Annotated in this window: 52 protein-coding genes and 2 tRNA genes (1 of these 54 only partly in view); 32 read left to right on the top strand and 22 right to left on the bottom strand. The window is 41.6% G+C overall.

From position 1 onward, the window contains the following. From C2M25_RS12295 to C2M25_RS12245, 11 genes are all read left to right on the top strand, one after another. Positions 1-775, top strand: the 3' portion of a protein-coding gene (locus C2M25_RS12295) for an alpha/beta fold hydrolase (RefSeq protein ID WP_063703402.1). It extends 662 nt beyond the left edge of the window; only the last 775 of its 1,437 coding nucleotides appear in the window; its start codon lies off the left edge, out of view; the stop codon is at positions 773-775. Then, positions 759-1,631, top strand: coding sequence for a hypothetical protein (locus tag C2M25_RS12290; protein WP_105181231.1), 873 nt, complete (start codon positions 759-761; stop codon positions 1,629-1,631). Before C2M25_RS12295 ends, C2M25_RS12290 begins: the two co-directional genes overlap by 17 nt. 217 nt (positions 1,632-1,848) lie before the next feature. Beyond that, positions 1,849-3,102: a hypothetical protein gene (locus tag C2M25_RS12285; RefSeq protein ID WP_158679720.1), complete on the top strand. Its 1,254-nt coding sequence runs from the start codon at positions 1,849-1,851 to the stop codon at positions 3,100-3,102. A gap of 16 nt (positions 3,103-3,118) precedes the next feature. Beyond that, positions 3,119-4,495, top strand: coding sequence for an SH3 domain-containing protein (locus C2M25_RS12280; protein ID WP_105174804.1), 1,377 nt, complete (start codon positions 3,119-3,121; stop codon positions 4,493-4,495). Between the two features lie 8 nt (positions 4,496-4,503). Then, on the top strand, positions 4,504-5,616 hold the full coding sequence (locus C2M25_RS12275; RefSeq protein WP_105181230.1) for a dipeptide epimerase: 1,113 nt from the start codon (positions 4,504-4,506) through the stop codon (positions 5,614-5,616). Beyond that, positions 5,613-6,362: a L,D-transpeptidase family protein gene (locus C2M25_RS12270; RefSeq protein WP_082389162.1), complete on the top strand. Its 750-nt coding sequence runs from the start codon at positions 5,613-5,615 to the stop codon at positions 6,360-6,362. Before C2M25_RS12275 ends, C2M25_RS12270 begins: the two co-directional genes overlap by 4 nt. A gap of 80 nt (positions 6,363-6,442) precedes the next feature. Further along, positions 6,443-8,011: a sodium:solute symporter gene (locus C2M25_RS12265; RefSeq protein ID WP_105181229.1), complete on the top strand. Its 1,569-nt coding sequence runs from the start codon at positions 6,443-6,445 to the stop codon at positions 8,009-8,011. Beyond that, a complete protein-coding gene (locus C2M25_RS12260; protein ID WP_105181228.1) occupies positions 8,012-8,923 on the top strand; it encodes a BadF/BadG/BcrA/BcrD ATPase family protein in 912 nt (303 codons plus the stop codon). Continuing rightward, positions 8,913-9,848, top strand: coding sequence for an N-acetylmuramic acid 6-phosphate etherase (gene murQ / locus C2M25_RS12255; protein WP_054560801.1), 936 nt, complete (start codon positions 8,913-8,915; stop codon positions 9,846-9,848). The genes C2M25_RS12260 and murQ overlap by 11 nt, the downstream gene beginning before the upstream one ends. Further along, positions 9,848-11,026, top strand: a complete 1,179-nt coding sequence (locus tag C2M25_RS12250; protein WP_105181227.1) for an exo-beta-N-acetylmuramidase NamZ family protein — start codon at positions 9,848-9,850, stop codon at positions 11,024-11,026. Before murQ ends, C2M25_RS12250 begins: the two co-directional genes overlap by 1 nt. 235 nt (positions 11,027-11,261) lie before the next feature. Next, positions 11,262-11,561, top strand: coding sequence for an energy transducer TonB (locus C2M25_RS12245; RefSeq protein WP_105181226.1), 300 nt, complete (start codon positions 11,262-11,264; stop codon positions 11,559-11,561). Positions 11,562-11,625: 64 nt separating this feature from the next. On the opposite strand, the gene C2M25_RS12240 is transcribed toward C2M25_RS12245, so the two are convergent. Together C2M25_RS12240 and C2M25_RS12235 are read right to left on the bottom strand one after the other, a co-directional pair. Continuing rightward, positions 11,626-14,664, bottom strand: coding sequence for a carboxypeptidase regulatory-like domain-containing protein (locus C2M25_RS12240; RefSeq protein WP_105181225.1), 3,039 nt, complete (start codon positions 14,662-14,664; stop codon positions 11,626-11,628). A 378-nt stretch (positions 14,665-15,042) separates the two neighbouring features. Next, positions 15,043-15,888 carry a MurR/RpiR family transcriptional regulator gene (locus C2M25_RS12235; RefSeq protein WP_054560797.1) on the bottom strand — a complete coding sequence of 282 codons (846 nt, stop codon included), beginning with the start codon at positions 15,886-15,888 and terminating at the stop codon, positions 15,043-15,045. Positions 15,889-16,225: 337 nt separating this feature from the next. On the opposite strand from C2M25_RS12235, the gene pbp4b reads away from it, so the two are divergent. Continuing rightward, entirely contained in the window at positions 16,226-18,673 is a 2,448-nt protein-coding gene (pbp4b, locus tag C2M25_RS12230; RefSeq protein WP_105181224.1) for a penicillin binding protein PBP4B, read from the top strand. A gap of 94 nt (positions 18,674-18,767) precedes the next feature. Beyond that, complete coding sequence (locus C2M25_RS12225; RefSeq protein WP_063703429.1) at positions 18,768-20,144, top strand: Na+/H+ antiporter NhaC family protein; 1,377 nt, start codon at positions 18,768-18,770, stop codon at positions 20,142-20,144. Between the two features lie 253 nt (positions 20,145-20,397). On the opposite strand, the gene C2M25_RS12220 is transcribed toward C2M25_RS12225, so the two are convergent. From C2M25_RS12220 to C2M25_RS12205, 4 genes are all read right to left on the bottom strand, one after another. Continuing rightward, positions 20,398-21,534, bottom strand: a complete 1,137-nt coding sequence (locus C2M25_RS12220; protein WP_105181223.1) for a PQQ-dependent sugar dehydrogenase — start codon at positions 21,532-21,534, stop codon at positions 20,398-20,400. A 405-nt stretch (positions 21,535-21,939) separates the two neighbouring features. Further along, positions 21,940-22,539, bottom strand: a complete 600-nt coding sequence (locus C2M25_RS12215) for a hypothetical protein (RefSeq protein WP_105181222.1) — start codon at positions 22,537-22,539, stop codon at positions 21,940-21,942. Next, a complete protein-coding gene (locus C2M25_RS12210; RefSeq protein ID WP_105181221.1) occupies positions 22,529-23,080 on the bottom strand; it encodes an RNA polymerase sigma factor in 552 nt (183 codons plus the stop codon). The genes C2M25_RS12215 and C2M25_RS12210 overlap by 11 nt, the downstream gene beginning before the upstream one ends. A 6-nt stretch (positions 23,081-23,086) precedes the next feature. Further along, the gene (locus tag C2M25_RS12205) at positions 23,087-23,734 is read right to left on the bottom strand and encodes an energy transducer TonB (protein ID WP_105181220.1); all 648 of its coding nucleotides are present in this window, start codon (positions 23,732-23,734) and stop codon (positions 23,087-23,089) included. 105 nt (positions 23,735-23,839) lie between these two features. On the opposite strand from C2M25_RS12205, the gene C2M25_RS12200 reads away from it, so the two are divergent. Both C2M25_RS12200 and C2M25_RS12195 read left to right on the top strand, forming a co-directional pair. Further along, positions 23,840-24,346: a DUF3087 domain-containing protein gene (locus C2M25_RS12200; RefSeq protein ID WP_058585678.1), complete on the top strand. Its 507-nt coding sequence runs from the start codon at positions 23,840-23,842 to the stop codon at positions 24,344-24,346. 9 nt (positions 24,347-24,355) lie between these two features. Then, positions 24,356-24,805, top strand: a complete 450-nt coding sequence (locus C2M25_RS12195) for a low molecular weight protein-tyrosine-phosphatase (protein ID WP_105181219.1) — start codon at positions 24,356-24,358, stop codon at positions 24,803-24,805. 26 nt (positions 24,806-24,831) lie between these two features. Here the strand turns inward: C2M25_RS12195 and C2M25_RS12190 are convergent, their stop codons facing one another. Further along, positions 24,832-25,905, bottom strand: coding sequence for an energy transducer TonB (locus C2M25_RS12190; RefSeq protein WP_105181218.1), 1,074 nt, complete (start codon positions 25,903-25,905; stop codon positions 24,832-24,834). 556 nt (positions 25,906-26,461) lie between these two features. On the opposite strand from C2M25_RS12190, the gene C2M25_RS12185 reads away from it, so the two are divergent. From C2M25_RS12185 to csrA, 6 genes are all read left to right on the top strand, one after another. Beyond that, positions 26,462-27,088 (top strand): GTP cyclohydrolase II, encoded by a 627-nt coding sequence (locus C2M25_RS12185; RefSeq protein ID WP_054551277.1) that lies wholly within the window; start codon positions 26,462-26,464, stop codon positions 27,086-27,088. Positions 27,089-27,166: 78 nt separating this feature from the next. After that, a complete protein-coding gene (locus C2M25_RS12180) occupies positions 27,167-27,961 on the top strand; it encodes a BPSS1780 family membrane protein (RefSeq protein ID WP_063703454.1) in 795 nt (264 codons plus the stop codon). Continuing rightward, entirely contained in the window at positions 27,961-28,413 is a 453-nt protein-coding gene (locus C2M25_RS12175; protein WP_063703456.1) for a regulatory protein RecX, read from the top strand. Before C2M25_RS12180 ends, C2M25_RS12175 begins: the two co-directional genes overlap by 1 nt. Before the next feature lie 17 nt (positions 28,414-28,430). Beyond that, positions 28,431-31,031 carry an alanine--tRNA ligase gene (gene alaS, locus C2M25_RS12170; RefSeq protein ID WP_063703458.1) on the top strand — a complete coding sequence of 867 codons (2,601 nt, stop codon included), beginning with the start codon at positions 28,431-28,433 and terminating at the stop codon, positions 31,029-31,031. 6 nt (positions 31,032-31,037) lie between these two features. Then, positions 31,038-32,255 (top strand): aspartate kinase, encoded by a 1,218-nt coding sequence (locus C2M25_RS12165; protein ID WP_054551281.1) that lies wholly within the window; start codon positions 31,038-31,040, stop codon positions 32,253-32,255. A 93-nt stretch (positions 32,256-32,348) separates the two neighbouring features. Further along, positions 32,349-32,540: a carbon storage regulator CsrA gene (csrA, locus tag C2M25_RS12160; RefSeq protein ID WP_036970495.1), complete on the top strand. Its 192-nt coding sequence runs from the start codon at positions 32,349-32,351 to the stop codon at positions 32,538-32,540. Positions 32,541-32,567: 27 nt separating this feature from the next. Here the strand turns inward: csrA and C2M25_RS12155 are convergent, their stop codons facing one another. Then, complete coding sequence (locus C2M25_RS12155; RefSeq protein ID WP_105181217.1) at positions 32,568-33,035, bottom strand: YcxB family protein; 468 nt, start codon at positions 33,033-33,035, stop codon at positions 32,568-32,570. A gap of 124 nt (positions 33,036-33,159) precedes the next feature. Here C2M25_RS12155 and C2M25_RS12150 point away from each other — a divergent pair, with 124 nt between their 5' ends. Continuing rightward, a complete protein-coding gene (locus tag C2M25_RS12150) occupies positions 33,160-34,083 on the top strand; it encodes a hypothetical protein (RefSeq protein WP_105181216.1) in 924 nt (307 codons plus the stop codon). A gap of 321 nt (positions 34,084-34,404) precedes the next feature. Here the strand turns inward: C2M25_RS12150 and C2M25_RS12145 are convergent, their stop codons facing one another. Beyond that, complete coding sequence (locus C2M25_RS12145; RefSeq protein ID WP_063703464.1) at positions 34,405-34,596, bottom strand: hypothetical protein; 192 nt, start codon at positions 34,594-34,596, stop codon at positions 34,405-34,407. A 51-nt stretch (positions 34,597-34,647) separates the two neighbouring features. After that, on the bottom strand, positions 34,648-34,821 hold the full coding sequence (locus C2M25_RS12140; RefSeq protein ID WP_064971747.1) for a DUF1328 domain-containing protein: 174 nt from the start codon (positions 34,819-34,821) through the stop codon (positions 34,648-34,650). Between the two features lie 534 nt (positions 34,822-35,355). Between C2M25_RS12140 and C2M25_RS12135 the strand changes: the two genes are divergently transcribed. From C2M25_RS12135 to C2M25_RS12120, 4 genes are all read left to right on the top strand, one after another. Continuing rightward, positions 35,356-35,604, top strand: coding sequence for an OadG family protein (locus tag C2M25_RS12135; protein ID WP_063703466.1), 249 nt, complete (start codon positions 35,356-35,358; stop codon positions 35,602-35,604). Positions 35,605-35,619: 15 nt separating this feature from the next. Further along, positions 35,620-37,392 (top strand): sodium-extruding oxaloacetate decarboxylase subunit alpha, encoded by a 1,773-nt coding sequence (gene oadA, locus C2M25_RS12130; protein WP_063703468.1) that lies wholly within the window; start codon positions 35,620-35,622, stop codon positions 37,390-37,392. Positions 37,393-37,402: 10 nt separating this feature from the next. Further along, the gene (locus C2M25_RS12125; protein ID WP_063703471.1) at positions 37,403-38,533 is read left to right on the top strand and encodes a sodium ion-translocating decarboxylase subunit beta; all 1,131 of its coding nucleotides are present in this window, start codon (positions 37,403-37,405) and stop codon (positions 38,531-38,533) included. Between the two features lie 115 nt (positions 38,534-38,648). Next, on the top strand, positions 38,649-38,831 hold the full coding sequence (locus C2M25_RS12120) for a hypothetical protein (protein ID WP_105174788.1): 183 nt from the start codon (positions 38,649-38,651) through the stop codon (positions 38,829-38,831). 60 nt (positions 38,832-38,891) lie between these two features. Here C2M25_RS12120 and C2M25_RS12115 read toward each other — a convergent pair whose 3' ends face one another. Next, complete coding sequence (locus C2M25_RS12115) at positions 38,892-40,208, bottom strand: peptidoglycan DD-metalloendopeptidase family protein (protein WP_063703475.1); 1,317 nt, start codon at positions 40,206-40,208, stop codon at positions 38,892-38,894. A 398-nt stretch (positions 40,209-40,606) separates the two neighbouring features. On the opposite strand from C2M25_RS12115, the gene tyrS reads away from it, so the two are divergent. Further along, complete coding sequence (gene tyrS, locus C2M25_RS12110) at positions 40,607-41,806, top strand: tyrosine--tRNA ligase (protein WP_063703477.1); 1,200 nt, start codon at positions 40,607-40,609, stop codon at positions 41,804-41,806. Positions 41,807-41,864: 58 nt separating this feature from the next. Here tyrS and C2M25_RS12105 read toward each other — a convergent pair whose 3' ends face one another. From C2M25_RS12105 to folE2, 4 genes are all read right to left on the bottom strand, one after another. After that, positions 41,865-42,815: a cobalamin biosynthesis protein CobD/CbiB gene (locus tag C2M25_RS12105; protein ID WP_063703479.1), complete on the bottom strand. Its 951-nt coding sequence runs from the start codon at positions 42,813-42,815 to the stop codon at positions 41,865-41,867. A 1-nt stretch (position 42,816) separates the two neighbouring features. After that, positions 42,817-43,524 (bottom strand): 5'-methylthioadenosine/S-adenosylhomocysteine nucleosidase, encoded by a 708-nt coding sequence (gene mtnN, locus C2M25_RS12100; protein WP_063703481.1) that lies wholly within the window; start codon positions 43,522-43,524, stop codon positions 42,817-42,819. 103 nt (positions 43,525-43,627) lie between these two features. Further along, complete coding sequence (locus tag C2M25_RS12095) at positions 43,628-44,221, bottom strand: DUF2726 domain-containing protein (RefSeq protein WP_063703483.1); 594 nt, start codon at positions 44,219-44,221, stop codon at positions 43,628-43,630. Positions 44,222-44,300: 79 nt separating this feature from the next. Beyond that, entirely contained in the window at positions 44,301-45,221 is a 921-nt protein-coding gene (folE2, locus tag C2M25_RS12090) for a GTP cyclohydrolase FolE2 (protein ID WP_063703485.1), read from the bottom strand. Positions 45,222-45,395: 174 nt separating this feature from the next. Between folE2 and arcB the strand changes: the two genes are divergently transcribed. Next, the gene (gene arcB, locus C2M25_RS12085; protein WP_105181215.1) at positions 45,396-47,723 is read left to right on the top strand and encodes an aerobic respiration two-component sensor histidine kinase ArcB; all 2,328 of its coding nucleotides are present in this window, start codon (positions 45,396-45,398) and stop codon (positions 47,721-47,723) included. Positions 47,724-47,729: 6 nt separating this feature from the next. Here the strand turns inward: arcB and arcA are convergent, their stop codons facing one another. The 5 genes from arcA to trmB all read right to left on the bottom strand — a co-directional run bounded on the left by arcA (position 47,730) and on the right by trmB (position 52,585). Next, positions 47,730-48,446 (bottom strand): two-component system response regulator ArcA, encoded by a 717-nt coding sequence (gene arcA, locus C2M25_RS12080; protein WP_054551295.1) that lies wholly within the window; start codon positions 48,444-48,446, stop codon positions 47,730-47,732. Between the two features lie 105 nt (positions 48,447-48,551). Next, positions 48,552-49,073, bottom strand: coding sequence for a YfiR family protein (locus C2M25_RS12075; RefSeq protein ID WP_063703489.1), 522 nt, complete (start codon positions 49,071-49,073; stop codon positions 48,552-48,554). Next, on the bottom strand, positions 49,073-50,695 hold the full coding sequence (locus C2M25_RS12070) for an ATP-binding protein (RefSeq protein WP_063703491.1): 1,623 nt from the start codon (positions 50,693-50,695) through the stop codon (positions 49,073-49,075). Before C2M25_RS12070 ends, C2M25_RS12075 begins: the two co-directional genes overlap by 1 nt. Before the next feature lie 118 nt (positions 50,696-50,813). Further along, positions 50,814-51,842, bottom strand: coding sequence for a methyltransferase (locus tag C2M25_RS12065; RefSeq protein ID WP_105181214.1), 1,029 nt, complete (start codon positions 51,840-51,842; stop codon positions 50,814-50,816). A gap of 17 nt (positions 51,843-51,859) precedes the next feature. Continuing rightward, positions 51,860-52,585 carry a tRNA (guanosine(46)-N7)-methyltransferase TrmB gene (trmB, locus tag C2M25_RS12060; protein ID WP_063703496.1) on the bottom strand — a complete coding sequence of 242 codons (726 nt, stop codon included), beginning with the start codon at positions 52,583-52,585 and terminating at the stop codon, positions 51,860-51,862. Between the two features lie 214 nt (positions 52,586-52,799). On the opposite strand from trmB, the gene mutY reads away from it, so the two are divergent. After that, positions 52,800-53,876: an A/G-specific adenine glycosylase gene (mutY, locus tag C2M25_RS12055; protein WP_442792998.1), complete on the top strand. Its 1,077-nt coding sequence runs from the start codon at positions 52,800-52,802 to the stop codon at positions 53,874-53,876. 15 nt (positions 53,877-53,891) lie between these two features. Then, entirely contained in the window at positions 53,892-54,164 is a 273-nt protein-coding gene (locus C2M25_RS12050; RefSeq protein ID WP_105181212.1) for an oxidative damage protection protein, read from the top strand. Positions 54,165-54,204: 40 nt separating this feature from the next. Here the strand turns inward: C2M25_RS12050 and C2M25_RS12045 are convergent, their stop codons facing one another. Next, a complete protein-coding gene (locus C2M25_RS12045) occupies positions 54,205-56,487 on the bottom strand; it encodes a hybrid sensor histidine kinase/response regulator (RefSeq protein ID WP_325051037.1) in 2,283 nt (760 codons plus the stop codon). A 5-nt stretch (positions 56,488-56,492) separates the two neighbouring features. After that, complete coding sequence (locus tag C2M25_RS22250; RefSeq protein WP_325051036.1) at positions 56,493-56,975, bottom strand: hypothetical protein; 483 nt, start codon at positions 56,973-56,975, stop codon at positions 56,493-56,495. Between the two features lie 394 nt (positions 56,976-57,369). Between C2M25_RS22250 and C2M25_RS12040 the strand changes: the two genes are divergently transcribed. Both C2M25_RS12040 and C2M25_RS12035 read left to right on the top strand, forming a co-directional pair. Then, positions 57,370-57,445: transfer RNA gene (locus C2M25_RS12040), tRNA-Phe, on the top strand. 70 nt (positions 57,446-57,515) lie between these two features. Next, a tRNA-Thr gene (locus tag C2M25_RS12035) sits at positions 57,516-57,591 on the top strand. Positions 57,592-57,671 lie beyond the last annotated feature (80 nt).

The raw sequence follows: 57,671 nt of genomic DNA, 5'->3' as shown, positions 1-57,671 counted from the left end.
TTCATACCTGACAGAGTTATTACAGCGTAGTGATGGTGCATGGAAGCTAGTAATGGGTGAAACACCGAATATGAATGCAGCACTGAGTTTAGTTGAGGAAGACTTTAGCGAGATTGTCAGCAATCTGAAAATAGAAACACATATTATTTGGGGTGAAGAAGATGCCGTCGCTCCATTACGAACTGCAAAAGTATTGAACAGCCAGCTAATCAATAGTGATTTAGCTACTTTGCCTGATGTGGGTCATGTGCCAATGAAGCAACAGCCCAGCCAGTTCTTAGCTTTATTAAATCGAGCGTTAACTGGGGAAGTTAAAAAACCAGCCAGTGCAGAAGTTTCAGATAAACAAATCGAGACATTTCATTGTGAAGATCAGCACAGTCGCGAGTTTTCAGGCCATTACCGTCATATGATTATTGAAGACTGTAATAATGTGTTACTTAAAAATGTGGTTGCTGAATCTATCCGTATTAAAGATTCTTTAGTGAGATTAGAAAATGTAAGCTTATCAGGGGCTAAACTCGCTTTAAATGTTAAGCGCTCTGTGGTTGAACTAACCAATGTCACTATTACGGCTCAACAAGGTGTAAAACTGAATGAAAGCCGATTTGATGGTGCTGGTGTGCAAATCAATGCATCTGAGCATGCAATAAGCGTTGTCGATGACAGCAATATTATATTCTCGTTAAGTAGAATCCATAGCCCGATATATCAAGGTTTGGCACATGATGCCATAGAAGTAGAAAAAGGAATTATTGATGACCGCTTTAAATAGCATCCCTTTTGTTAAATTAGCAACGTGCTCGCTGTTTTGTGTCGCTTTACTAAGTGGTTGCAAATCAACAAAGACTGAGCAACAACAATATGCTGATCTACAAGATAGTTTTAGTTATGAAACGTACAGGGGAGTGTCGAATACCAGTGTCGATACCATTGCTTATGGTTATAACAAACTGCAAAAAGAACAGTTAGAGCAAATAGGTGCAATTGAGCCAACACTGACTCATGCCATGATGAGCTACATTTTGAGCCTTGGTGTAAGTAAAGATTTTGCAATTGCTGAAAGCGACTTAGCGCTTGCTAAAGCGACTGATATGCGGGGTAAATATTTAGCATACAGTGCTCAGTCTTTGGCTTTTTATAACAAAGGCTGGCGTAAAATGGCTAAACAAAAAGCTGACTTCATTCGCACCGATCCTTTGTTTGCGACAGTGAGCCAGAGCTATCCAAAAGAGCAGCTTATTTCTTATCTCATTATTGGCAGTGTTGCAGTACGTGATGGTGACCTAGCGACAGCACAAAACATGTTTTATGTGATTGGTGAGCAGATTGAAAAACCCTGGCTACCAAGCTTAGCAAAAGCGTTAACGGTAACCCTAAATGGCTCAACAATAGACTCATTAATCATGCTAAAAGATATCAGCACAGACCCCTCTTTAAACGGCTATGAACGTGAGAAAATAGCCGAACTGATGGATGTTGCGCAAAGTAAGTTAAGCGATAAAAAGAAGCGTCAAAAGATCACCCGTATTGCCGACGATTTCTTTCTCGACCGCATTAAGGATAAAAGCTCAACGCTATATCGAGATTTGATCACTGACTTACAAAAATACACTGAGCAAGTTCTTTAATCTCTTAAGAAGTTGAGTGTAGTTTCACACTCAACTTCACCTAAATCCTCACTGTTTCAAATCCTTTACGCATTAAAACCGAGTTAATTTGCTTCACGGTCAATTTGTGTTAAATTTAATAAAATATTCCAAAAATAATAACAAGTGGGAATTTTATTTTATGTATGCGAAAGGTGCATATCAAAACAGGCTGGCTATAAGTTGCACCCTGATACTCTTGGCAGGTTGTCAAACTAGCACAAAAACAGCCCCGTTAACCGACCAACAATACTTTGAGCAGGTGATGTTAGCGCCTGCTATTTTGCCAAACGATTTAACGAATACCGGTTGTTTATCGCTTGAGAGTGAAACTAAGCTGCAAAGCTATAAATCAGCGGCTGAGGTTAATTACCAGCAAACAGGTTGGCAAAACAGAGTGGCGGCTGATTGGCAGTATTTTTTATCCCCAGAGCAACCGGGCAAGCTACTTCTAATCGATTATCAAGTTCAAGCAGGACAACTAGCTTACCGGTATTTAAGTGACGGCAGCCATAATGAGTTGTATGAACCTTGGAGTTCATCAAAAATTCAAGCGTTTAGCGGTGCGCTGTCAAAAGTAAGGCAAACCCATCCAGAGCTTGGTGCTGCATCTTTTGCCGGTGATACAGCACTGGCTGATTTGATCAGCAGTATTAATAGTTACGAAGCATTTGGTAAAGCCGATGGTAATTCAAATGCGATAGCCAGTTATTTTGTCAATGTAGCAGGGCGTGAATATTTACGTGGGCTTTTTAATGAAGGCTGGCTAAAACTACAGGATCAGCGTTTGTTATTTAACGGCGCATATGGCTCAGAGCAGTTTATGCCATCAGACGAATACTGGCATAACCCTGTCAATAATGAGCTTGATGCAAAGATAGCTCGGTTCAAAGCAAGCAGTGATGATCCGGGCTATTTAGGGTATCGTTGTGAGAGCTGTGGTTTAACGGGCAACAAAGCAATGACCACACTTGCTCAAGCGGAATGGTTAAAACGTCTGGTTAGTCATCAGCGTGAACCAAGTACGCAAATGCCTTATTTACAAGCAAGTGATGTTGATGTGCTACTTAACGGCACAGGTCATACAGATGAACATGCTCCTGTAGGCGGTATGATGGTGGGTATCAGTCATATCGTTACAAATGCATTGGCAAATGTTATTGCGCCCAATGATAGTCGCTCAGCAAAAGAAGTGCTCGATAGCGCAACGAATGGGCAGTGGCGTGTTTGGCAAAAAATTGGCTGGGGGCCAAGTGAAACGCGCTCCACCACAGAAACGGTTATGTTGGCACATGTGTGTTTAGGCAATTATCAAGGTGGCCGTGAGTTTACGTTTAGTGTGCAGCAGTCAACTTTGGGGGCCGACGAAGCCAATTTGCCAACAGTCGGTAAGCAAATGCAGCAAAAATTGCAGCATGCTTTTACAAAATTATTAGATTCACGCGTTCAATAAGAATTAAGGTACAGCTATGCGTCGTTCAATTATCGCTTTATCAATCACTTTAGGTGTTGCTTTTAGTACACCTATGCATGCTGAGGGTTGGCAATCAGATGTAATCGGGGTCACGCAGTCACAGCTTTCGCCTAGCTACTGGCTAGCACAAGGTGCATCGGCAAAAGTGATCATGACTGAGGCGCAAATTGCAGCCTTCAACGAGAAATTAATTAAAGAAAATAAATACATAGTTGATCCTCTTTCATTTCAAAAATCACTCACTAAAGACGAGCTAACAAGCGCCATTCATTCAGCAAGTTCAATTCCAAAAAGCCCGCGCTTTTTTACCGATGGCCGACAACTCACCGCGAAAGACTTTGCTAAATATCAGGCAAATTTAAACCTTAACAAGGTCGTAGATAACAATGAGGTACGCTTTGCTGTGGTCGTTAAGCGCACCGCATTACGTACTTTTCCAACCTGGGATCGGGTTTTAAATAGCGGCCTTGATCAAGACTTAGATCGCTTTCAAGAAAGCGGGATGTTTCCGGGCGAAGCGGTTGCTGTATTACATCAAAGCGCAGATAAGAAATGGTTGTTAGTACGTGCTTACAACTATCTTGCGTGGACGCCTGCCGAAGATCTTGCCTTTGCTGATGCAGATAAAATAAAAGCTTATCGAGAACAAGATAACTTTTTGGTGGTAACCGGTGCAAAGGTCAATACTGCTTATGTGCCAAACGATGAAACCCTCTCAGAAGTGCAGCTCGATATGGGAGTACGCTTACCATTGGTTGATAATGAGCAAGTACCGTATTTGCTCAACGGCCAAAACAGCTATGCTAGCCATGTTGTACAGTTACCAACCCGCGATGAGCAAGGCAAACTGGTTATTAAACCTGCAATGATAAGTAAAACTGCCGATGTAAATTTAGGCTACCTAGACTACAACGAGCAGAATCTCATTAAACAAGGCTTTAAGTTTTTAGGCGAGCGCTATGGTTGGGGCCATGATTACAATGGTCGCGACTGTACTGGCTTTGTTGGTGAAATTTATAAGAGCTTTGGCCTACTAATGCCGCGTAATTCAGGCCAGCAAGGCAGTAGTGAATACGGGCAAAATAATCGCTTTGATAAAAATACTGCGGCAGATGATAAGTTGCCGACGGTTAAAAATATGGCGATTGGCGATCTAATTTATATTCCGGGTCATGTAATGATGTACTTAGGGGAGCATCACGGTGAGCCTTATGTTATTCATGACGTTAAAGGCTTAGGTTATAACAAAGGCGATGGTAGTTTTTATAATAGTGCCTTGAATGGGGTGTCGGTCACGCCATTATTGCCACTTAGATTATCTCAAGAAACCAGCTACTTAGATCGTGTTTATAACATTAAGCGTATTCGCTAGAGGCCATTATGAAAATTAAAGCTGTTCGCTTTGCAAAGCTCAAAGTGCCATTAGTTACCCCATTTAAAACAGCACTGAGAGAAGTGAGTTTTATTGAGGATTTAGTGGTTTTAATCGACACCGAATGTGGCCAAGTTGGCTATGGCTCTGCGGCCTCAACACCGGTTATTACAGGCGATACCCATCAAGGAATGATAGCGGTCATTCAGCAGTTTATTGCCCCTAAATTAGTGGGGCAAGAAATCGAAAACATTAATCAGCTTACCCACATTATTCAATCAACGGTGGTTGGTAACAGTAGTGCAAAAGCGGCGTTAGAGTTGGCGGTTTACGACTTGTGGGGCAAGCTCTATCAAGCGCCTTTATATAAGTTACTTGGTGGTGGTAAGTCAGAGTTAAAAACCGATATCACCATTAGCGTCGATAACATAGATAAAATGCTTAGTGACTGTCAGCGAGCGGTTGAGCAAGGCTTTGATGTATTAAAAATAAAAATCGGCAATAACCTTATTCAAGATATTGAACGTGTAAAAGCAATCCATGCAGGCTTTGCCGCTAAAACGCAGCTGCGTTTAGATGTAAACCAAGGCTGGAATGCCAAACAAACTGTGTTTGCACTACAGCAACTAGAGAAAGCAGGCGTGGTATTAGAGTTGGTTGAGCAGCCAGTAAAAAGCAGTGATATTCAAGGTCTCAAATATATTACTGAGCGAGTGAATGCCCCGATTATGGCCGATGAAAGCGCCTTTTCACCGAAGCAAGTGATCCAACTTTTAGAGCTTGGCGCAGTTGATATTATCAATATTAAATTAATGAAAACGGGCGGTTTAAGCCGAGCAATTGAGATTGCTAATATCACAGCCCAATACCAAGCAGAGTGTATGATAGGTTGTATGCTAGAGGGCAGTATTGCCGTTGCAGGGGCTGCACATTTAGCCTCTGCCAAAGCGCAGCAAATCAGTAAAATCGATTTAGATGGCCCAGCCCTTGGTCAATATGACCCTGTGCAAGGGGGCGTTGAATTTAGCGGCCCACAAATACGCTTATCGGATGCCCCAGGTCTTGGCATTGAATCAATAACGGGGCTTGAACTAATTACAAACGGAGTATGGCCAGCATGAAAAAACTAGTCAGTCTTATTGCAGTTATGAGTTTATCGGCTTGTGCCAGCAAAGAGTTACCTAAACCTGTTATTGATAACAGTCATCAACAGCTCGTGGTGGTGGTGGCCAATGATAGTGATGCCATTGATGCCACTCTTTATCGCTTTGAAAAGACCGCTGGCAGCTGGCAACAACAAGGTCAGCAACACGCGGTGGTACTAGGTCGTACTGGCCTTGCGTGGGGAGTGGGGCTGCATCCTGCACAACCTGGTCAGCAAAAACAAGAAGGCGATGGTAAAGCACCTGCAGGTATTTTTGAACTTGGTACTGCTTTTGGTTATTTAGATTCATTGCAAACGAACCTCAGTTATCAAGCAATGACAGCCAATGATTATTGTATCGATGTGAAAGGCTCACCGTTTTACAACCAATTGGTTGATAAAGCACAAGTTGGTGAAGACGCCGTAAAAGACTCTTCAGAATGGATGCGTCGTGATATATACAGCCAAGATAACCTTTATAAAAAAGGCATTGTTGTTAAGCATAACCCAAGCAATATCAATGGTGCGGGCAGTTGTATCTTTATGCATTTATGGCGTGCGCCAAGTAAGCCTACAGCAGGTTGTACAGCAATGACAGAAAGCAATATGGATGCGCTACTTGCTTGGTTAGATGAGCGTAAAAAACCGTTATTAGTCAGCTTAACCAAAGCGCAATATCAACAAAAGCAAAGTCAGTGGCAATTACCTAACTTAGCTAAATAAAAATAATAAAATAAAAGTATTTTAATTTTGTCATAATGGTGGAATAATATATTCCATTGAGGTTTGGGTTAGGATAATAAATGAGTGCAAATTACGCTTTTCTCGATTGGCTAGTATTCGCAAGTTACGGTGCAATTTTATTGCTAAGTGGCTGGTGGTTTAATCGCAAACGCGCTAACTCAAGCCAAGATTTTTTTCTAGGCGGAAATAGTATGCCAACTTGGATGGTGGCTATTTCTGTTTTAGCGACTTCGCAATCAGCGGCAACGTTTATTGGCGGGCCAGATCAAGGCTATCAAGGTGATTTTTCATATATTGCGACTAATATCGGTGCGTTTATCGCGGCATTTGTGGTGTCGGCGTTTTTAATTCCAAAGTTCTACCAGCAAAAAGTGTTCACTGTGTATGAACTGCTTGAAAAACGTATCGGGCCAAAGGCCAAGCGCCGTAGTGGCATGATGTATTTATTTGGCCGTGTGTTTGCCAGCGGTGCTCGTTTATACATGGCCGCTATTGCTGTGGCGATGATTCTATATGGCAATATCGATGCCGATAGTGTGGTTATCGCGACTTTAGTGCTGGCGCTGGCGGGTCTGCTTTATACCTTTTTAGGGGGAATTCGCAGCGTTATTTATTCTGATGTACTGCAAAGTATTGTTTATGTCAGTGCGGCTATTGCGGTTATTTGGTGCTTGCTGAATGTTATTCCGGCTGATTTTTCAACCATTATTGCAACGCTGAATGAGCCAAGTCCTGGTGCAGATTCAAAACTTGCGCTGTTTAAATTTGATTTAGACTTTGGCCCATCAGGGGTATTTAACATGGCCTCTGTGTTAACGGGGTTTGTGCTATTAAACATCGCCGCATTTGGTTTAGACCAAGATATGACGCAGCGTTTATTAACCTGTAAAAGTCCAAAAGAAGGCAGTAAAGCGTTATTACTATCGGTGGTGATGGTGATCCCCGTTATGGCTATTTTTATCTTTATTGGTTTGCTGCTTTATATTGTTTATCAGCAACCTGCACTAATGAATAACGAAGCTGGGCAAACGGTCGTACAAGAATTTAATGGCGAAAAAATCACTATCTTTATGTACTACGTATTAAACGAAGTACCAGCCGGGGTTAAAGGTTTAGTCAGCGTGGGTATTATTGCTGCGGCTATTTCTACTTTGAACTCTGGGCTTAGTTCGATGTCTTCAGTCATCGTACAGGATATCTATCGCCCGTATTTAGAAAAACATAACAAGCAAGTAAGCGATCATCACTTTGTGAAAGCAGGTCGTGTAGGGATGGCACTGGTGAGCCTTGCCTTAGCGCTGATGGCTATTCTTTGTTATTTCTGGCAGCAATACAGTGATATGCCATTATTAAAATTTGCGCTAAGTGTAATGGTGTTCTCGTACAGCGGTTTGTTAGGTGTGTATTTTACGACCTTGTTCACCAAACGAGGCAGTGAAGGCTCAGTGTTAGCAGCGCTAATAGCGGGCTTTATGGTGACCTTACTAATGCAGCCGTACATGATTGACTGGCTACTAGCTGAGTCAATGCGTTTTTACTTAGGCTTTACTTGGCAGCTGTGCATTGGCACTTTGCTTGCGACACTGGTGTGTTGCCTAGGTAAAGCGGCACACGAGAAGAGTGCATAAATGGCCATACGCTATGTATTAGCCATCGATGGTGGCGGCACCAAAGTGTTAGCTGAGCTAAAAGATCAGGCAAGTGGCGCTACTTTCCGTGCCCAAGCGGGTTCGGCATCAATTTCAAATGATCTTGATTTAGCGTTAGAAAACATTGTTAAAGTGACCCGCGATGTATGCCAGCAAAGTAGTGCAAAGCCAAGCGAAATTGTCACCGTTATGGGTGTAGCCGGGGGCTCATCGCAGAGTCTTGCTGAGCAATTAACAGTGATGCTCAAGCTGATTTACGAAATAGAATTTGCCAGTTTGCAAATTACCAGTGATGCAATTACGTCATTATATGGTGCTAATCTTGGTGATCCATGTGTGGTTATTGCTCTTGGCACAGGTGCTGTCGGGGCACGATTAAACGCACAAAAGCAAACTAAGTTGGTGAGCGGCTGGGGTTTTACCGTTGATGATTTTGGCGGTGGTGCACGTATCGGCCTGATGGCTGTGCAGCAATTATTAAACGATATAGATATTTACGATTTACCAAAAAGCCGATTAACTATTCGTTTGAGTGAGCAGCTAGGATGCACTCGTCAAACAATTAGTAGTTGGCTTAAACAAGCAAAACCCGCGGATTATGCAGCATTTAGCCCGTTGGTGTTTAGCTTACAAAACGACTGTGAGGCGGCAAAAGAGGTATTAACGGAGCACACCCAATCGGTGGTTCGGTTAATAAATAAAAGCCGAGGTAACTCGCCGTTACCGGTGATTTTAATTGGTGGTTTGGCGAAAGTCAGCCAACCGTTATTGCCACTTGCCTTACAAAACGAATTATCTCCTTGTAAGGGAGATTCATTAACTGGTGCCGCCATTTTAGCGGCAAAGCATTACCATGACATTATTGAAAAAGGACAACCCAATGAGCCCTGAGCACGTCTTTAAGCAACAACGTGAGTTACTCGAAGAGTTAAACGGTATTGTCTCTGAAGGACAAAACCCAGACACTTTGGATATCGATCTGCTCAGCTCCACTGAGATCCTCACTAAAATCAATAATGAAGATCACAAAGTAGCGGGTGCCGTGAAACTTGTGATCCCACAAATTAGTGAAGCTGTCGATCATGTCGTTGAAGCATTTCAACAAGGTGGCAGGTTAATTTACATTGGTGCTGGCACCAGTGGTCGTTTGGGTATTTTGGATGCGGTTGAATGTGCGCCTACCTATAGCGTAAGCGATCAGCAAGTACTCGGTATTATTGCTGGTGGTGACACCGCGGTTAAAAAAGCCGTAGAAGGCGCTGAAGATAGCACCACGTTTGCTATTGAAGACTTAAAAAATGCCAATTTAACCAGTAAAGATGTAGTCGTTGGCATTGCCGCCAGCGGTCGAACTCCTTATGTTTGCTCGGCAATTGAATACGCTAAATCACTTGGCTGTGTCACTGTGGGCGTCACTTGCAATCCTGATTCAGCGGTGATGCGTTTACCACAAATCGGCATTTGCCCCGTGGTGGGTGCAGAAGCTGTAACTGGCTCTACACGTATGAAATCGGGCACGGCACAGAAGCTGGTGTTGAATATGCTAAGTACAGCCAGCATGATCCGCACAGGCAAGGTGTATAAAAATCTGATGGTTGATGTGAATGCCAGTAACGAAAAGCTGCACGCTCGTGCTATTCGTATTGTGATGCAAGCAACAGAGTGTTCTCAGCAGCAAGCTGTGGATGCATTAAAGCAAGCCGAGCAAAGTGCAAAACTGGCCATTTTAATCGTGTTAACCGGAAAACCAGCTCCTGAAGCAAAACAGTTATTGTCAAAAGCGGGTGGCTTTTTACGTAAGGCGGTTGAAGAATAATGCGTTTTTTAGCTGTTTTAGTTCTTAGTTGTTTTGCGCTTTTGGGTTGCCAAGAAACACCTGCACAAGCACCTAAAAATGCACAGCCTTTACAGGTGGGCGCAGCCAATTTTCAAACTTATGTACCTGCATTAACAGGGAAACGTGTTGGCTTGGTCGTTAATCAAACATCAGTTGTGAATGGTCAACATTTGGTTGATGCCTTACTTGATAAAGGCGTTGTCGTTAGCAAAATATTTGCCCCAGAGCATGGCTTTCGCGGCGACCATGACGCCGGTGCTCACGTTAAAAGCACAGTAGATGCTAAAACCGGCATTGATGTTGTGTCGATATATGGCAGTAATAAAAAACCAAGCCCTGAGATGCTTGCGGATTTAGATGTTATTATTTTTGATATTCAAGATGTCGGTGTGCGTTTTTACACTTATATCAGCTCAATGCACTACGTAATGGAAGCTGCCGCTGAAAATGGTAAACAGGTTGTGGTACTCGATAGACCAAACCCAAATATAGCCTATGTGGATGGACCTATTCTTGATCCGCAATTTCGCTCATTTGTTGGCATGCACGAAATTCCTGTTTTACACGGTATGACTGTGGCTGAACTTGCTCAAATGATCAAAGGTGAAGGCTGGATAAATGACGCTGATAAGCTTGAACTAAGTGTCGTGCCTGTTGCGAATTATGACCGTACTATGGCTTATGAGCTACCAATAAAGCCAAGCCCTAACTTACCGAATGCTCAATCAATTGCGCTATATCCATCTTTGTGTTTCTTTGAAGCAACGCCTGTAACTATTGGCCGTGGTACTGATTTTCCGTTTCAAGTTGTTGGCTACTCGCCAGTTAAACTCGGCGAATTTAGCTTTACGCCAAGGGCGATCAAAGGCGCTTCAATGCACCCTAAATTCAAAGGGGTCGAAGTATTTGGTCAAGACTTACGAGATGCTGATATTCATGGCCTAGATTTAAGCTTGTTTATTTCGGCTTATCAAAAGCTAAGTGCGAATGATCAAACGTTTTTTGAACGCGCTGATTTTATGGATAAACTTGCAGGGACTGATAAATTGCGTTTAGCCATTGAAGCAGGCCAAACAGAGCAACAAATAAAGCAAAGCTGGCAAGCCGATTTAAGTGCTTATAAACGCAAGCGCTCCCCATATTTGCTGTATCAATAATACCTAACTAGCTAACTAGATAACTAACAACGAGGCGCTTGCCTCGTTTTTTTATGCCTATAAAAAGCTATGTTATATTCATGAACTTGATTTGTAAGGATATACCATGAAAGTTCATTTAATTGCCGCATTTGCATTACTTGCTGGCTGCTCATAACTCCCAAACAGTACAACAAGTAACTCAACCGATGTACTTGACCTTCGAGATGATAAAAACGCAGCAGAGCAGCTGTGGATGCTTAAACACGCAACAAAGCCCAGTTATCCTAAAGCAGCAGAAATTGCCAAACAGACGGGCTGTGCGCGCTTTTTAATTACCATAAATAAACAAGGTAATACCACCGATATCCGTTTTGTAGAGAGCTTCCCAGAAGGGCTATTTGTCGATGTGTCGCGAGAGTCGCTTAAAAATTGGCAGTGGCAGGCAAGTTCAAGTAACAGTGAGTCGCGAGCGATAACCCGAACGGTGCAGCTCGACTACTTTATGAAAGAGGCTGTTAATATGGATGCAGCAAAAGCATTTTGTACAATTTAAGCTTTTACTGTTTTTGAGGCATAAAAAAGGGCCGCAATGGCGGCCCCCAACAGGATTGATTTACTTAGAACTTGAAGTTAACTGAAAGCTGTAAACTACGAGGGTTGTAGTAACTGCGTGATTCACCAAAGTTATCATACTGAGCGTACGGATTTTTGTTGAACCCTGTTTGTCTATTGAAGACATTAAATAAATCTGCGCGGAATTGTAATTCCATATCACCTGAGAACTTAAAGTCTTGCGTATAGTTTAAGTCAAGTTGCCAGTGGCTTGCTGTTCTTCGAGAACCAGCAGGTTCTGCATAGCGACTCACATGACTTGAAGCGTATCCGTATTGTGTACCATCCCATGCTTCCCAAGCCTGACCAGATTGGAATACAAAGTAAGCACCAATGTTCGCATCCCATGGTACCGTATAGTAACCATACACTTTCACTTTATGCGGTTTATCTCCAGATAGTGTTCCGTAGCGGTTATCCCATGAGTAACGACCACGACCATCACCATAGTATGATGAGCCAATAAAGTTATTAGCATCATTACTTGTTGTGGTATTGTCTTGGTCGAAGTTACCGTAGTAATGGCTCCAAACATAAGAAGCATTGATGTAGCTGTTTTCACCTAAGTATTCAGCTTCGATACTGGCTTCCCAATATTTAGTCTCGCCACCATCTACTTCAGCGATAACATACGATGAACCACCTATTTCAGCAATGATGTCAGCAAGGTTATCAACATAGAGGCCTTTATCAGCGATATGTTGTGGTACACCTTCTGCATCAACACCAGAGTAGTCAGTTAAGCGCGCATTATTTGGCATATCTTCCCAAAAATGCATACCTTTACGGTGGCGTACGTGAGCACGTAACACTAAATCAGAGCCCACGTACTTAGTGGTACCAAGCGTGAACTCATTGATACGACGAGGTTTCATACCCTCTTGGAATGCTTTACCTGACGAGCCGCGTCTAGGTGATGCTGAAAGAATATTACCAGAGTCATCAAGTAATAATTCAATTTCTGAGCGTGTGTTACGGTCCCAAGAAGCTGCACGAGCTAATGAGCTTGCTTCAGGGTTATAAATAGCAAAATTCGCAAATACTGAGTCTTGTTCTGCATAATTCCAAGTTGCACCTAAACGCGGTTGAAGCATATCACTCCAATCTGTTTTATACATTTCGTACTTATGGCCCGGAGCTAACTCGTAACCCGATACTGTTCCCGATTTCTCTTTTAAGCCTTGCCCGTACCAAGTATCTTGGCTCACAAGTAGGCCAATATTATAAGTCCAGTCACCATGCTCTATAGTATCGTTTATTTCGAAATTGAGGCTACGCATTTCTGAGTTGATACCTGAAACTGAACTCCCATCAGTTGCTAGGCTCATTTGTTGTACATGTGCCCTATATATTGCATCGGCAGGGTCAAAGCCTTCAGTGTCAGCATCAGGATCGACTAAACCACCAAGGTAAGAGATACGCCCCCAACCATTTGATAATCGGGTAATCTGCTCTTCACCTTCTTCCCATTTTGCGCCTAAGTGTAGTGTGTGGTAGGTTTCACCCCAGTTAAACACATGCTCTAAATTAATTTCAAAAGAGTCTCTGTAAAAGTTTTGATTATCATATTGGGCGTAAGCACCAACACCACCTTCACCTTTCATCACTCCATCTTCTAAGTAACCATAAACATTGATTAATGCTGTAGCTCCCGCATTATAAGAAACTATTTGCTCTTCTGTGAAAGCGCCTTCAGAATCATATTCTCTTAGGTTTGGAACAGAAAAATAACCCATTTGAGTAAGGTTATTGATATCTATTTGGCTAGACAATGATGGAATAACGCTTAACTCAGTATCTGGTTTCGAACCTGTTTCTAATTCAAACTTACTGTATTGGAATGAAAGAGTTGTCGCTGAACTTAAAATCCAAGAGCCATCCAAAGTAAATATATCTTGGTCAGCTTTACTACCTACAGATACACTATCAGTCTCGTAAGCGCCAATGGAGTCACCTTTAACTTCTTTGTCGGATATACGCTGTGAAATATTAATTAAAATATCGTCTGTAGGTGCCCAGGTTAATTTACCGAAGTATTCATCGCGGATGCTTTCATAGTCCTTCACATCACCGTAAGCGGTAGCTTTGTTCGCTTTAGTTTCTTCTGGGCGATAATAAGATGTATAGAAGTATAAGGTATCCTCAATAAGCGGGCCGCCTAAACTTGCTGTTAACCAGCTTTTATCAAGCTCATAGCTTTCTTCGCCTACAGGTGTTGCAACAAAGCTTTTAGGTTGTATTTTGTATTCAACATTACCGTGAAATTCGTCAGTACCTGATTTTGATACGGTGTTGATTGAGAAGCCACCTGAGCGGTTAAAGCCTACCGCTTTTGCACCACCGCGGTCCATAGTTACGTATGCAACGTCATGAGTTGATGGCTCTGATGCTAAGTTACCAAACATTGGCATTGAAACATTTACACCATCAAAGCCGTACGAGTTATCAACACCAGAACCACCTGCAGATGGACCCAAGATTGTATTTGCCGAAAGTTCCACTCCAGGTACTAGTTTTAATAGGTCGCGGTAATCTTGACCAACTGGCACGCTGTTGATTGCTTCTTCACCTAATGAGTTAGTTAGTGACGATTTACCTTCGCGGAATAATTTACTGCCAGTTACTGTGATTACTTCAACATTTTCTTTAGCGCCACCCATTGTGACATTTAAGCTTGATGTTTGTTCTAGTAAAACATCCACAGTCATGGTTTGAGTTACACCGCTTTTATCGGTGAAAGTCAGTTCATAAGTACCTGGTTTTAACTGCGGTAAGTCGTAGCTACCATCTTCGCGGGTAACGACGGTACGTGGTTTTGGCATTACGTTACTTTTTGCAGTAACGGTGATCCCCGCCAGTGACTGCTGCGCTTCAGGTGATGATACTTTACCTTTGATGCTACCAGTTAGATTTGCAAAGGCTGGTGCGCTGGCGAGTGCCGCGGCCATAACAACACCGGTTAAGGCTGTTTTCTTTGCGCGAAGTGCATTGTTAGTCGCTTTGGCTATATAGCTCATTGCGAGTGTGGATGCATGTTGTTTCATTGTTTCCCGTCCTTATATTTATATGCTTTGATGGACTACTTACCCAATTGAGACTTATGAACTTTAAAATTATGTTGCCCATATATTAAACAGGTGTTATTGGATGTGGTCAAGAATATTTTTTTATTTAAAGGTGTGTTTTTAGGAATAAAATATATAACCCATTTTAGGTAAAGTTCAGTAATGGCTTGCTTTAGCTGGGTGCTAAATTATTGGTTGGAGAATTTTGTAAGAAATTATGACTTTTTAGTCAGTCGCTTATCGCAATTATTTAAAGGCTTAGAGGGCAAAGGGACATGGTAAACAGCATCCGAAAATTAGACACAAAAAAAGCAGCCTAAGCTGCTTTTAAGTATTTATATAACCTTATTGGATAAATTAGTTATTCTTAAATTCGCCAACAACTTCATTAGAATGTTCTAGTAACTTACGGCCTTGGCGGCTCGACTGTGTTAGGGCAATAAACAAAATATCAATGACAAAATCTTGCGCCGTACGCGCTAAAATCGATGATAAACGCACAGACTCGCCTTCAGCAACCGAGTAAAGTTTTACATCAGCCGAGTCGGCAACAAGGCTGCTGCCAAATTTAGTCACTGAGATCACCGAGCTTGAATTTTTCTTAGCTTGTTTAACAACTTCGGCAATTTCGCGAGTCATACCTGACTCACTTATCGCGATGACCAAGTCACCTTTCGAAAAGGTCGCAACATACGCAAGTTGTGCATGGCCATCTGGCTCTGCAATTGCAGGCATACCGAGTTTTTGTAATTTGTAAGAAAAATCTTTTGCAACCAGCGCTGAGCCACCTAAACCACAAATCAGAATACGTTTTGCAGATTTTAATAGCTCTACCGCTTTTTCGACTGCCGGCGCTTCGTTGAGGTTTTTGGTTTCGGTTAACACCGCCAATTTACTGCTTAATAGTTTTTCGGCGATTTGCTCTAGCGAGTCATTCAGAGTGATCTTGCCATGTAGCTTAGGTTCGCTGCTTTCATCGTTAAGGGCATCAATTACTGCAAGTTTAAAAGCAGGGAAGCCTTTATAACCTAACTTTTGCGAAAACTTCACCACACTTGATTGGCTTACACCAACCACTTTTGCTAGTTCAACCGATGATAAATTACGAATCGCATTCGCAGAATTTAACGTAAAGTCAGCAAGCTTAGCTTCGCTGCTCGATAGAGATTGGCGTAAGGCTTTAATTTTTACAAAAGTAGACATAGGGCTCACTTTGTTTGCTTAACTTAGTCAAAACGCAAAGCGATGGTTCTATTATAAACACAGGGCTTGGGCGCATTGTTTGCTTAACACGACGACTTATTTTTGTTTTAGCAGACCTAAGTTTGGAATATTTTTCTTAATTTAGATGGAATAATATAGTTTTATTCCATAATAGATACAACACTAATTATTGAGATAGCTCTATTTTTAGTAACTTAGCGATAATGTATGCTTTTTATTCTTTAATTGTGAAATAAAATATTTTACATGTTAAGTGGGTGTTGCTACTGTATTGCTGAGAATCGTCAACGCTTAAATCATCAGGTATGAATCTGTTATGAGTTTTACCCCTTTGAAAACGTTACTTAAACAGCTGTGTTATCTCAGTAGTGCGGTATTATTAGTAAGCTGTGCCAGTAATCCATATACCTACACACAATCAGCTAATTACAGCCATCGTGTTAAGTTCTTAGTGATGCATTACACCGCCATTGATTACGAAAAATCAATGCGTGCTTTGGTGGATGAAGGAGGCTTAAGTTCACATTATTTATTACCTGAATCAGGCGATCCTAGTTATCCAAAAGACGATTTAGAAATTATTCAGCTGGTTGATGAAAAAGATAGAGCATGGCACGCCGGACGCAGTTTTTGGCAAGGCCGAGAAGATTTAAATGACCATTCAATTGGTATTGAAATAGTGAATGTACCAAGCTGTCATATCCCTGAGCAAACTAAACTTGCAATGGAAAACGACGCCAGCAAGTTATGTATTTTTCCAGACTATGATGCCAAACAAATTGAGCTACTAATCGAGCTAAGCAAAGATATTCTTGCTCGGAACCCAGATATCGGCCCAACTCAAGTTATTGGCCATTCGGATATTGCCCCAAGCCGTAAGAACGATCCAGGTCCGCGTTTTCCTTGGTTTCAACTGTATAAAGCAGGTATCGGTGCGTGGTATGAAAGCGACACCGTTGATAAGTATTGGCAGCTATTTAGTGCATCAAAGCCTTCTGTTGAGTTAATGCAAAAAGCATTGCGCAGTTACGGCTATGAGGTGATTGCAACAGGTCAGCTTGACTCGCAAACGCTCGATGCCTTAAGTGCTTTTCAAATGCACTTTTTGCCTTGGCATGTAAGTGGCAATAGTGATGCAAGAAGTGCCGCTGTGCTTTTTGCGTTATTAGATAAATACTTTCCTAAAAAGAGTGAGCGGTTATTTAAAGAATATCAGCAGCAACAGCAAGCGGTTGAGCCAGCGCCAAAAACACTGGCCAATGCACAAGTTATAGCGCGTATTCCAGCACTTGATCCGAGTAGTCGCGCGCTTGTTAACGACAGGGGCACATTTACTGCCTATAAAGGTCGCGGTGAAATCATCATTGAAAACCAAGATGCAACCAGCGCTGATATTTTCATAAATGGTGAAAAAATTAATATTGCCTCACCATTAACAGTCGAAAAAATATATCAATACAGTTTGGCTAAACGCACCCGCGATGGCATTAACACCTATAAAGTAGAAAATGTATTGCCAGAAGGGGCAAGTTTAACCCTACGTTTTCCTTACCCAACGCTTGATAAAAACAGCACTCAAAAGCGTTTTAGTGCCGTTGATGAATTAATTAATCAAGAGATTAAAGAGGGCTTTCCGGGCGCGGTACTCGCCGTTATTAAAGATGGTAAGTTGATTAAACTAAGCCATTATGGCGCAGCTAAAAAGTACCATGCTGATGGCAGTGAGCTGAAAACCCCACAAGCTATGCAAAACGATACCTTGTTTGATATAGCCTCAAATTCAAAAATGTTTGCCACTAACTTTGCGCTGATGAAGCTTGCCAGCGAAGGGAAACTCGACGTAGAAAAGCCACTGTTTTATTACCTACCAGAATTTAGGGGCAGTGGCCGTGAACAGCGCTTAGTAAAAGATTTACTCACCCACAGTGCAGGTTACCCAGCCGTGGTCGATTTTCATCGTAAAGACAATAAATTTGGCGAGCGCTTTTTTTCTCAAAACAGCCTACGTACTAAAAACCTGCTATTAACAGGCGTGCCTTTTGTGGCTGGTCGGAACGTAAAACACCTATATTCTGATATCGATTATATGTTGCTTGGTGTGCTGGTAGAGCGTATTAGTGGCATGGCGCTCGATACTTATGTTGAGAGCCAAATTTATCAGCCGCTTGGTTTAACGCATACGGTTTATAACCCATTGCAAAAGGGTTTTTTAGCTTCACACATTGCCGCCACAGAGATTAATGGCAATACCCGAGGTGGTCGCATCGAGTTTGAAAATATTCGAACCGATGTACTGCAAGGTGAAGTACATGATGAAAAAGCGTTTTATGCTTTAGGTGGCGTAGCAGGGCATGCCGGGCTTTTTAGTACTGCCGGTGATTTATCCGTGCTTATGCAGGTGTTACTCAATGGTGGTGGCTACGACAACAAGCAAATTTTTACGCCACAAGTACTTGAGCAATTTACAAACTCCCAAGCAAGTGATGAGACCTATGGTTTAGGTTGGCGACGCGCGGGGCATCAAGCACGTAAATGGCATTTCGGCCCTTATGCCAGCCCGCGGGCTTTTGGTCATACTGGCTGGACAGGTACGGTGACCGTTATTGATCCTGAGTACGACCTTGCTATTGTGCTACTAACCAACGCGCGCCATACCCCAATTGAAGGGTCGCAAGAAAATTACGAGTTTGTCGGCAAGCGTTTCGAAACGGGTAAGTATGGCTCTATTATCTCACTGATTTATGAGAGTATATTAAATCACTAGTCGAATTAAGTTGAGTTTGGTGGCAAAGCCATTAAGCTTAGCGAGTTTTCGCATAATAAAAATAAAATGTTGTTCTTAATTTAAAAGGTTTTTTATGTCTTGGTATTCAATTTTACCACCCTTGATTGCTATCTTAATTGTGTTTTGGCGCAAAGAAGTGATCATGGCGTTATTGGTCGCGGTTGCGTCGTCTGAGTTTCTACTTGCTCTGAATGGTGAAGGTAATACCTTGTTTTTCACCTTTATTAATACTATTGAGCGAGTAATTGAAGTTGCCAGCTCTCCTGGTAATAGCCGTATCCTTATTTTTAGTATTCTAATTGGTGCCTTACTTGCCTACATTCGTGAATCTGGCGGCGTGGCTGCGACAGTTAATTTGCTGATGAACAAAGGGGTTGCTAAAAGTAAGCGCCAAGTCGGTTACTTAACCATGTTCTCAGGCATTGCGGTATTCATTGAATCGAACTTAAGTGTATTAACCTCGGGGATTTTATCGCGTGGTTTATTTGATAAATTTAAAATGAGCCGAGCACGCCTTGCTTACATTATCGATAGTACCAGCGCACCTGTGTGTATTTTAATTTTGCTAAATGGTTGGGGCGCCTACGTGCTCGGCCTACTTGGCAACTACGAAATGGAAGAGTCTGCGGTATCGGTATTGTGGGGCAGTATTGGTTATAACTTCTATGCCATCATTACCTTACTAATCGTGTTCTACACCATTACTTTTGACAAGGTACATGGCCCGCTTAAGCAAGCTGAAGAAAACCTAGAACAACAAGAAACAGAAGTAGCCGAAGAAGTAAAAGGTTCAAAAGCACGTTACATGCTTGTGCCACTTATCACCTTAATTGGTAGCATGGTTGGCTTTATGTTCTGGACTGGCGATGGCGATATTGCCAGCGGTAGTGGTTCTAAATCAGTGCTGTATGCAACTATTTTAGCTTGTGTTGTGGCTTACTTCTTAATGATTAGCTCGCGCGAATTTACACACCATAAGCTGGTTGATATTGGCTTTAAAGGTATGGGTGAGTTACTGCCATTAGTGTCTATTGTATTGCTATCACTCACTTTAGGCGCAAGCTTGAAAGACTTAGGTACGGGTGTGTTTGTAGCCGGACTAGTCGGTGATTTCTTACCTATTTACTTGGTTGTGCCAGTGCTGTTTTTAACCGGTGCGGTAATTTCATTTACCACGGGTACCTCGTGGGGCACATTCGCAATTCTTATTCCAATTGGTGTACCGCTCATTCAAGCTTTAGGGTTACCACCTTCATTGGTTATTGCTGCTATTTTAGGTGGTGGTGTGTTTGGCGATCACTGCTCGCCAATCTCAGATACCAGCGCAGTATCGGCCATTGCATCAGGCTGTGATTTATTAACTCACGTAAAAACTCAAATGCCATACGCCTTATTCGGCGGCGCATTAACCTTCATCGCTTACCTAGTGACGAGTATTATTGTGATATAAAAGCTTTAAGCTGTAAGCCTTAAGTTATAAGTAAAAAACCACAGAGAAGTCTGTGGTTTTTTATTGCTTGTAACGTAAGTCGTCATTTATGGCGACACATGTCGAATCACTTATAAAGTGACGGGCTAAAGCCCGACCTACAAGAGTATGGATTGAGGCCATCGCGCGAAATAAATTTCGCGCCTACAGTACTCCTTTACTCTTTCCCCTTGTAACTCGCTAACTCGTTGGGTTTCGCTCCGCTCTACCCAACCTACGATTTCGGTACAACCTTATAAACACCGACACCATCAACACCAAGATATAAATCACCATTAGGGTGGGTGGCTAGGCTGCGAACGCGACCTACACCTTCAAATACCTTGCTGTGGCCTGTTACTTTGTCACCATCAAGTTTTACCAAAACAAGGTGGCCAAACTTCATCGAACCTACGGCAATTTGGCCTTGCCACTGTGGGTATTTATCGCTGGTGATAAATTCCATTCCAGAAGGAGCAATTGAAGGCACCCAATACCAATCAGGTTGTTCCATTCCTTCGCGACTAGTTTCGTCGGTAATTTTTGTACCAATGTAGTTGATCCCATAAGTGATCTCAGGCCAACCATAGTTTGCACCTGCTTTAACTATGTTGATCTCATCGCCGCCACGAGGGCCATGTTCATGGCTCCAAATAACTCCCGTCTCAGGGTGCATTGCCATACCTTGTGGGTTACGGTGTCCATACGAATAAATACTTTTGTGAGTTGTTTTATGGTCATAAAACGGGTTTGATTTAGGGATAGAGCCATCGCTATTGATACGGTGAATTTTGCCAGCATCATAGTCTAGACTTTGTGGGTGAACGTCTCTTTTGCCACGGTCGCCAATAGAGAAGTACAAGTAACCTTCTTTGTCGAACTCAATACGCGAACCATAGTGTTTTGTTGTTTCAATATTTGGCTCGCCATCAAACAATAATTGCTGATCGACAAGAGCCATATCTTTAAAGCGGGCACGCATAATTGAGGTATTGTAACCCTCACCATCACCTTCATAGCCCGAGTACGAAAAGTAAATCCAACCATTGTCGGCAAAGTTCGGATCAAGTTCTATATCTAATAAGCCTCCTTGACCTTCATCATGTACTTTAGGTGTGCCTTTAACTGCTTGCTCAACGAGTTTGCCATCACGAATCAATCTAAGCTCGCCACGTCGATCAGTAACGAGTAAGTCACGCTCGTTAAGCCAAGCCATACCCCAAGGAATTTGAATTCCTTCGCTTACTAATTCTAGTTTGTAGTTATTAGCGCTAGCATCCAGAGGAATCTTTTGCTCCGGCTGAGCACACGCTTGCAAGCTCGATAAGCTAATTGAGGTAATGATTAAACTGTTAAACAAAGACCTTTTCATGGTAACTCCATAATATTTAAACACGATGTTACTAGCCTAGCTGGTTCAGCATTAAATTGTTATTAACATTAGAGCAATGTGAGATTATTGGTAAGAAAAGCGAGGTAAAGAGCGGAGTATTAGCCGTCAGCCGTCAGCCGTCTGATCTGACATCTGATATCTAACTACGCGGGGTAAACCCGCTGCTACTTAAAAGCTTGTAACTTTACTCTTGTAGCCCGCTAACTTGTTTTAAATCTGATAGCTGACGGCTGAAAGCTGATGGCTCGTTGAACCATCGCGTGAAATAAATTTCACGCCTACTGTACTCCTTTACTCTTTCCCCTTGTAGCTCGCTAACTTTTTTAAAGCTGACAGCTCTGAGTGTGTTGGGTTTCGCTACGCTCTACCCAACCTACGAGCTCGCTAACTCGTACACTTTTCCGTTTCATGGGTCAGTTGTTTGAGTGCGATGATTTGGCCTTGTTTGTTTTGGTCTAGGGCGAGTAGGTCACCTTGGTGAATATGAGTATCTAGGGTGCCGTGTTTTTGTAGCTCTTCAAGGAGTGATTGCTTTATTTGTACTATGACATTTTGCTCGCAGTCTGCGATATACCAGTCGTTATCAACACTGACTAGACGGCCGGTGAAGCTGGTGCGGGCTTGGTGATTGGCCAATGCTTGTTGGTAGTTAGTATCTAGCGTTTGCTTTTGCTGCTTTAGATTGCTTACATAACTGCCTTTAGAGTCGAGCTCGTGAACTTCTACCCATTGATAATCAGAAAGATCAACAGCATAAATGTTTGTTAGTTCTCGATAATTATATTCAAGCATAACAAAGCCAAATAACGCTAGGGCAACAAATAAACTGGCCATTTGTATTTTCAAAAAACGTTGTTTTTTAGGCCGTGTTACTTGTGGCGTTTGCATTTGTGCAAGTTGTTCGGTGCTTAAGCTGTGCTGTGTTTTACGCTTTTGAAAATGTGCTTTTAAATCAGCATCGAATTGCTCGTCGTTACGCTTCATGATGGCCTCCTAGTTGTTGTTTCAGGTTTTGACGGGCATATCGCAGCCGAGTTTTAATGGTCTCTGGGTTACTTTGTGTGATAGCAACAATGTCTTCGAGACTAAAGCCTTCTTGTTGTAAGGTCAGCGCTTCACGTTGTACAAAGCTAAGTGCCATAAGTGCTTTATCAAAGGCTTCGTAGTCGTAGTGATAACTCGCATCCTGAGGTTCAGCAAATAGTTGGTTGTCTTCTAACTCAACAAACTTTTGCTGCTTACGAAACTCATCAATTAATAAATTACGTGCTAATCGAAAAAGCCACGCTTTTGGGTTGTTTTGATCATTGTAAAAGTCGCGTTTATCAATGACTTTTAACCAGGTTTGCTGGCATATATCAAGGGCAAGATCTTTATCACTTTGTGTAACTAGGTAGTGATAAAGATCGTTCCCGTATTGAGCAACGAGTTGGTTAAGGTAACGGTTGTCGCCCGTTTTGGCATACTGCGCCAAACAATCTGTGCTTGGCTTGTCAAATAACCATGTCTTGATGCTCATTAGCATAGGCAGTTATCCATCTATTTTAAAATCAAGTTGAACGCTTTGGTTTGTTTGTAATTGTGCCACACCTTCAACTACTTTAGGGCGATATTTCCAACGTTTAATGGCACGAATTGCTTCACGGTCAAATACCCGTTTGGGCTCGGCATCAATAATAACAGGGTCAATCACTTCGCCAGTCGGAGAAATGCTAAAGCTAATTTGTACCCAACCTTCAATGCCATCACGAGCTGCTACCGGAGGGTACTTAGGGTTTATACGCACAATTGGTGTTGCATCTCCCGTTGGTTGGTTAATGCTTTTGCTAAGCGTGTCGCCAATGTTATCGAATGTCATAGTTGGTGTTAAATCCGCTACTACAACTGTATCGGTCGAATCAATTGTTGGGCGTGGCGGTATTTTTGGTGGCATTTTAGCAACTGGCGGTGGCGGCAGTGTTTGCTTTACTTGCACTTTTGAGTCTTCCGGTACTTCATAAATTTCAACCGTGATATCTGGGCCTGTTTTAACATCGGCTCTTTGCTCAGCAGAAATTAAGTACTGCATAAATGCAAATGCTGCAAAGGTCATGACACCGCCGCCAAGAATTGCTGCGGTTGTCTTTAAAGCAGCATTGCTGTTATTCAAGCTTGCTGAGTTTAGTGGTAAAGTATGCATAGCCGTTCCTCTTTGGATAATTGCTTTCATAGCTAAACGGCTGGCAAATAAAAAAGGGGTGAAACTTTTTTCACTTTTTATTTTTCACAAGTTTTTTAGGTTGTTATGAAACTTATTCAAATAGATAAAGCCCGTTACCGTAAACATTTAAACCAAGTAATTATTGCTTGTGTAATTGCTTTAGCCGTTGGCAGTTTAGCCATTTCACAAACATTAATTGCGTTATTCCCTGACCCAAGCGGTAGCCACTTTCATTGGAACCTATTAGGTGTTGTTGTGTGTAGTTTGCTGGTGGGCTTTGTGCTTAATAAATACCGCAATCATGATTACATGACTGAAATAGTCTATGTGTGGGAGCTTAAAAAAGCGCTGAATAAAATCACCCGTAAAATGCCAAAGTTAAAAGCAGCAGGGCGTGAGGGCAATGCAGATGCTTTATTAGCAATTCATTACAGCTATGCGGGGTCACGTTTGTTATGGCAGCTTGATGACAACACTATTACCATGGATGAGTTGGCAATTAAGCAGGCAGAGCTTGATAGTGTTGCAGATAAATACAATCTCTCGCTTGATGCAGAACGTTATGATGAGTCAATCTTAAAGCAATTTTAAGGACGAATAATGAAAAAGGTTTTGATTGTTTGCTTAGGCAATATTTGTCGTTCACCTACTGCTGAAGCGGTACTTCGTAGTCGTGCAAAGGCGTTGGGTGTCAATGTCAAAGTTGATTCTGCTGGCACCATTGGTTACCACCAAGGTAATCCACCTGATTCACGTTCAAAAGCAGCAGCCGAAAAGCGCGGTTATAGCTTTAAAGGAATTTATTCACGACCTGTGACTCAAGCTGATTTTTATGAGTTTGATTTAATCCTCGCTGCCGACAAGCAAAATCTTGCTGATTTAAAAGCCCAGTGTCCAGAGCACTTACAATATAAGTTGTCGCTGTTTTTAAGTCATGGTGACGCAGGGGAGAGCGAGATCCCCGATCCCTATTATGGTGGCGATCAAGGTTTCGAAAAGGTACTCGATTTAATTGAGGACGCAGCCGATAACTTGCTTAAAAAGCTATAAAAAGGGTCGCATTGCGACCCTGTTATTTATCTTTTTATTTTAAAGTCTAATTGCACCCGAGAAGTTGCAGCAATGGCTTGACCATTTTCAAACTTAGGCGCATAACGCCATTTTTTCATTGCTTTTACTGCTTCTCTTTCAAATGCAGTACCACCTTCAGAGTCAACCACAGTTATGTTGTCTACAAAGCCTGACGGGGTTACTTCAAATTCCATCACGACAATGCCGTCTTCCATACGTTGTGCTTTTGACATTGGATATTTTGGCGGCACACGGTACAACGGCTCTTGTTCTTGGCTTTCTTTCCAAGGCACCATTTTCGCAATTGCTAAACAATGTTTGGTTGCTTCGTCGCTTTTACCTGTTTTTTCGTATAAGTGAACCAACTTCGAATGGGCGTTTAATTCGGTTTGATGATCAAAGTCTAGCTCTTGATCAAATACGCTAACTACGTGATTCAACCGCTCAATAGCGGTGCTGTATTTACGTTGGTTTTCTGCGAATGCGGCAACTAAAAAGTCAGCGCTAATACGATCGACAGCGTTATTCGGTAAGTTTTCTTGGTAGTACTTATCGGCTTCTTCAAGATATTTCTTTGCTGTGTAATAGCGCTCGCCAGTTCCTTTGTAAGCAAGGATACGAGCAGCGGTCATTTTTGCATCAGCAACAAGCTTGTCTGAGTTTTGTTTTTCAGCAATAGCAATGACATCATCAAGATACGTATCAGCGCGCTTAGCAGAGGGAGTTGATTCTGCCATGCCGATTAATGAATCATACACTTGCACACTTAGCTTGCCGTGGTTTTTTTCGAGTATTTCGTAGGCTGTGCGATATAACTCAAAGCTTTGTTCTTGTTCACTTTTAGCAAGGCTGTTTGCATAGTTAATAGCCAGGTTGGCAGTGTTGTCAGCGTTTTCACCATAAATTTCTTTGCCAAGCTCAAACGCTTTTTTGGCAAATTCACTGCTGTCTTGCTTATTTTCTACAGCGGCGACATAAGCGCGGTAGGTGTCGTTAAATTCTTGGGTGGTCGTTTCATTGGCAATGCTTTGCTGACTTAATAGTAGTGTAATGCATAAGGCAAGTGAGCTCTTTTTCATAATATTCCTTATTATTTTGCCCAGAGAAGAGGAGATTAATACTTGTTGATGATAATTATTATCATCATTAGGTGCAAGGTAGCAAATTACAGTCGATGTGTCACTGTTTGGCTTTAAGGTACGCAGTGTGATTCATTGTACTTTTGATTGGCAGAACTGGGTTGGCTTTGTAGCAGGGCGCTACAAATTAGCACGAAGGCTTTTTTCATAATATTCCCTATTATTATTGTTGTTTTTATTAACGGTTTGAAAAAGGTTTACTGCTTTATTTAGATTAAACTAATCTATTTTATCGAATCGATTAAATGCTCATTTGTAGCAATTTGTTGCAATTCAATAAGCTAGGTACAAAGTGAGGGCGTTTATCGTGTTTGCTGAGCGCAGTTTATGCGTGGCGCAAAGCTCGTATCTTGGGGTGGTTTGAGTGTATAATACTTGAATTGCTGGTAACTGCCTCAATATTAGTTATCACTCGTCGTATGTTGCATCCTTACAACCTTCAAGCTGTTGTAATCACATTTGCAGTATCGCATTTATTTTTAAATTTGGATTTGTCGTGGCGCAAGTAAGAGCAAGAGTCCAGCTAAATGTTGGCAAAAACAGTGATATCCCTGCAGAAATCGTATCTTTCAGTGGCTTAAATGATGGCCAAGAACATGTTGCTTTAGTGTTTAATCAAGCCGACACAGAGCAAGACGTACCTTTAATTCGTATGCATTCAGAGTGTTTAACGGGTGATGTATTTCACTCATCACGTTGTGATTGTGGTGAACAGTTAAATGAGTGTATCGAGATGATGCACCAACAAGGCGGTATTTTACTGTATTTACGCCAAGAGGGCCGTGGCATTGGTTTATACAATAAAATTGATGCTTACGTATTGCAGTCGCAAGGTATGAATACGTACGAAGCAAATAACCACTTGGGTTTTGCTGATGATTTACGTGACTTTTCAGACGCGGTATTAATGCTAGAAGCACTCAATCAAAAGCATGTTAAGTTAATGACTAACAACCCAAATAAGCTTAAAGCACTGCGTGATGCGGGTATTGAAGTTGATTCAGTGGTTGGCACTCATGCGCACATTAAAGCGGGTGTGGTAGGTAACCGAGCTTACCTCGAAACGAAAATCAAACATGGCTCGCACATGCTTGATATTAAAAAAATTAAAAAGCCTGAATAAATTTCACAACAGGTGACTATAAACCAGCGACGCACCCAGTTATACTCGGTGCGTTTTGTCGTTATTGAATGAGAAACTATGTCGATCGAAGTTCGTGTTTTTAAAGCCAATGCAGGCGTAAAGTGGTTCAAAGCTGGCTGGGAAATCTTTAAGCTGCAACCCTTCACTTTTATTTTAATGCATCTGTTAATTGGTATTATTGGCTTTTTGTCTTTATTGCTACCTGTATTACAAGTGGTGGGTGCATTTGTTGCTCCTTTTTTGATGGCCGGTTTTTATCAAGCCGTATTAACAAAACAGCAAGGCGGAACTATCAGCCAAGCTGATATTTTTAAGCCATTTAGTAACAAAGGAAATCGTATTGGTTTAGTACGTGTGGCTGTGTACCAGATGGCGGCAGGTATTTTATTAGCCTTACTTTCTAATTTTATTTTTGCTGATGCCTATGCGGTTATTTCGAGCCAAACATTTGATCCGCAAAATCAAACCCATATTGCCGATTTATTAGCAACCATCTCAATGGGCCAAGTGGCCGTATTTTTATTGGCAATCAGCATTTATTTAACCGCGTTTGCTTATGCAATTCCGCTGGTTTATTTTCAAAAGCAGAGCAACATGTTGCAGGTTTTAAAAACGTCGTTCATGGTGTTTTATCATAATATGGCGCCATTGAGTGTTTATGGCTTAATTTGCGCGATTTTAATGGTGATCTGTATTCCTTTATCGTTTATTCCTCTATTGGTTTTAATGCCAATTTGTTACATTAGCTTCTTTGTGTCTTTTCAGGCTATTTTTATGCCGGTTGTGCCAAAAGGTGATGACCAAACAAAAGCACCTGAAGCGCAGTCACAATCAGGACGCTTTGACGCGTAATGGATGATAAAGAACAAAAGTTAAAGAATTACGTACTTTGGTTATTGTCTCGACAAGATTATTCGCGTCGAGATTTAACACGAAAGTTACAGCAAAAAGAGGCGACACCTGAGTTTACAGAGCGTTTGTTAGATTGGTGTGAATCACACAACTTTATTAACGAACAGCGTTACTGCGAAGGGTTTGTACGCCGCCATTTAGCTAAGTATCATGGTGCGAAACGCATTCAAAGCGAAGCAATGGCAAAAGGGATAGACCGAGCATTATTAGATAAGACGCTCGAAGAGTTCGAAATCGATTGGTTTGAACTCGCAAAGGACGCATATTTAAAGAAGTTTTCAAATTCAGGTAAAGAACTCGACCAGAAAGAAAAAGCGAAACGTGTACGCTACTTGATGTATCGAGGCTTTAATTACGAACAAATTGATTTTGCAATGCAAGCACAGCAATAAACGGGTGAGATTTTCACATGCAGCATATGACTACCGCACAGATCAGGCAACAGTTCTTAGACTTTTTTGCCTCTAAACAACACCAAATTGTTCCTTCAAGCTCGCTGATCCCGGGTAACGATGCCACGTTATTATTCAATAACGCCGGTATGGTGCAATTTAAAGATGTATTTTTAGGTGCGGAAAGCCGCCCTTACTCGCGTGCAACCAGTTCACAACGTTGTGTACGTGCAGGCGGTAAACATAACGACCTTGAAAATGTAGGTTACACAGCACGTCACCATACATTCTTCGAAATGTTAGGTAACTTCAGCTTTGGTGATTACTTCAAGCAAGACGCAATTAAATTTGCGTGGGAATTTTTAACTGAAGTAGTGAAACTACCGCAAGAAAAGCTACTGGTAACTATTTACCATGATGACGAAGATGCCTTCAATATTTGGCATAAAGAAGTGGGTCTAAGTGAAGACCGCATTATTCGCATTGCAACTAGCGATAACTTCTGGTCAATGGGTGATACAGGTCCGTGTGGTCCATGTTCTGAAATCTTTTACGATCACGGTGAGCACATTTGGGGTGGTCCTCCAGGTTCACCAGAAGAAGACGGTGATCGTTTCATCGAGATCTGGAACTTAGTATTCATGCAGTTTAACCGCCATGCCGACGGTACAATGGAGCCGCTTCCTAAGCAGTCTGTTGATACAGGTATGGGTCTTGAGCGTATCTCTGCAATTTTACAAGGCGTTCACTCAAACTACGAAATCGATTTATTCCAAGCACTTATTGCAGCTGCGGCTAAAGTAACGAATGCACAAGATTTAGATGATAAATCGTTACGCGTTGTGGCTGACCACATTCGTTCGTGTGCGTTCTTAGTGTCTGACGGCGTTATGCCATCAAACGAAGGCCGTGGTTATGTACTACGTCGTATTATTCGTCGTGCAGTTCGTCACGGTAACAAGCTAGGCGCGAAAGGTGCATTCTTCTATAAGCTAGTTGCTGCGCTAATTGAGCAAATGGGTCAAGCGTACCCAGAGCTTGCTAAGCAACAAGAAATTATCGAAAAAGTACTGCGTATTGAAGAAGAGCAGTTTGGTAAAACACTTGAGCGTGGTCTGGCTATTTTAGAAGAAAGCCTAACTGACATCGAAGGCGATGTGATCCCAGGTGACTTAGTATTCAAACTTTACGACACTTACGGTTTCCCAGCTGACTTAACGGCAGACGTGGCGCGTGAGCGTTTCATGACGATTGATGAGCATGGCTTTCAAGAGTGTATGGCTGTTCAGCGTAAGCAAGCACAGCAAGCGGGTAAGTTTGGTGCAGATTACAACCAACAACTTAAGTCTGAAAAACACACAGACTTTAAAGGTTACGATGCAGAGCATTACACAGGTACTGTTGTTGAGCTTTTCTCAGAAGGTCAATCGGTTTCTGTACTTGAAGATGGTCAAGAAGGTATCGCAATCTTAGACCGCACACCGTTCTATGCTGAATCTGGTGGTCAAGTTGGTGACACAGGTGTGTTAAAAGTTGCTGGCGGTGAGTTTGTAGTGACTAACACGACGAAACTTGGTAATGCATTTGCACACCATGGTCGTGTACAAGGCCGTATTGGTACAAACGATAAAGCAGAGGCAACAATTGATGCAGCTCGTCGCGATAGCATCAAGAAAAACCACACTGCAACACACATTTTACATGAAACGTTACGTCAAATTTTAGGTGAGCACGTAAGTCAAAAAGGTTCACTTGTTGACCCTGAGCGTTTACGTTTTGACTTCTCTCACTTTGAAGCGGTAACAAAAGACGAATTACGCCAAATCGAGCGCGCAGTGAACGATGAAATCCGTCGTAACTTTGCGCTTGAAACTGAGCTAATGGCTATCGAAGATGCAAAAGCAAAAGGTGCGATGGCATTGTTCGGTGAAAAATACGATGACGAAGTGCGCGTAGTAACCATTGGTGATTACTCAATCGAGCTATGTGGTGGTACTCACGTTAAGCGTGCTGGTGATATCGGTTTATTTAAAATCGTATCAGAAAGCGGTATCGCTGCCGGTATCCGCCGTATTGAAGCGGTAACGGGTGCTGAAGCAGTTGCTTATGTAAGTGAGCAAGAGCAACAGTTAAATGATGTTGCAGCGCTAGTTAAAGGTGATAGCAGCACAGTACTTGAAAAAGTAACTGCGTTACTTGAGAAATCAAAAGGCCTTGAGAAGCAAATTGCACAGCTTAACGATAAGCTAGCAAGTGCGGCAGGTGCATCGTTACTTGACTCTGTTGTTGAAGTGAACGGTATTAAACTGCTGGTTGCTGATGTTGCAGGTACTGAGTCTAAAGCACTACGTGGCATGGTTGATGACCTGAAAACGAAGATTGGTTCAGGTGTTATTGCCCTTGGTGTAGCTAATGGCGATAAAGTAAGCCTAATTGCAGGTGTAACTAAAGACCTAACAGGTAAAGTGAAAGCCGGTGAGCTTGTAAATCACATGGCTGCACAAGTAGGCGGTAAGGGCGGTGGTCGTCCAGATATGGCGCAAGCAGGTGGTACTCAGCCAGAGAACCTTGCAGCAGCCTTAGAAAGTGTAACTGGTTGGTTAACTGAGCGTTCTTAATCACTAGTGGCACTTATCGTCCAAAAATTCGGTGGCACCTCAGTTGGCTCAATAGAGCGAATTGAGGCCGTCGCCGACCTTGTTGTAAAAACCAAGCAGCAAGGCCATCAAGTTGTGGTGGTGCTCTCGGCGATGTCGGGAGAGACTAACCGTCTAATTGAACTCGCTAAACAAATCGATTCTCGACCTAGTGCTCGTGAGCTTGATGTGTTGCTAACCACCGGTGAGCAAGTGTCAGTCTCTTTACTCGCAATGGCTATTATTAAACGTGGTCACTCAGCGGTAAGCTTACTTGCTGATCAGGTCAACATTCGCACCGATAATATGTTTGGCAAAGCACGTATTGAAGAGATTGCTGCGACTCGCCTTAAGCATGAACTTGAGCATAACCGGATTGCTATTATAGCGGGCTTTCAGGGCCGCGATATTGAGGGCAATATCACTACGCTTGGTCGCGGTGGTACAGATACTTCTGCGGTTGAGATTGCAGGTGCTATCAATGCGGATGAATGTCAGATTTACACCGATGTTGATGGGGTATACACGACCGACCCGCGTATTGAACCAAATGCTCGACGTATGAGCCATGTCACTTTCGAAGAAATGCTCGAAATGGCAAGTCTTGGGGCTAAGGTTCTGCATATTCGTAGTGTTGAAGCCGCAGGGAAATATAATATACCGCTCAGAGTGTTATCGAGTTTTAACCCGGATCAAGGGACCTTGATCAGTTTTGAGGAGCCGGATGTGCAAGCAAACATTGTGTCGGGTATCGCCTTTAATCGTGACGAAAGTTTGATTTACGTCAATGGCGTGCACCAAGGAACGGAAAACCTTGCAAAAATTTTGAAACTTTTTGCAGAATTCGGCATCGAAATAGATATGATTAATCAAGTTAATCATAACTTTGAAAAAATAGACTATGCTTTTACTGTGCACACGAATGATTTTGAGCAAGCGCTTGAAATTTTGACCAGTAACCAAGATGGTATCAGCGCAGAATCTATTAAAGGGATAAGCAATGTTGCCAAGGTGTCTGCAGTAGGTGTAGGGATGAAATCTCACTCTGGTGTGGCAAGTTTATTTTTTAATGCCCTTGCCGATGAAAACATCAAAGTGATGCTTGTATCGACATCAGAAATAAAGATATCAGTTTTAATTGACGAAAAGTATTTAGAACTGGCTGTACGTGCGCTACACAAAGTTTTTTTAACTGAAAATGAATAAGATCTAGAGTTTTTACTTACTTTTAAGTCTAGATTTCATTAGAATGTTTTTGACGCGGAATCTTTTAATTTTTTGGAACATGGGAGCAATAGAATGCTAATACTAACTCGTAGAGTAGGTGAAACCCTTATGATCGGTGACGAAGTAACAGTTACTGTTCTTGGTGTTAAAGGAAATCAAGTTCGCATTGGTGTAAATGCACCGAAAGATGTATCAGTACATCGTGAAGAAATCTACATGCGAATCCAAGCAGAGAAATCTAACCCAAATCCGGGCAACGTTTAATCAGCGACAGATATTTTTAAGAGCCACTCACTGAGTGGCTCTTTTATTTAGTTCAGCTGTTATTTCATCATTTAGCGCTTGTTTAGAAATATATTGCATACCGCGCTGTGCTTTTAAAATAAAACCTCGCTCAGTTTCAATAATCTCACTAATCTGTTGCCAGCTTAATTGGTAGCTTTTATGCGGGTTTTCGGCCTTAACACCTTCATCATCAAATACGACAGTCACTTCGCTACCCGATGCACGACTCAACATTTGTCTTGCGACCCACCATGGGCGCTTGTAATAAAACGATAAGCACTCAACGACAGCAAGCATAATCATAAAGCTGCCCAGATAATGATTCTCTAATTGATAAAAGGCTAATAAGCCTAAGGTTATTAACAACACCAACAGCGGGTATTTAGGCTTAGCTTGTGATGAATAAGGTAAAGACTCATCAAAGCATTCGTAATAATACGGTTTATCTAGTGTGTAAGTTGTACTTAATGTCATTCGGGGACTCACTTAATCGACTGGCAGCAGTTTAACATTGATAGAAAAAAACTGCCGCAGTTGGTTTTCATTTAGTTGTCATTATGAGAGCTTAAGGTATCTGTATTTTTTAGGTGTAAGTTGTATGTTTGTTAGTTCAATGTCATTAGCACTAGCAATGACCACAAATACTTTTTTAGTTATGGGCGATATGCCATACACTCCAATTGATGAAATTAATCTCGCCAAAGATGGAAAAATTACTAAAGCAATCGCAGCAACACCCCATGGCTTTTTAATGCACCTTGGTGATATGAAATCGGGAGCACTTGCTTGCACCAATAAGCTTTTGCAAACAAATAAAGCGTTATTAACATCGCTGACTACACAGCCTTTTATTTACACCCCAGGTGATAATGAATGGACAGATTGCGACCGCGTCACATTAACTCCCCAATTCGATGAGCTTGAACGGCTTAATTTTGTTAAAGGCTTGATGTTCGACGAGGCTTATACACAAAAAGCGAAGCAACTACAGGGTTATGCCACACAAGCTGAAATGCTAGAGAATGCCCGTTGGCAGTTTGATGACATTGAATTTCGTACTTTGCATATACCTGGTACATTTAATGGCCGCTCACAAATCTTAAAAAGTGACAAAAACGCAGCACTTGATGCCGCTGACAAACGTGATAAGTACAACTTAATGTGGTTAAAACAAGCGCTTGTTCATCAGGATGCTAAGGCCTATGTGTTTGGCTTTCAAGCTGACATTTACCATCCAACCAGTAAACCCGCTTGCAGCGAATCACAGCGCAGCGATTGTGATGCCTTTAAAGTGTACCGTGATGCTATCAGCGACTTCGCAAAGCACACCACAAAGCCTGTGCTCGTGATGCATGGCGATACCGGCCCATATTGTCAGCAGCAGCTAGCGAGTAACTTAACGCGCTTAAATGTCCCCGGTGATTTTGCCGTTAGCGATGTAGCTAAGGTGAGTTTTAATAACGGCCAGTGGCATATAGCGAGTGTAACGACAAACGAGCCCCTCACTAAGGTTTGTGAGTAATAACGTAGGTAAGTTAGAGCGGAGCGAAACCCAACAAGTTAGCGAGTTGCGAGGGGAAAGAGTAAAGTTGCGAGTTTATAGGGAAATGAGCCATCAGCTTTCAGCCGTCAGCTATCAGATTAAAAAAAGAGCCGGTAGGTTGGTTAGAGCGGAGCGAAACCCAACAAGTTAACAAGTTTCTAGGGGAAAGAGTAAAGTTAGCAAGCTGCTTGACACAAGCAGCTTGCAGCCTAGAGTCGCTAACTCGCTAACTCGCTAACTTGCTAACTCACATACACAAAAAAGCGGCACTTGGCCGCTTTTCTTAATTAAGGTGTGTTATTAGCAGTTAGTTTCTTTTGCGTTAACACCTTCTTTTACTTCTTCACATGCATCTTCAACTGCATTTTGTGTATCAGTAATTGCTTCGTCAATACGTTCGCCAGCTTCTTCAGCTGTGTTGTCTTCACAACCCATAATAAATAAACCTGAAAATAGGGCGATAGTTGCGGCTTTTAAAGTTGAATTTTTCATAATGAAATTCCTTGTAAATTTAAAATAAAGTAAATGGTTATCTGCTTTTAACTACTTAGGGACACTGCCTCTAAGTGCTCCTGATACCAGCGAAATAACAAGTAATACTAAAAATATAAAAAAGATAATCTTAGCGATGCCTGCAGCGGCTCCTGCGATACCGCCAAAACCTAACACTGCTGCGATTAACGCGATAACTAAAAAAGTAATTGTCCAGCGTAACATAGTGGTCTCCTTGGCTATTTAAATTTTCTTAAGTTCGATGTAACTAAAGCGAGTTCTATGCCAGAAGGTTTATTTCTTAAATTTCAGTTGCTTATGTGTTTTTGTTGTAATTGGCAGGGTTCATCATTTGGTAACTTTTACGAGTAAGCATGTAACTTATTCATAGTGATATTTTTTCATATTGAGCTGCATGAGAAAAATGAAAGAAAGCACTAAAAATGGTAAGACCAATTTAACTTTGTTTTGTGTGCTTAGCTCTAACGCCTTGTTGTGTGTGGTTTTTAGTCATTTTGTTGCTATTAATTAATAGTTCAGCATATAACGCTTGGCTATATTGACTATTTATATCATCTATAACGGGGCTTTAAATGCGTGAATAGTGGGGTGTTAATTATATGTGTGTCATGTTATTTTAAATTTAATTGGTTTTACCAATTTACAATGGTGCTATACAAATTGATTTTCTTTGTTATCATTGGTGCATAATTATTTAACAAAAATGACTTTTTATTATAAGTAAGCGAGGGGAGTCGTATGGATATAGGTGGATTACTCACCACTGCGGCCAGTTTGATGGTGACAGGCATGGTTGGCGTGTTTGTTTTTCTGAGCATTTTGATTTCTGCGGTGATCTTAATGTCGAAAGTCGTGGGTCGATTCGACGATCCTGCAACTGCAGAACCTACGCGAACAGCAAAAATTCAACCTCAACAGGGTGTGCCACAGGCACATATTGCAGCTATCAGCGCTGCAATTGCTCAATTTCGAAATAAACAAAAATAACGGGGCAGCTCAAACATGGCTAAATTAAAACTAACCGAATTAGTATTGCGTGACGCACACCAGTCTCTTTTGGCAACGCGTATGCGCTTAGACGACATGTTACCCATGGCAGAAAAACTCGATAATGCGGGTTATTGGTCTATTGAATCATGGGGTGGTGCAACGTTTGACTCGTGTATCCGTTATTTAGGTGAAGATCCTTGGCAACGTATTCGCGAGCTAAAAGCTGCAATGCCAAACACTAAGCAGCAAATGTTACTGCGCGGGCAAAACCTTTTAGGCTACCGCCATTATGCTGATGATGTAGTCGAAAAGTTTGTTGAGCGAGCTCATAAAAACGGTGTTGATGTATTCCGTATTTTCGATGCGATGAACGATGTACGTAACCTTGAAACCGCGATTAAAGCAGCGGTAAAAGTAGGTGCACACGCTCAAGGTACAATTTCATACACAGTAAGCCCAGTGCATACACTTGATATGTGGCTGAAACTTGCTAAGCAACTAGAAGATCTTGGTTGCCATTCAATTTGTATCAAAGATATGGCGGGTTTACTTAAGCCATACGATTGTGAGCAGTTGATCAAAGGCTTAAAAGAAACCGTGTCTATTCCTATTGCGATGCAATGCCATGCGACCACAGGTTTAAGCACTGCAACATACCAAAAAGCAATCGATGCGGGTATCGATATGCTTGATACAGCTATTTCGTCAATGAGTATGACTTATGGTCATAGCGCCACAGAAACCATAGTTTCAATTGTTGAAGGCACAGAGCGAGATACTGGTCTTGATTTAAACCAATTGGAAGAAATTGCTGCTTATTTCCGTGATGTTCGTAAAAAGTATGCCGCTTTTGAAGGTAGCCTTAAAGGCGTTGATGGTCGTATCTTATTAGCGCAAGTACCGGGCGGCATGTTAACTAACATGGAAAACCAGCTTAAAGAGCAAGGTGCAGCTGATAAGCTTGACCAAGTGTTACTTGAGATCCCACGTGTTCGTGAAGATTTAGGTTATATCCCACTTGTTACACCGACCTCACAGATTGTCGGTACTCAAGCAGTACTAAATGTACTAACTGGCGAGCGTTACAAAACCATCACAAAAGAAACAGCGGGTGTGCTGAAAGGTGAATATGGTGCAACACCAGCGCCTATGAATAAAGAGTTGCAAGAGCGAGTACTTGAGGGCGCTGAAGCAATTACGTGCCGCCCTGCTGATAAGCTAGAGCCTGAGCTTGAGAAGCTAGAAGCAGAGTTATTAAGCGAAGCTAAAGAGCAAGGCTTAGAGCTTGCTGATGATGTGATTGATGATGTACTTACTTATGCATTGTTCCCACAAATTGGCCTTAAATTTATTAAAAACCGCAACAACCCAGATGCATTTGAAGCAATTCCAACGGGTGAAGTTGCTAAACCTGAAGCAACTCCTGCTGCTTCAAGCCCTGTAAAAGCAGAGCAGTACAGCGTTAAAGTTGATGGTAAAGTTTACGATGTCGTCGTAGCGCAAGGTGGTGAGCTTAAAGAAGTAACCCTAAAAGACAGTGAGTTAATTCCTCAGTCGGCGTCAGCGTCAGCGGGCGAAACACTCAATGCACCGTTGGCAGGTAATATTTTCAAAGTGAAAGTGAAACCAGGTCAAACCGTTAACGAAGGTGATGTGGTTATCATTATGGAAGCGATGAAAATGGAAACTGAAATTCGCGCCGCACACTCAGGTACAGTTGCAGAAGTATTAGTGGCAGAGGGCGACTCTGTTGCCACTGGCGATGCGCTAATCGCGCTGGCATAGGAGACAGAGGATGGATGGTGTTTTAAACCTCTGGCATGCCACGGGTATTGCTAACTTTACTTTTCCGGCATTGATCATGATTGCGGTTGGTTGCTTGCTGCTCTATTTAGCAATCGCCCGTAACTTTGAGCCACTGTTGTTATTACCGATTGGTTTTGGAGCTATTTTAACTAATATTCCAGTAGCTGGGTTATCTGAGCCGGGCGGCCTTTTGTATTACGTGTACCATATTGGGATCGACTCTGGGGTATTCCCACTTTTGATCTTTATGGGAGTAGGGGCGCTGACTGACTTTAGTGCCTTAATCGCTAATCCGCGTATGTTGCTGTTAGGTGCGGCTGCGCAATTTGGTATTTTCGCAACTTTATTTGGTGCAATACTGCTTAACTATATTCCTGGCTTTGAATTTACACTACAAGACGCATCGGCAATTGCCATTATTGGTGGGGCAGATGGTCCAACAGCTATTTTCTTAGCATCTAAGCTAGCACCTGATTTACTGGGGGCGATTGCTGTAGCAGCTTATTCTTATATGGCGCTAGTGCCAATTATTCAGCCGCCAATTATGCGTGCACTAACAACGCAAGAAGAGCGCGAAATTCAAATGCCGCAACTTCGTGCCGTATCGAAAAAAGAGAAAATTGTTTTTCCGTTAATGGTGCTTAGTTTAACCATCTTGTTTTTACCTGCAGCAACACCGCTGGTCGGTATGTTCTGCTTAGGTAACTTGATGCGTGAATCGGGCGTGGTTGATCGTTTAAGCAATAGTGCACAAAACGAAATCATCAACATTACCACTATTTTCTTAGGCTTAGCGGTAGGCTCAAAGCTTGCGGCAGATAAGTTCTTAACCGTAGAAACGATTGGTATTTTGGTATTAGGTGCTCTGGCCTTTGCAATTGGTACAGCATCAGGGGTGTTTATGGCGAAGGGCCTAAATAAATTCTCTAAATCGCCAATCAACCCATTAGTAGGTGCAGCGGGTGTATCAGCGGTACCAATGGCCGCACGGGTGGTTAATAAGGTAGGCCTTGAGAGCAACCCGCATAACTTCTTGTTGATGCATGCCATGGGACCAAATGTAGCAGGGGTATTAGGAAGTGCCGTTGCAGCAGGTATTCTGTTAGCAATTGTTGGCTAACAGCACGATTTAGTCGTTTTACTTCCAACCGACTGGCGCAGTAATTTTACTGCGCTTTTTTTTGCCTTCAATTTAGGTATAGTGAACCTTAATATTCTACAAGAAAGGAAGCCTAGTGAATGTATTTGTGATTTTGCTGTGTTTGTTTGTGGCGTTAGTGATTTTGGTGCCACTGCTTGAAAAGTACAGCGCTAGAACGGGGCTTGATAAAGCAACTAAATATGCCAAGTATGTTTGGCCCTTGGTGATGATTTCGTTAGTTATACAGCTTATCTATGTACTGCTTTGGAAGCAGTAAAATTAAAGATATTAAAAAAGCCGCTGCAGTTTCCTGGAGCGGCTTTTTGATATTAGAAGCTTACTTATTTAACGCTAATTGCAATTCGCGGTTGCGTTGTAATTGCGCTAAGAAGTTATCAGCAATCGGTTTAAACTTAGCTAATTCATCGCGCGGAAGTGGCTCTGATTTAGGAAGTTTGACCGTTTTCGGGTTACGGTGTACACCGTTTACTAAGAATTCATAGTGTAAGTGTGGGCCAGTTACGCGACCTGTCGCACCAACAGTACCAATCTTCTGACCTTGTTTTACTTTCTGGCCAGTTTTAACCATTTTCTTATCTAAGTGTAAGTACTTAGTCACATACTGAGTGCCGTGGCTAATAAATACATAGTTACCATTGTATTTGCTGTAACCTGCTTTAATTACTTTACCGTTACCCGATGACACAACAGGCGTACCTGTACGCGCTGCGTAATCGATACCGTTGTGAGGTTTTACTGTTTTAGTAACTGGGTGCAAACGGCGAGGGTTAAAGCTCGAACTAATATACTTAAAGTTAACTGGCGCACGTAAGAAAGCTTTTTTCATGCTGCGGCCTTCAGGCGTATAGAAGTTACCATCGGTATGACGAATAGCAGTGTAACGCTCACCCTGGTTAATAAACTCTGCGGCAATAATTTTACCATCGCCAATGTATTCACCATCAACATAGTGAGCTTCGTAAATAAGACCAAATTGGTCACCTTTACGAATGTCATTAGCAAAGTCGACATCCCAACCAAAGATGTCAGCAAAATTCATAATTTGACGCTCGCTTAAACCTGCGGCAATACCCGAAGTCCAAAAGCTATTTGTGATCTCTCCACCGGCAGATTTGCTCAGCGTTTCAATCTCTTTGCTATCGATAGAGGTGTCGTAGTTACCTTCGTCATTTAAGGTAACGTATAGGGTATCTGTTTTTGAAATCACATAACGAAGCTGCGCTAAAGAGCCATCTTCAGCGGTTGCAAAGCTTAATATTTCGCCTGGGTGAATTTTTGTTAACTTACGTGTTTCAGCGTTGGTATTAACTAGTTTGTGTAATGTTTGCGCTGAGAAACCCGCACGTTTAAAGATAAGTGCTAAATTATCGCCATTACGTACTTCATGGTCGATAAGCTCGTATTCTGGAAGTTTTGCTGCTGCTTGCTCCGAATTCAGCTCAGTTAGTTTTTCGTTATCATCAACTTTAACTTGCAATTCGTAGCGTTTGCCAATTTCAAGTGCGTTAGCACTGTTATCCTTTGATGCGGTGGCTTTTTCAGAAGGCAATAATGCCAAGCCGACAATAGCAGAAACCAAACCGAGAATGAGCAGTTTGTGTTTTTTGGGAAGTTTGTGCACTACGTGAACCATATCGTGCCTTTTCTGCTGTCAAGAAATTTAAATACTAATATCGCAGGATATACCTAAAATAGAGCAAATACCAGTGTTTTGTAGATTTAAACTGGCGTAAATTTACGCTAGAATTGGCCTGCGCGTTAAACTTTTTTGGTTAAAATTGCAACAGATGCATTGGCTTAAACTAAATCAACATTAGTTAACTAAAGTACCTTCATTAAATTGCAATAACGCGGTATAAAGAACAATCATGCGCGCTGCCTTCAGGGCTGTTTCTTAAACTATTTAAGTTAGGCTTTTTTCTAGTGTCGCTTTTTGGTGCTAACTAGCTAAATTTTAAAGTTTTTAGCTCTATTTTTATAACCCTGACAGGCCACCACGCCCCGGTAGCTGAATTTTTGGAGTAATACACAGTGGATTTACAAACCGCTCTAGCTGAGATAAAACGCGGTGCAGAAGAGATATTAATTGAAGACGAATTAGTCGAAAAGCTAAAGTCTGGTAAGAAACTTAAGATCAAAGCGGGTTTCGATCCAACTGCGCCTGATCTGCATTTAGGCCACACAGTTCTTATCAACAAAATGAAGACCTTCCAAGACCTAGGTCATGAAGTGATTTTCTTAATCGGTGATTTCACCGGTATGATTGGTGATCCAACGGGTAAAAACGTTACACGTAAGCCATTAACTCGTGAAGATGTATTAGCTAACGCTGAAACATATAAAGAGCAAGTATTTAAAATTCTTGATCCTGCAAAAACGACTGTTGCATTCAACTCTACGTGGATGGAGAACTTAGGTGCAGCAGGTATGATTAAACTGGCTGCGCGTCAAACAGTAGCACGTATGCTAGAACGTGATGACTTTAAAAAGCGTTATGCCGGCGGTCAATCAATTGCGATCCACGAATTTTTATATCCACTGGTACAAGGTTGGGACTCAGTTGCATTAGAAGCTGATGTTGAGCTTGGCGGTACAGACCAACGCTTTAACCTATTAATGGGTCGTGAATTACAAAAAGACGAAGGCCAAAAGCCACAAACAGTACTCATGATGCCACTGCTTGAAGGTACTGACGGCGTTCAAAAAATGTCTAAGTCATTAGGTAACTACATTGGTATTACTGATGAGCCAAACGACATGTTTGGTAAAGTTATGTCTATCAGCGATGAGCTAATGTGGCGTTACTACGATTTATTAAGTGCATTATCAATCGAAGAGATTGCTGCACTTAAACAACGTGTTGCTGATGGTGCAAACCCGCGCGACATTAAAATTGAATTAGCAAAAGAACTGATTGCACGTTTCCACAGTGAAGACGCTGCTGAAGGTGCACATCAAGATTTCATCAAGCGTTTCCAAAAAAATGCATTGCCAGATGAGATCCCAGAAGTAACAGTAACTATTGCTGAAGACACTGTGTTCATCACTAATTTATTAAAAGAAGCTAACCTTGTAGCAAGTACATCAGAAGCTATGCGTATGATTAAACAAGGCGCTGTAAAGATTAATGGTGAAGAAAAAGTAACGGATACTAAGCTTGAAGTTGCTAAAGGCACAACACAGATTTACCAAGTTGGTAAACGTAAGTTTGCTAAAATCACCTTAGCTTAATTAAGTAAGTTAATTAGTATAAAAAAACCAGCTGCGGCTGGTTTTTTTGTGCTTTTTCTCAGCTAATAAACAGCGTAGCGACTTCAATGGCGATGATAAGCAGTAACCAAAATGCTTTCGCTTGATTTAAACGATTCACTAAAGCGGGAATATCTTCGGCATTTGGTAGGCGGTCAGTACCGACGCGCATTTTATTAAAGCGCTCACCTTGGTATAGGGCTGGGCCGCCTAACTGCACTTGCAAGGCAGCCGATGTAACACTTAACAGCCACCCTGTATTGGTTTGATAAAAGTGTCTGCCATAGTGCTTAATATAATGAATGCTCTGCTTGCTGGCATTGGTTGCCGCAATAGTTAATGCAACTAACCGAATGGGTAACCACTCCAATACAAACAGTAACTTAGCAATGGTCGTTAAAAACGGGTTGTTTGGCTTACGATTCTTACGCCATGCTTGATGCATTAATGTGAGTAAGCGATAAACCAAAGCAAGGATAGCGCCGCCAAGCAGATAAAAGAATATAACGGCAAAATAATGCCGCGCACTTTGCAAAACGAGCGATTCCATGGTTGCTTTACAAATGCCTGGGGCAGATAAACGTGATACATCACGGGCAACAAGGCTAGCTACTAGCTCTCTGGCGGTGGCTTTTTGATTGAGCTTAAGTAGCCTTGCAATACGTAATGACTTCTTCTCTTGAGCGCGGCTACTGAGTAACAAATATAAAATTAAGCCATTTAATAACTCGGGGTAAAAGGCAAACTCTAAAAAAAGTACAACCAAGGTGACTATAACTAAAACAGTGAAGCTAAAAGCCAAAGTTGAGGCTAAATATTGATAACTTTTGGGGTTCGCGGGGCTGTATAAACGCTCGCCGAGGGCAGAGAAAATAACGCTTAAAAAGGTATTCGGATGATACCAACTTACCAAAGGAAAAAAGCGCTCAGCAAAGAGCGCTACAAAAAATACAATAATGTCCAAATGGTTTTGAACAATATTTGCAATCACCTTATAAACTCACCGACGTCAGTTTCTCTAAAAGAGCAACAACCATTTTAGATGAGTTGATAGATGCAGTTTCGATATACTCTTCAAATGATTGCGGCGACTCTTTGCCAGCAATGTCAGACATTGAACGAATAACAACAAATGGTGTTTCTAGCACGTGACAAGCCTGTGCAATTGCTGCGCCTTCCATTTCTACTGCAAGCATTGTTGGGAATTCAGCGCGTGTTTTTTCAATTCGTACTGGGTCACACATGAATGAATCACCAGTACAAATAAGGCCAATCATGGTTTTAACATCACTGATTTGGCTAACACTTTGCTCTGCTGCTTCAATTAGTTTAGGGTGTGCAGCAAAGCCAGCTGGCATTTGTGGTACTTGGCCGATTTCGTAACCGAATGCAGTAACGTCTACGTCATGGTGGCGTACTTCTGAAGAAATAACGACATCGCCCACATTTAATGATGGCTCAAAACCACCTGCAGAACCTGTGTTGATCACACAATCAGGGCTGAAGTTATCGATTAGCAGTGTAGTTGCAACAGCAGAGGCTACTTTACCAATACCAGATTGAACTAAAGTAACTTTGTTACCTGCTAATTCACCCGTGTAAAATGTAAAACCAGCTTTAGTCATGATGCTTGGGTTTGCCATCGCTTCGCGTAAGATTTTTACTTCTGGCTCCATCGCGCCAATAATACCAACGTGCATAATATTTGATTCCTTAGGTTGAATAGGGGGATTATACCTAAAAATGTCTAAAACAAACAAAAAAGCAGACCTTAAAGTCTGCTTTTGCCAAATTTATGACGGGCTATATTTCAGCAAGCGCCGTTGAGTGTGCTTTTGCTTGAGATGGTGATAATACAGCAGGTTTTGTTACGCGGTTACGCGAAGGTCTAATTGGTGCTGCTGCAGGTTTACCAAGTTTAAACATGATAGCGTCACGCACTTCTCTTGGTTGATAGCCAGATTTTACTTTCATACGAATATGCGGAATACCGGCAGCTTCTAATGCGCCACTTACAAACCAATCACGCTGTGCCTTGTGGCCGTCGCGGTTGGTGTTATTTACTAAATCAACAGCAGCAACAATGGTGAGTTTGTCTTTGTCGATGAGTACATAGTCGAGCTGTTTATTTTTGGCTTTTGCCATTGCTGCGCGCTTAGCTTTAACAGATAAGCCTTGCTTACAGTCAATTAAATCAATGAGTTTAACGCGGCTAACAATTTTATATTGATCACCAACAGCGCGTTCAAGAAGATGTAAAAATGCACTCTCCACTTGCGTAAAAACAGTTTGTTTACGAGTGAAAGGGTAAGGGTTTCCGCCTTCATCGGTAAACTTTGACGCAACAACAGAGGCTACTACGACTAAAACTAAAATTGATAATAAAGCGAATTCCATACGGTAACTCCACAACAACAAATTGACACTGAAAATAAATAGCAATTAGCGTGCCTAAGTGTGGAGTTACCCGAAATTTTTAAGCTGTGTATCCGCCTGCGATACCTTTAACAGCGATTGCCACGGCATCATGGGCATGAAGTGATTCGTAGTGGTTTATTTGCAGCCAGTAATCTGCGTAGTTTTGCTCTTCAAGTAAGCCTTTAATTTTACGCGCAGCATCTTCACAGAACATGAGGTTTTGACCATTTAAGCGGGCAAACTCTTGCTCATCTTCACGTTTAACAGCCGCTTGAACAGGCGTCTTTAGCTCAGCTTCTAAAGCATCAATTAAGCCAACCACATCAAAACTGTCAATTTGGCTGTCGAGTTTTACTTTCACGTTTGCAATTGAACGCTGTGAATGTGGTGTAGCAACAATCCCATCCGTTGTGCCTAGCCATTCTAGAACAGTTTGCTTATCAACATGTTGCTCTGCAAATTTTTCACTAAATGCATTTTGAATTAACTGACGAGCAAGGGCCGCTGAGCATGGGCAAGTTGATGAGTAGGTTACATCAACCATTAGCTCAAAGCTTAAAACGCCTTGATTGATTTTAGCTATAAGATGAATAGGGTAGTTTTTCCAGCCTACTTTGCCGCTTAATAACGATTTACGACGTAATGGCAGCTCAAATTTAAATTCAATTTGCGCTTGGTCACTTAAATCATCATGGCTACTAATAAAGGTATCAAGTGCTTGCGCAAGTGTTTGCGGATTCACTTGCTGCTCGGTTGATAAAGTATCCAGCGCTAAAAACAAACGCGACATATGAATGCCTTTCGCGTCTTCTTTATGTAAGTTCACAAAAGCGCGTGCTTTGGCAATCACATTTACAGGGGCAATATTGCGAGATTCAAAAATGAAAGGAAGTTCAATTTCGCCCATGCCAACCCAGTCTAATTTACCTGTTCGTAAGGCGGGAGCCGTATCAGCAATATCTGGCATTGTGGTTTGCATGGTAATACTCATTCTTTGCAATTATTAAAGCGCGGTATTTTACATGAAAAAATATAAAAAAGCGGCGTTGATGAAAAAATTCTATGTTTATCGCACAATATGAATATTTCTAAAGGAATAGTGATAAAATTAGCTATGCTGTTTTTTTTCGATTATGTGCCTAAGCTTTAATATATGATTGATTCTTCTTTGAGTCCGTGGGCTCGCACACTCTCAAGCTTTATTTCTAAATACGGTGAGTTTAAAACTGCCGCTGCCTGTTACGCCTTATTATTGGTCATGTCGCTGATCTTATCGTGCATGTTTTATTATGTAGCGGTTGGTACGGTGACTTTAGTTGATGTTTTGGCGGTGATGTTTTTTACCGCAGTAGTATCACCGATTTTAATTACTGTGCTGCTTAATTCGATTCGTCAGTTAGAAGCCTCTTACAGTTATTTAGATAGCGCAACCAAACAAGAAAAACTGCTTAACCAAACACTAAAAGACAATATCAGTCGCTTAAACGAAGAGATTGATGAGCGTAAAATGGCGTTTCATGCTAAGCATAGAGCGATTGAAGAACTCAGACGCGAAATCGCCGAGCGTAAGAAAACCCAACAAGAGCTTGCACAACAGGGCATGTTATTACGCTCTATTGTCGACTCGTCTCCCGATTTATTTTATTACCGCGATAACAACGGCGTGTTTGCTGGCTGTAATAAAATGTTTGAACAAGTGATCGGAAAAACCAGTGATGAGCTAATTGGCAAGAGTGTCGAAGACATCTACCCAAGCGATTATTTGCCAGAAGTGCTGCGCACCGATAAAAAAGTATCTCAAACCCATCAAGCCTTGACGCTCGACGTTGAATACCCCGTTGATGGTGAAAAGCGCTGGTTTGAAATGCGTAAGCTACCCTTCATTAATGAAAAAGGTGAGTACATTGGTTTGCTTGCCTTTGGCCGTGATATCACCAGTCGTAAAGAGGCGGCTCAAGCCCTTGAAGCAGCTTATAAAGACAAAGGTAAGTTCATTGCAACCTTGAGCCACGAATTAAGAACACCGCTTAACGGTATTGTGGGTCTAACTCGCATGCTACTTGATACAGAACTTGATAAACAACAACGAAGCTGGTGTAACACGGTATTTTCAAGCGCCGAAACCCTTGGCAATATTTTTAACGATATTATCGACTTGGATAAAATTGACCGTGAGCAACTCGATATTGTTGCTGACTCAGTCAATGTGGCTGACTTCATTAATGATGTGGTGAACTTCGCTGGCTTAATTGCAGAACAAAAGGGACTAGAGTTCAATATTAAACGTAAGGGAACGCTAGATGTGTATGCGTCCCTTGATCCGACTCGTTTACGTCAGGTTGTTTGGAACCTGATTAACAATGCCGTTAAGTTCACTCAGCAAGGTCATGTAGAACTTGAGTGTCGTCGTGAGAATCGTCCTGATGGTCCATGGTTAGTGATGCGTGTTAGTGACACGGGCCAAGGTATTCCACAAGAGCAGCTACATCGTATCTTTGACATGTACTACAAAGCGCCAGATATCAACGGCACCAATGCTATTGGCTCTGGTATCGGCCTTGCGGTAACAAAAGCGCTTGTTAGTGCTATGAAAGGTGAAATCCATGTCAGTAGTACGGAAGGTGAGGGCAGTGTTTTTGTTGTTGAAATACCGCTTAAGCTTTGTATTGCGCCAACAGAGCAAAATTATGCAGTGCGCAGCTTAAACATACTGTTAGTTGAAGATGTGCCGCTAAATGCCGAAATTGCTACTAACCTACTTGAGCAGCGTGGTCATGAAGTTATTTGGGCTGAAACCGGTGAAGATGCGCTGTCGTTTGTCTACACAGAAGATGACTTAGACCTCGTTCTGCTTGATATGCAGTTACCTGATATCAATGGTGATGAAGTGGCTCGTCAAATTCGTGACGATGAGCATTTTGATAACCTGCCAATTGTTGCTTTGACTGCCAACGTGCGTAGTGCCGAAGAAGAGCTTGCAGGTATTAATATTCAAGGTGCACTCGCTAAGCCCATCAACACCACTAAACTCGATAAAATGCTCGGCGAGCTATTCGATATTAAACAGCAGAAAAACTGTCAGCCAGAGCCAATAAAAGCGGTAGCTGAAAAAGATTTATCGGGTATTCGTGTTGAGTTACTAGATATTGAAACTATCGAAGATTTTGTAGGCTCAATGGGGCTGGTGATCTTTAATCGTAGTTGTGAGTTATTTAGCAAGTTAAACCCTCAGTATCAAACTGAGCTTGCAGATGCCTTAGCGGCAGATGATAGAGAAGAGTACAAATCGGTGGCACACAAATTAAAAGGTGCAGCTGGCTCTGTAGGTTTAAACGATGTGCAATTACATGCTAAGAAGATGGAACACGGCGCGCTTGAAGAAAGTAGTGAAGAGTTACAGCAGTGGCTTGATGAATTAGCAGTGAAAATAAATGAAGGGCGTGACGCCCTCCAATTATTCTTACAGCAGTTAGAAGATTAATTCTAATTAGCTGTCGATTTTACCAATGAAGCGGTAGCCTTCACCATGGATGGTGCTGATCAGCTCAGATGTGCTGTTATCGCTTTCAAAGTGTTTTCTGATACGACGAATTGTTACGTCTACAGTACGGTCGTTAGCGCGAAGCTCACGGCCAGTCATGTGCTTGATTAATTGTTCACGGCTGAAAATACGGCCCGGTGAGTCAAGCATTAAGCGTAGCGCACGGTATTCACCTTTAGGTAAACGTTTAGCGTCGCCACTTGGAGATGTTAAACAACGGCTGTTTTCATCAAGTTCCCAACCGTTAAATGTAATAACACCATTTGTTTCGATATTCGCTTCTTCGCCACCAAGGGCTGTGCGCGAAATAAGGTTACGAGCACGAATAGTTAATTCGCGAGGGTTGAATGGTTTAGTGATGTAATCATCAGCACCAATTTCAAGACCTAAAATGCGATCAACGTCGTTGTCACGACCTGTTAAGAATATTAAACCAACGTTACGTTTTTGACGTAATTCACGTGCTAAGATTAGCCCGTTTTTACCTGGTAGATTGATGTCCATAACTACAAGGTTCACATCATCATTATTTGTAAGCTTGTCATGCATATCATCGCCATCAATGGCTTCAATAACTTTGTAACCTTCAGCTTCAAATAAACTAACGAGGTTTAGTCGAGTTACGTCTTCATCCTCTACGATCAGAATGACTGGCGTTTGCATTGTATATTAACCTTTTCGGAAATTTTATTTACAAAAATTCGGTATTATCAAGCAAAACCGAATACTAGAGATTATAGGATTAGATCCAATTGTTAACAAGTAAAATCAATTTGGATAAAACTTAGCCATAGCTAACAATCGAGATTGCACTTTAAAGTTATGCTGCAATACGTGCTGCTTATTGATATACAGTCGGATTTTATTTCCTTCTTGAACCAGTGAGGCTATACCGCCATTTTCTAAAAAGCTGATACTTTCACCTATTGTTAAAGTATCCAATGAAATTGTATCGGTCCAAAGTGGAAGTATATCATTTTCTAATGTTTCATCAATGTATGTGATATCACAAACTTGAGAAAGTTCAGAAATTTGCTGGGTTTTTTTCACTAATTTAACGTGAATAGGTTTTTTGTTAATTTGCAGTTCATTTCTATCTTTAAGGAAGGCGCCTGGACCTTTTTCTATATCATAAAAACAAAACGTAATAGCAGGTGGATCCAGTTGATCATTAAACTTTGTGAACTTCGCTATTTGATATAAAAACGCCGACTTAACTTGGTCTGGTGATTTGGCAAATGCAGGGCAAACGACAAGTAAGGCTAATAAGATACAACATACAAATCTCATTACGCTGCACCTTCTTGCAATGGCAGAGTAATAATAAAATGTGCGCCTTGTTGAGCCAGCTCATCAAATATGATGCTACCGCCAAGTGCTTGGGTCACTAAGTTATAAACGAGGTGCATGCCCAAACCACTGCCACCTTCACCCCGTTTGGTGGTCACGAATGGATCGAAAATTCGTTTGCGGATCGATTTGTCTACACCACTGCCGTTATCGAAGTAGTGAATGATTAAACTGCTTTCGTTGCGCTCAACATTGAAGGTGATTTCGTTATCTTGATCATCGCTAAATGCGTGGATCACAGAGTTACTTAACAGCTGCTGTAACACTTGTTGTAACGGTCCAGATTTGGTTTCAATACTGACATCATTGTTGCAGTTAATCGTGACCTTAGGATTACGGTATTGAATTTCTGAACGCATCGACATCACTACATCACTTAATAAGTTATGTAAGTTGATTTTGGTGGAGATCTCGACATCTTGATTAACGGCTACTTTCTTAAAGCTAGATACCAGCTCTGCGGCACGATTAAGGTTGCGATAGATTAGGTCGAGGTTTTCGATACCATCCGTTATAAAGCGTTTTAAGTGCGTCGATGTTAAGGTCTTCTGTTCAAATTGTGCGTGTATTTCTGCCAGCTTGTCACGTAACAGTGTTGAGCCTGTAATTCCAAGCCCAATAGGCGTGTTAACCTCATGAGCAACACCCGCAACCATTTGGCCTAATGATGCCATCTTTTCGTTCTCGACGATTTGGTTTTGGTATTGGTGCATTCGCTCAAGGGTATTAAGTAGCTCTTGGTTTGCTTCCCGTAAGGCGATAGTGCGCTGGTTTACTTTTTCTTCAAGGCTTTGGTTGAGCTGTTTAATTTCTTGTTTGTCTTTTTCGTGACGCTGAATTTGATTTTGAGTACGTGCAAGCATGATGTTTAAGCTGCTAGCAAGCTGGTTTATTTCATCGATATTGGTTTTTTGCGCGCGGGTTTCATAGTTATGGTTTTTCGACACGTCTTGCAGCAAGTTACTTAATTCATCAATAGGGTTTGCAATACGTTTTTGAATACGTCGAGCAACAAAGTACACCAACACTAAAACGAAAAGGGTAAGTAAAATATCGATGATAATTTTACGATTAATATATTGATTGAGTCTGTCTAAGCCACCGCGAACATACACATAACCAATGGTGTTGCCTTCGTAGACAATCGGGGTGATAAGCTCAATATCTTTATCTTTAAAGCGTGGCTCTAATAAATTATCAATACTGCTAACTTTGATAGGCACAGGCGGGGTTCTATTGGCATTAAAGCTACTAAAAAACACCGGCTCGTTTGATAACTCATCGATTGAATAGATGTGGATATTTTTAATAAGCGGCACAGATTCGAATGACTTTAAGCGCTCGGATTCGGTTTCGTTATCGTCAAACAACACGGTAATTTGGGCGTTGTAGGCGATTATTTTCGATAGAATAGAGATTTTATCGACAATCAGCGCTTTTTGCTCTTTTACATCTAGGTAAGTCGATATAGAAATAGACAAAGACAAGCATAACGCAGTGACTAGCATTACCGCGTTAGTCAACGCTTTACGAATACTTGTTTGTGTCGAGAATATTGACATGCGCTATAGTAGGCCAGAATTTTTGTTATTAGTAAGAGTTTAGTCTAGCAAAGACATTAAAAAGTAACTAAATATTTTAAAAAATATTTTTGCAACGAATACGCTATTTACTCAGCTTTTACTTAGCTGAGTAAACGGCAAATTTAGTGTTTTTAAAGTCGGTGCTGTACTGACCAAATTGCGCTTCTAAAATGGGTGGGTATTTCAAGAAGCTATTTGCGACTATGGTTAACTTGCCTTGCTTACTTAAATGCTGTTTTGCTGAGCTAAGAAATGCTTCGGCAATGGTGTAATCTGTGGCAATCCCTGTATGGAACGGTGGGTTACTGATAATTAAATCAAACTTACCACTAATATCTGCTAAACCATCACTTAATACCGCTTCGCCTTTAAGGTTATTGAGCGCAAGGGTTTGCTCAGTGGCGTAAGTTGCAAGGGCACTTACATCGCTACACACAAATTCAAGTTCAGGTGCTTTTAAACCTAAGTAAGTAGCAATAATGCCTGCACCACATGCAAAGTCGAGTACTTTACCCTGGCTAATCCTCGGCGCATTATTAAGTAGTACTGCAGTGCCCACATCAAGCGCACCATGGTTAAATACGCCCGGTACACTGATAGCAGTAAATTCAATATCACCGGCTTTCACTTGGAATTGTTTGTGGTAGCGGCTGATAGCAAAGCTATTATTGAGTGTAAGTTCAGAGAATAAATACAAAATACAGTGCTTGGCACTATCGATTTTGTTACTAAAGCCACAGTGGTCTTTTAGTTGTTTCTCTGCTGATTTAACACCACTTTTATTTTCACCTACCACAAACAGTTGCGCATCTTGATGACAAACAGCACGAATGTTATCAAGGCACATTAGTGCTTCAGGCTTAGCTTTTGGATAATAGTAGATTACTAAATCGTAGTTACCATGGGGGATGGTGTGATCAACCACAGCATGTACGCCAGCAACTTTGCTAGCATACATAGCATTTGCGTGGTTATAACTGAACGCAGTAATGTTTGCGTCAGGGTTAAGCGTTTTAAGTTCACGTAAAAAGCCATCTTGATCAAAGTTAACCACTAAAATTGATTTTCCAACAAGTTCGTCTTCATTTCGAAGTAATAATAAACTTGGGTTGGTTAACTTACTCATGCTGCTTTTACCTTATCTTACTTTGTACGCTCAAACATTAAATCCCACACGCCGTGACCTAAACGGTGACCGCGTTGCTCAAATTTCGTCAATGGACGTGAATCTGGGCGAGGAACGTAATCGTTAGTTTCTGACTGGTTTTGGTAACCTTCAGCAACTTGCATTACTTCTAGCATATGCTCTGCGTAGTTTTCCCAGTCAGTCGCCATATGGAAAACACCGCCAATTTTTAATTTGCTACGTAATTTTTGTGCAAACTCAGGCTGCACAATACGACGCTTGTGGTGACGCTTTTTATGCCATGGATCAGGGAAGAATAATTGCAGTTTAGATAAGCTTTCATCAGCAATACAGTCAGCAAGTACTTCAATAGCATCATGCTCAAACACGCGTAGGTTAGTAATACCTGCTTCATCGGCGTCCATTAAACAAGCACCTACACCTGGGCGATGAACTTCAATACCAATAAAGTTAAGTTCAGGTGCGTTTTTAGCCATTTCAACGAGCGACTTACCCATACCAAAGCCGATTTCTAGTACGATATCGTTATCGTTACCAAACACTTGTGCTAGGTCGAGCAAGCCATTTTTGTGCTCAAGGCCCATTGTCGGCCAACACTTTTCGATGGCAGCTGCTTGGCCTTTTGTTAGGCGACCTTCGCGCTTAACGAAACTACGAATAGTGCGGATATATTTACCCTCTAGCTTTGCTTGCTCGAGGTTTGGGTTACTTGAGTCACTCATATAATTTGGCCTGATAAAAAACACTGACTATAGAAAAAGGTTGCGTATTATCCCTGACCATCGCCTTGAGTACAATAGTAGGGTTTATCTTTCTAGCTTAATTGTGCGCCAGTGCGTTGGCTATTTGGGCATGGCAAAGCCCGTTCGACTTGCTTGGCCTAACTAACTGCAATAGACTTGGCCGCAATGAGCTTCATTAAGTAAAGATGTTATTTTGAATTTAAGTAATAAGGAGTCAACCTGGTTTGCGAACCAAGTTGTTGACTGGTATCACCTTCACGGCCGTAAAACGCTGCCATGGCAGTTAAATAAAACCCCTTATAAGGTATGGATCTCTGAAGTCATGCTACAGCAGACTCAAGTCGTTACTGTTATTCCTTACTTCGAAAAGTTTATGCAAAGCTTTCCTGACATTATTGCGCTCGCCAATGCGGATGAAGATCAGGTGTTACACCACTGGACTGGCCTTGGCTACTACGCCCGGGCGCGTAACTTACATAAAACGGCAAAAATAGTCCGTGATAAATACCAAGGTGAGTTTCCAACCTCGCTTGAAGAGGTGATGGACTTGCCGGGTATTGGTCGTTCAACGGCAGGGGCTATCTTGTCTTTGTCACTTGGCCAACACCATCCAATTTTAGACGGTAATGTTAAACGCGTATTAGCACGTTTTTTTATGGTTGAAGGCTGGTATGGCGTGAAAAAGGTCGAAAATCAGCTTTGGTCATTATCATCGCAATTAACGCCTAAAGAGTCGGTCACTGAGTTTAATCAGGCAATGATGGATTTAGGTGCAAGCCTTTGTTCACGTAGTAAATTTGACTGTGAGCCTTGTCCATTAAATAGCAAATGCCTTGCTTATAACGAAGGTAAAGTGAAAGAGTTTCCGCATTCAAAGCCGAAAAAGGCAGTGCCGAAAAAGTCATGTCATCAGCTTATTCTCGCTTGCGATAATAAAGTACTTATGGAAAAGCGCCCAAGCTCAGGGATATGGGGTGGTTTATTTGGCTTTTTTGAGTTTAGCGAGTTAACTGAGCTCGAATCATTTTTAGCTCAGCATGGCTTATCTAGCAATACGCTGGCACTGGAGGCCTTTACCCATGTGTTTTCGCATTTTGAGCTGACTATCAACCCCCATGTTTTAACCTTGCCGAGTATTCCAGATCTTATTAATGATCGGCAACTAGTTTGGTATCCGCTTGATGAGTCTATTGAGGTAGGTCTTGCAGCGCCAACGAAAAAGCTGGTTAAACAATTAAGCGCAATAGATTACAATAGCATCACGCAATAAGAGTAGAGAGCAATTATGGCACGCACAGTATTTTGTCAAAAGTTACAAAAAGAAGCTGAAGGCTTAGGCTTCCAACTATACCCAGGTGAGCTTGGTGAAAAGATTTTCAACAACATCAGTAAAGAAGCATGGGGCCAATGGCAACATAAACAAACGATGTTGATCAATGAAAAGCATCTAAACATGATGGACCCAGAGCACCGTGCTTTTTTAGAAGAGCAAATGGTTGGTTTCTTATTTCAAGGTAAAGAGGTAGAAATCGAAGGCTACCGTCCACCAGAAAAATAAACCAAGATATTATATGTAAAAAGGGCCAATTGGCCCTTTTTTAATTTGTTGTTTCTTGTTCGGCTTTTTGAATTTGCTCTTTTAAAAACTGTGCCACTTTAGAGTATTCAATTTCGTAGCTGTCTCTTAGCGCAATTAATTCATCACTTGTAGGTGGTTGTTCTTTATCTTTACAACGCCCTTCAAACTCAGCAGCAAGCTCTGCTACTTTCATCGCCCCAATCGTTTTTGAAATAGATTTGAGCTGATGGCAGGCTGATTTAATGGCCTCTAAGTCTTGTTCAATAACACCGCTGTTAACTTCTTTGCTCAGTTGATTGCTTTGCTCTAAGTACATTTTGAAAAAGCGTAGTTTCTTAGCTTCATCATTGTTTACATAGTTAGCCAGCATGGTCATATCAATAGGGGCTGCGGGTCTTTTAACTTCGAGCTTGGTAGCCTCTGGATTTGTTTTGTAAGCACATTTATGTAACGTTGCTTCCAGCACATTTAGTTCTACAGGTTTGGTAATGTAATCGTTCATACCTATGTTTAAACAGCGCTCTTTTTCCCCTTTAAGGGCATTGGCGGTGATAGCAATCACATATGGTTGAGCATTAATATCTTCAAGTTGCGATGCTTCATGACGAATCTTTTCAACCATATCGTAGCCTGACATTTTCGGCATGTGTAAGTCAGTTAGAATAATTGAGTGCCTGCCTTCTCGCCATGCTTCGAGGCCTTTTTCACCATTTTCAACCATTTCGACGCCATAACCCAACAGATGAAGCTGATCGGTCAACACTTGCTGGTTTAATACGTTATCTTCGACAAGCAATACAAGTTTGTTTTCTTCGCGGGCTTTATCAACACTCAGGTAGTCGTTAAACGACTTAGCAGAAGCAATTTGTTTTGGTTTATGTAAACCTGCTGCCACAAGTAACGACATCATAAAGTTAGATTTACATAGCGGTGCAGCGTTTAAGTAAAAGATATTTTTATGATTAACAGCTGCTTCATCGAGTTTGCTTAACACAATAACTTGCTGTTTATTATCTTCTAGGGTGTAGAGTAGGCGGCGTAAGATATAGTTAATATCTTCCATGGTTTCAATACCATCGAGGATCCAAATAATATCTTTTTTATCTTGCTCAGCTTCGATTTTATCACTGCTGTCTGCAATGACAGGCGTAGCCCCCATAAATGATAAATAGCGGGTAAGTAGTTTTTTACGACCATCATGGTTGGTTACAACGACAACGCGTTGGTCTTTCATTACTTGTTTGTGTGCGTACTCAACTTTGCCTTGAGTACTAAATGGAAGTTCAACAACAAACTCACTGCCGATACCTAAATCACTGGTAACAGAAATCGTTCCTAGCATTAGCTCTGTTAAGCTCTTACAAATCGATAAGCCTAAACCCGTCCCACCGTATTCGCGGGTAATTGAGCCCTCAGCTTGAATAAACGGGTTAAAGATTTCGCGAAGCTGCGCTTGGGTCATACCTTTACCGTTATCTAATACGCTAAAACGAAGGGTATAGTGATCAGTGGTGTTTTGGGCTACCTCTACCGAGATTTTCACATGGCCTTTGTGTTTTTCGTCGGTACTGGTGAACTTAATTGCATTACTACATAGGTTATAAAGTACTTGGCGAACACGCACCGTATCACCAATCAAATTGGTCGGAATATCCGGGGCAATAGCCAACTCTAGTTCAAGGTCACGCTTTTTGGCCACTGATGACAAAACACGTGCGACTTCTTCAATGGTGTCTGATACTGAAAAAGGAATGTTATCAATATTCAATTTACCCGCTTCGATTTTCGAGAAATCAAGAATGTCATCTAATATCCCTAATAACGAAAATGCAGAGTCGCGAATAATTGTACTTAATCTATGTTGCGCCCCATCAAGCTCTGTTTGGCGAAGTAAATCAATTGTGCCAATAACACCATTCATTGGGGTACGAATTTCATGGCTCATGGTTGCCAAGAAAGTCGTTTTGGTTTCGTTTGCTTGTTCTGCTTTTAAAGTTGCTTGCTCAAGTGCCAACGTTCTATTTTGTACTTCGGTCTCTAAGCCACTTTGTAATGCTTGCAAATCGGCTTGTGCCGCTTTGTTTTCTGTTATGGCTGATTGCACTTTATTTAGCAGCAAGTTGATATTTTTTGCTACTGAGTCCAAACCAAAATCTAGGCCTTCGGTCACTTGAGCTTGGTAGTCAGCATTGTCAGTGATAGCCATCAGTTCTGTGCTTAATGACTCACTGCTTTTCGTAAAACGTTTATTAATAAAAATACTTAACGCAAAAGACAAAATAGCCAGTGCGACTAAAGTCAATGCGGCTAAACCATATGCAAGACCTGCAGACTGCGCAATGGGCCTACAATCGGGTGTTGTTTAATGATTAGTTCACCAACAGGTTGATCATTAAACTCTAACACCGTATGAATAAGGGTGTTTTGCTCTAGTTTTTGATTAACTTTACTGGCTTCAATTAGCTCTTTATTACTGGCGTATACAAGTGATACATCGCCGTTAAATTCATAGCGATATAAATAGTAATCAAAGCCATCATTAAGTAGCTGACTTAAATCGAGCACTTCTTTTACTTTGTCTTGGCCAGGCATAGTTAACGCACTAATTAGAGGTGCGGAAAGCTGATTCGATAATTGCTGTGTTGTGATGGTTGGTTTGCTAACCTGTTGAGACGATTCACTCGTTGGATAAAAAGAATAAGCAACAACCGCAAGTAGGGTGATGACAAGATTCGTGATTATAAAAAGCGGTAATAGGCCTTTTACAGGTGAATTCGATTTACTTGGCATGGCTTTAGTCCAACAAATTATACAGCAACAGTAAGCATATTCTTGATTATTAGACAATCCTACCATCTATGAAGAAAAATTCACCACGTTTTTAACATAGGTAACTCTTTTATGATGAGGGTCAACCAAAAAGTACAAAATTTGTAGATTAAATAAGCTAAAAACTATTAAAAACAGCAATCTTGATTGAAAACTGTGCAAACAGTTAGAATCCTCAAAAAAAAGTTGACTTGAGAGGGCAAAACCCGTTTAATACGCCGCACGCCCAGACAGCGACAACCAAATTTGTTGCTTATAAGTGCGTTTAAAATTTGCCCAGATAGCTCCAGTCGATAGAGCTATTGGGAATTGCATTGAAAATCCTTGTGGATATTCTGCATAAAAATTTAATATTGCCCAGATAGCTCAGTCGGTAGAGCAGAGGATTGAAAATCCTCGTGTCGGTGGTTCGATTCCGCCTCTGGGCACCATTATTTAATATATTGATGTTTAATTTATGATTTAAACATCAGTATCGTGCATAGCACACAGATTTAGTGTGCCGACTTAGCTCAGTTGGTAGAGCAACTGACTTGTAATCAGTAGGTCATCCGTTCAACTCGGATAGTCGGCACCATTTATTTTTAAACGAAAGTTTGAAATGCCCAGATAGCTCAGTCGGTAGAGCCATCGGGAATTGCATTGAAAATCCTTATG

Source organism: Pseudoalteromonas sp. T1lg21, from assembly GCF_002964625.1.
Classification (GTDB): Bacteria; Pseudomonadota; Gammaproteobacteria; order Enterobacterales; family Alteromonadaceae; genus Pseudoalteromonas; species Pseudoalteromonas gelatinilytica.
This window is presented reverse-complemented; position numbering and strand designations above follow the sequence as displayed.

Bases quoted from the DNA above. Each gene is read 5' to 3' on its own strand.
- C2M25_RS12180 (WP_063703454.1), top strand. From the start codon at position 27,167: ATGTCGATCGAAGTTCGTGTTTTTAAAGCCAATGCAGGCGTAAAGTGG.
- C2M25_RS12155 (WP_105181217.1), bottom strand. From the start codon at position 33,035: ATGACATTAAGTACAACTTACACACTAGATAAACCGTATTATTACGAA.
- pbp4b (WP_105181224.1), top strand. From the start codon at position 16,226: ATGAGTTTTACCCCTTTGAAAACGTTACTTAAACAGCTGTGTTATCTC.
- C2M25_RS12200 (WP_058585678.1), top strand. From the start codon at position 23,840: ATGAAACTTATTCAAATAGATAAAGCCCGTTACCGTAAACATTTAAAC.
- C2M25_RS12125 (WP_063703471.1), top strand. From the start codon at position 37,403: ATGGATGGTGTTTTAAACCTCTGGCATGCCACGGGTATTGCTAACTTT.
- C2M25_RS12205 (WP_105181220.1), bottom strand. From the start codon at position 23,734: ATGCATACTTTACCACTAAACTCAGCAAGCTTGAATAACAGCAATGCT.
- C2M25_RS12050 (WP_105181212.1), top strand. From the start codon at position 53,892: ATGGCACGCACAGTATTTTGTCAAAAGTTACAAAAAGAAGCTGAAGGC.
- C2M25_RS12140 (WP_064971747.1), bottom strand. From the start codon at position 34,821: ATGTTACGCTGGACAATTACTTTTTTAGTTATCGCGTTAATCGCAGCA.
- C2M25_RS12115 (WP_063703475.1), bottom strand. From the start codon at position 40,208: ATGGTTCACGTAGTGCACAAACTTCCCAAAAAACACAAACTGCTCATT.
- folE2 (WP_063703485.1), bottom strand. From the start codon at position 45,221: ATGCAAACCACAATGCCAGATATTGCTGATACGGCTCCCGCCTTACGA.
- C2M25_RS12095 (WP_063703483.1), bottom strand. From the start codon at position 44,221: ATGGAATTCGCTTTATTATCAATTTTAGTTTTAGTCGTAGTAGCCTCT.
- C2M25_RS12245 (WP_105181226.1), top strand. From the start codon at position 11,262: ATGCTTAAACACGCAACAAAGCCCAGTTATCCTAAAGCAGCAGAAATT.
- C2M25_RS12065 (WP_105181214.1), bottom strand. From the start codon at position 51,842: ATGAGTAAGTTAACCAACCCAAGTTTATTATTACTTCGAAATGAAGAC.
- C2M25_RS12220 (WP_105181223.1), bottom strand. From the start codon at position 21,534: ATGAAAAGGTCTTTGTTTAACAGTTTAATCATTACCTCAATTAGCTTA.
- C2M25_RS12175 (WP_063703456.1), top strand. From the start codon at position 27,961: ATGGATGATAAAGAACAAAAGTTAAAGAATTACGTACTTTGGTTATTG.
- C2M25_RS12265 (WP_105181229.1), top strand. From the start codon at position 6,443: ATGAGTGCAAATTACGCTTTTCTCGATTGGCTAGTATTCGCAAGTTAC.
- C2M25_RS12070 (WP_063703491.1), bottom strand. From the start codon at position 50,695: ATGTCAATATTCTCGACACAAACAAGTATTCGTAAAGCGTTGACTAAC.
- alaS (WP_063703458.1), top strand. From the start codon at position 28,431: ATGCAGCATATGACTACCGCACAGATCAGGCAACAGTTCTTAGACTTT.
- C2M25_RS12270 (WP_082389162.1), top strand. From the start codon at position 5,613: ATGAAAAAACTAGTCAGTCTTATTGCAGTTATGAGTTTATCGGCTTGT.
- C2M25_RS12190 (WP_105181218.1), bottom strand. From the start codon at position 25,905: ATGAAAAAGAGCTCACTTGCCTTATGCATTACACTACTATTAAGTCAG.
- C2M25_RS22250 (WP_325051036.1), bottom strand. From the start codon at position 56,975: ATGCCAAGTAAATCGAATTCACCTGTAAAAGGCCTATTACCGCTTTTT.
- C2M25_RS12250 (WP_105181227.1), top strand. From the start codon at position 9,848: ATGCGTTTTTTAGCTGTTTTAGTTCTTAGTTGTTTTGCGCTTTTGGGT.
- arcB (WP_105181215.1), top strand. From the start codon at position 45,396: ATGATTGATTCTTCTTTGAGTCCGTGGGCTCGCACACTCTCAAGCTTT.
- murQ (WP_054560801.1), top strand. From the start codon at position 8,913: ATGAGCCCTGAGCACGTCTTTAAGCAACAACGTGAGTTACTCGAAGAG.
- csrA (WP_036970495.1), top strand. From the start codon at position 32,349: ATGCTAATACTAACTCGTAGAGTAGGTGAAACCCTTATGATCGGTGAC.
- arcA (WP_054551295.1), bottom strand. From the start codon at position 48,446: ATGCAAACGCCAGTCATTCTGATCGTAGAGGATGAAGACGTAACTCGA.
- C2M25_RS12225 (WP_063703429.1), top strand. From the start codon at position 18,768: ATGTCTTGGTATTCAATTTTACCACCCTTGATTGCTATCTTAATTGTG.
- C2M25_RS12275 (WP_105181230.1), top strand. From the start codon at position 4,504: ATGAAAATTAAAGCTGTTCGCTTTGCAAAGCTCAAAGTGCCATTAGTT.
- C2M25_RS12145 (WP_063703464.1), bottom strand. From the start codon at position 34,596: ATGAAAAATTCAACTTTAAAAGCCGCAACTATCGCCCTATTTTCAGGT.
- C2M25_RS12290 (WP_105181231.1), top strand. From the start codon at position 759: ATGACCGCTTTAAATAGCATCCCTTTTGTTAAATTAGCAACGTGCTCG.
- C2M25_RS12075 (WP_063703489.1), bottom strand. From the start codon at position 49,073: ATGAGATTTGTATGTTGTATCTTATTAGCCTTACTTGTCGTTTGCCCT.
- trmB (WP_063703496.1), bottom strand. From the start codon at position 52,585: ATGAGTGACTCAAGTAACCCAAACCTCGAGCAAGCAAAGCTAGAGGGT.
- C2M25_RS12240 (WP_105181225.1), bottom strand. From the start codon at position 14,664: ATGAAACAACATGCATCCACACTCGCAATGAGCTATATAGCCAAAGCG.
- C2M25_RS12135 (WP_063703466.1), top strand. From the start codon at position 35,356: ATGGATATAGGTGGATTACTCACCACTGCGGCCAGTTTGATGGTGACA.
- C2M25_RS12260 (WP_105181228.1), top strand. From the start codon at position 8,012: ATGGCCATACGCTATGTATTAGCCATCGATGGTGGCGGCACCAAAGTG.
- oadA (WP_063703468.1), top strand. From the start codon at position 35,620: ATGGCTAAATTAAAACTAACCGAATTAGTATTGCGTGACGCACACCAG.
- C2M25_RS12235 (WP_054560797.1), bottom strand. From the start codon at position 15,888: ATGTCTACTTTTGTAAAAATTAAAGCCTTACGCCAATCTCTATCGAGC.
- C2M25_RS12210 (WP_105181221.1), bottom strand. From the start codon at position 23,080: ATGCTAATGAGCATCAAGACATGGTTATTTGACAAGCCAAGCACAGAT.
- C2M25_RS12150 (WP_105181216.1), top strand. From the start codon at position 33,160: ATGTTTGTTAGTTCAATGTCATTAGCACTAGCAATGACCACAAATACT.
- C2M25_RS12280 (WP_105174804.1), top strand. From the start codon at position 3,119: ATGCGTCGTTCAATTATCGCTTTATCAATCACTTTAGGTGTTGCTTTT.
- C2M25_RS12195 (WP_105181219.1), top strand. From the start codon at position 24,356: ATGAAAAAGGTTTTGATTGTTTGCTTAGGCAATATTTGTCGTTCACCT.
- C2M25_RS12215 (WP_105181222.1), bottom strand. From the start codon at position 22,539: ATGAAGCGTAACGACGAGCAATTCGATGCTGATTTAAAAGCACATTTT.
- mtnN (WP_063703481.1), bottom strand. From the start codon at position 43,524: ATGCACGTTGGTATTATTGGCGCGATGGAGCCAGAAGTAAAAATCTTA.